Below are 51,697 nucleotides of genomic sequence, written 5' to 3'. Positions count from 1 at the left end.
AACGCGCTTCGCTTGAACGAAAGAAATCCGACGGGGCGTACCGCGCACTTTACTCACTTGCTTCACTAAGGTTCGCTTTGTGACACCGCATCACGCCTCTGTGATTCGCCGCTCACACAATCGTCTTGAGGAGTGCAAGCGCTTCCTCACGCGTGGCGAGATTCTCGGAGAATGCGGAGGCGGAGCCGGTTGCGACGCCCATGCAGAAGGCACGCTCGTAATCGCCGTTCGACTCAATGAAGCCCGCGAGGAAGCCTGCGACCATCGAGTCGCCTGCACCCACGGAGTTGACAAGTGTTCCCTTCGGTGCGGCAGAGCGGTAGAATACGCCCTCTGCCGTCAAGAGAATCGCGCCGTCTCCTGCCATTGAGATGAGTACGTTCGTCGCGCCCTCCTCCTGGAGCCTTTTTGCGTGGAAGATGATGTCGTCATCTGTTTTCAGTTCGACACCGAACATTTCACCGAGTTCGTGATTGTTTGGCTTGATGAGGAATGGGCGGTATTTCAGCACGCGCCGCAGCAGATTCTTCGTTGCGTCGACGACGATGCGGATGCCGCGTCCCTCGAGATGCGCCATGATGCGTTCGTATATATCATCGGGCAGCGTATTTGGGATCGAACCTGCGAGGACGAGCGTGTCACCGCTTTGGAGACGGTCGAGTTTCTCAAAGAGAGCACGCTGTGCTTCCTCCGTGATGATCGGACCCTGCCCGTTGATCTCGGTCTCTTTCTCTGCTTTGATCTTGACGTTGATGCGCGAGAAGCCCTCGTCTAAGCGCACAAAATCGTCCGTGACGCCGAACACGTGCAGCATCTGCTGCATTGTAGCTCCCGTGAAGCCCGCGAGGAAGCCCAGCGCCGTCGAGTCATGTCCGAGATTTTTCAGCACAATGGAGACATTGATGCCCTTGCCCCCCGGCAGGATCTGCTCGTAGTCCACACGGTTGATCTCACCCGCAGTGAGCTTTTCCAACCGTACGATGTAGTCGATCGATGGATTGAAGGTAACGGTGTAGATCATGCAATCATCCCTCCCTATGTTTTCAAATGATAATCTTCCCCATTAAAACCATCATATATCTTGGGTCACTCTAAGTCAAGGAATTGGAACATATATCGGTGGACTTGTCAGTGCTTTTTCTTTCCACTATAATGGGAACAGAAATTACATTGAAACAGGGGTGTATTATGGCCACGGAAATGGACACGACAGATCCGCACAGTCAGACGGGGGGAACGCCGGCCGTGACGACGGGAAAGCACAAAAAGACGGCAGCGCCCAAGGGCGTGGGGTTTTACATCAAAAAAGGGTTGTGGCTCATTCTCGGTGCACTCATCACCGCCGCAGGATTGGAACTCTTTCTGATTCCGAACAATGTCATCGACGGCGGTGTGGTCGGCCTCTCGATCATGTCACAGACGATCACGGGGATGGGGCTCGGCGTCTTCCTCGTGCTCTTCAACATCCCGTTCGTCTATATGGGGTACAAGCAGATCGGCAAGAGTTTTGCACTTTCCACGATCTTTGCCATCATCATGCTCTCGATCTGGTCTGGGGTGCTGCACGATGTGCCGCAGGTGACGAATGATCCCTTTCTTGCCGCGATCTTCGGCGGCGTGGTGACGGGACTCGGCGTCGGCATTGTCATGCGTACGGGCGGATGCTTCGACGGGACAGAGATCGTTGCCATCATCATGGATGCGCGGACACAGTTCTCCGTCGGCGAGATCGTCATGTTTATCAACCTCTTCATTCTCTCCTCGGCCGGACTGCTCTACGGTTGGGACAAGGCGATGTACTCGCTCTTTGCCTACTTCGTCATTGCAAAGATGATTGACGTTGTACTGAAAGGTCTCGATGAGTCCTACGCCGTGATGATTGTCACGAGCGAGCATGAGGAGATGACGGTGGCACTCAATGAGCGTCTTGGCCGCGGTGTGACGCTGCTGCATGGCGCAGGCGGCTACACGGGTGAGGCGAAGGAGATTCTCTACTGCGTCGTCACACGTCTCGAGCTCGACAAGCTCAAGGAGATTGTTCTCGACAAGGACGAGCGTGCCTTCGTCACGATCAATGCAGTACACGATATCGTGGGCGGACGCTTCAAGAAAAAAGCAATACACTAGGACGGAGCCACTGCACTTCACACTGCCTGCAATTTTTACAGGTGGTGTTTTTTATGTTGATCTTTGCTATAATGACAATGATAGAGAAGGAGAACGGAAGGAGAGAGGGATGATGACGGCAGAGAATTTGCCGCTGCCGATTCTGCGCGGCAGTTATATGCACATGACGCGCACGGAGAAGCGCATCGCAGACTATGTGTCTGCACATTTGAGAGAGGTGATGGAGCTGACAATCTCAGAGCTTGCAGCAGCGGTTGGAAGCTCTGAGATCACTATCTCGCGCTTTTGCAAAAAACTGGGATTCGGCGGACTGCAGAGCTTTAAGATCGCACTCGCAGCAGAACTTTATGTGCAGACGGAGACGGTCGATCAGGATATCGACGCTGCAGATACGTGTGAAAAGGTCGTGCAGAAGGTCTTTCGCAATATTGCGGACGGCCTGCAGGACACACTGAGACTCCTCGACTGCCGCGCCGTCGAGCGTGCCGTCGACATCATCTGCGGTGCACGGCACATTGCCGTCTATGGGTTCGGCAACTCCGCTACGGTCTGCCGTGACATCGAGACGCGATTCCTGCGCTTCGGTATGGTCGTACAGGCCTACAGTGATGCGCATCAGCAGGCGACCTCGGCATCGCTCCTCACCTCGAAGGATGTCGTCATCGCCGTCTCTCATACGGGTGCGACCATCGAGCTGCTCGACTCTGTGCGTACAGCGCGGGATGCAGGCGCCCGTGTCATCGTCATCACGAGTCATGCGCACTCTCCGCTTGCCCGTCTCGGCCATGTCGTCCTGCACGGTATGGGGCGGGAGGTGCACTACAGCTCCGAGGCCGTTTCCTCGCGGCTCATCCACATGGCAATCAGCGACGCACTCTACACCGTCATCGCCATGCGGAGCCCGAAGGAGTATGGCCGCAACCTCCAAAAGATGCGTACCGTCATCGCGAAAAAACGGACGTGAGGGAACGTGCAGAAGGCATTGTCGTCGTACGGCTTACATTACAGTGAGATGCATACCAAGAAAGTCTTTTTCATCGTTGAGATCGGGATCAATCACAACGGCGATATGGAGCTTCTTGAGGAGATGGCCAGCGAGGGGCGCTATACATTCATCTCTACGGGGATGAGTACGTGGGAGGAGGCAGACGCGGCTGTTGCCGTGTTCCGCCGCCACGGCTGCCCGTTCGAACTGCTGCACTGCAACAGTACTTATCCCATGGCGGTGGAGGATGCGAACCTCCTGCTCATCCCAGAGATCCGCAATCGGTACAACGTACCGACGGGATTCAGCAGCCACGAGACGGGGGATGTTGCGACGATCGGTGTGGTACTTGTCACCACTGACCCTGGCGGAACGAATGCCATCACCTGACTTGCTGCTGCGCGCACTCCCTGGACATCCGTTTCTGCACTCCTATCGAGTCCTCGCCAAAGTGTTCCACGATGATACACCGCTGGTGGATGCGATACGGCCACTGATGGGCGGTGGACAGGGGACGCAGCCCAATGATGAGATGAGGCTTTCTGTGCGGATGGTTTTTCTGGGGATTTTTAAGACATAGACTGCGATGTGGGGCGGAGGTTATTCCTCCGCTTTTTTCTTTTGTCGGCGTGGGTGTATGGTAATGAGGAAAGCTGTGGCGTACGCGGTGATGGGGATGGCGCAGAGAAGCCCAATACTGCCGATGAGGGAGCGCACGACCTCTGTCGCGATCATATTGAGGTTCATGACATGTACGAGGGAGATATCGGGCTGTGCACAGATGAGCAGGATGAGGGGGAGTGCGCCGCCGATGTAGGCAAGGACGAGGGTGTTTGCCATCGTACCCATGACATCGCGTCCGACGTTGAGCCCCGAGGTGACGAGTGCCTGAAATCTCGTTTTCGGCGCGAGTTGTTTCATCTCGTACTGTGCGGAGGCAATGGAGACGGCGACATCCATGACGGCTCCGAGTGCGCCGAGGACAATGCCCGAAAAGAGCAGCTCGCGAAAGTCGACATCCTTGAGATAGAGCACCTTGAGCATCCCCGCCTGCTCCTCGCTGACACCCGTGAGGTAGGTGAAGTGGATGGCGAGGATGGCGAGAATGGAGGCAACGAGAATGCCGCCGATCGTTCCGATGATCGCGCCCGCGGATTTGACGTTGCATCCGTTGACAATGAGCTGCGTCGCGAGTGTGATGATCATGCCGATGAGGAGCGTCCAGAGGAGAATGTGGGAGGGGGCCAATAGGATGAGTGAGATGAGGCCCTTTGCAATGAGAAGGACGGCGAAGAGGAGGACGAGGAGTGCACGTGCACCGGTCATGCCGCCGAAGAGAATCAGCAGTGCGGCAAAACCGATGAGCAGGAAAAGCATAGCGGGCAGTCGGTCATAGTCAACAATGGCATAGCTGTCGTTCTCTGTACGTACGATGATGTTTTCCCCCTCTGCGGGATGGATGTCAAAGGCGGGATTGTTCAGCGTGCGATGGGTGATCGTTGTTTCTGTTCCTGCTGCCTCGCCCGAGTCGATGCGGATGCGTACTTCGTACTGCATTGCGCCTGGGGCGAACGCTGTAATCTCATTTTCGCTTTCTGAGACGCTTAGAATTTCCGCTTTGAACGTCGGTGGATCGCCATCCTCGCCCGCAGGCAGGTGGAAGAAGACATAGAGGAGGACGGGGAGTCCGATGCAGAGTGCAAGAAAGCGCGCGAAGCGCTGTGGATGAATTTTCATGAGGAACCCCTTTCGTGGAATATTGGGATAATTGAGAGTATCATACACAGTGATAATGATATTTATATGAGTATGATGTCAATAGTTATTCCTGATTACCTTGAACGTATTGACATTACAGTTATTCTCACATATAATGAGAATGACAAGATGATTCCAGAGAGAACTCCAGGATAAATGCTGTTCTCACGGCGCAGGAATTGTCATCGCTCTGCGAAATCTTTCAAAGCTGCCATAGGGTGGCTTTTCTTTTCCTAAGATTGGATTTCGTGCGGCGATCCTCACAAGGCGCTACAATGTAAACAGCCCGTTTGGGCAATAGAACAGAGGAGGAATTATCATGTTCTCGAAGACAGATTTTTGGATTGGCCTTGCGGTCGGTGCGGTAGCAGGTATCTTTGGCTATCGCTTCATGCAGGAGCGCACGCAGCAGCTTGCTGCGCTCGAGGCGGGGCAGGCAGATCTCTCACTGGCAGAGCTTCAGCGCCAGAAGGAGGAGCTTGAGGATCTGATCGCAGCACAGTCTGCACAGACGGCTGAGCAGTAAGATCTGTACGGGGGCTGCTGCGCGGGTTCGCGCGCAGCCCCTTTTTTCAAAAAAGAAGCGTCGTTACGGCGTATGAATAAATAACCTTCGAAGCAGAAAGAGGGGGAGAGAGGCTTCCTATGAATATTTTTGATACGATTAAGAATGCGATTCCGCAGTCGGCGATGGATGTGTTTGTCCGCACGACTGACATCGCATCCTATATGCCGGGGCGCGTGCGCCTCTACAGCAAGCAGCTTGTGAACAATGCGGATCTTGAGCGGCAGGTGCAGGCGCATCTCGGGACGCTCTCGGAGATCGAGCGCGTGGAGACGAACATCGCGACGGGTTCAATTCTCATCACGTATGATCCGGAGCGGCTGCGTGCGAACTCGGAGCTGCGCCGTGTGGAGGAGTATATGCGCAGCCATGCGAGGAGGAAGGCGTCATGAACTATGTCTCGGGACTCATGCTCGGCGCATCGATCGCGAATATGCTGCGGCAGTCACTTGGCTCTGCAGACAGTCATACAAATGAATCCTCCGTGCAGGGAGCGGGCGGTGGACGCGGCCGTTCTGCATCGTCCGGCTTTTCCTCTGCCGCAGGCGGACTTGTACTCGGGGGAGCGGCGCTCACGGGGCTTCTTGGCGGGGGTCGGATGGGGGGCGGCGCTTCTCTCCTGTCAACGGGGCTGCTTGGCGGCGGGCGTGGGGGCGCCTCGTCCCCGCTCACAAGTCTTTTCAGCACGATGGGACGCGCCGGGGGGGCACAGCCCTTTTCCTCAGGTGGGGGCGGCGGACGGATGGGAAGGCAGTCCTCTCAGGAGGAGGCATCTGCCTCTGCTCCTCTCCAGCCGCAGGCACAGGTGACGACGGAGCCGCCCTTTGCCTGTGTTCATGCCTCTCCGGGGCGTCGTCGCTATCGGACGCCATATTTGACGAAGGAGTTCGCAGAGGTACTTGAGGAGTGCCTCGTTCGTCTGCCGTTTGTGACGACGGTGCGTGCCAATGCGGTTGCAGGCAGCATTCTGCTCACCTACCCTCCTGCAGATGAGGCACATATTCTTGTGCTTGCGGAGGGTCTGGAGGAGATCTTTGCGGAGGGGCGTATGGCTCCTCCACCTGCGACGCTTGCGCAGAGCGTGCGCCGTTCGGTGCATGATTTCAGCGGCTGGATCCAGCGGCATACGGGCGGTGCGCTCGACCTGAGTTCAGTTGTTGCGGGCATCTTCGTCCTGCGCGGGATTCGTCAGCTGGTGCTGTCGAACAATACGCCGTCGGGGTCACAGATGCTCTGGTGGGCACTGACGCTGATGAGAGGGTGGAAGGTATGAAATTGATCCATACGCGCATCCGTTTGACCGGCGATCTTCCGCGTGCGGATGCACTTCGCCTTGCTGCGCGGATGCGCCGCTTCCCCGCTGTGACAGCGGCATCCGTACGGGATGGCTATGTTGAACTCTGGCACGAGGGAGCAATCCCCGTGCCGCGCATTCTCGGAGCTGCGCAGCGTGCCATGCGTGAGGCGGCGGAAAAGACGGTGACGCCGACGGAGCAGCTCGCGGAGTTCCGCCGCGATGCCGTGATCTCGCTCGCGAGCTTTGCAGCGATGGAACTCCTGCGGCGCGGCGCTCCCGAACTCTTTGCCTCGGTGAAGGTGCTGCGCTCGCTGCTTGTCCTAGCGATTTCGCGCAATTTCATCAAGACGGGGATTGGCGGTCTGATCAAGGATCGTCAGCCGAATGCGGATACGCTGACGACGACGGCGGTGATTGCCTCTGTGCTTGCGGGCAAGCCGGAGTCGAGTCTCATGCTGCTCGCACTCAGCAACGGTGCGGAGATGCTGACGAGCTATGCGGCAGAGAAGGCACGCACGCACATCTCGGGGCTGCTCTCACTCGGGCAGCGAGATGTCTGGCTCGTGGAAATGACGCCGGAGGGCGAGGTCGAGCGTAAGGTGCCCGTGGAGGAGGTGCGTCCCGGCGATACGATTGCCGTACATGCGGGTGAGAAGATTGTGATTGACGGGCGCGTGCTGCGCGGTGACGCGGCGGTGACGCAGGCGTCGATTACAGGGGAATCTGCACCCGCGATGAAGCACGAGGGTGCTCCGGTCTATGCTGGCAGTGTGGTCGAGGCGGGCGAACTCGTTGTCGCGGTGGAGAAGGTGGGCGGCGATACCTCGCTTGCGCACATTGTTCACCTCGTCGAGGAGGCGCAGATGCGCCGCGCTCCCGTACAGAACTTTGCCGACCAGATGGCGAACTATCTCGTGCCTGTGTCCTTCCTTGGCGCGGCGATTGTCTACGGCGCGACACGCGACTGGGGACGGGTGCTGAACCTGCTCTTTATCGATTTTTCCTGCGGGCTGAAACTCTCGACCGCGACGGCGATGTCGGCTTCGATTGCAGCTGCAGCCAAACGCGGCATTCTCGTCAAGGGCGGCAACTACATCGAGGCGCTTGCGCGCACGGATACGTTGGTGCTGGACAAGACGGGGACGCTGACCGTCGGCGTGCCGGAGATCACGTTCATCCGCACGGCAGCGAATGTTGCGGAGAAGGAAGTGATTCTCCTCGCGGCATCGGCGGAGGAACATTCCGTGCATCCGCTTGCCGTGGCGATTCAAAAATACGTGGAGGAGCAGGCGTGGAAGACACCGCAGCACCGCTCGTCGAAGACCATCGTGGCGCGCGGTATGCTCGCCGAGGTGCCGGACTTTGAAGGATATACGGGCGGTACGGTGCGCGTCGGCAGCCGCCGTTTCCTGAAGGAAAGCGGTGTCACAGACGAGGAGAATCTGATCGCTGCGGTACAGGGCAAGAATCTGCTCTATGTGGCGCGTGATACGAAGCTCATCGGCGTCATTGGGATCGAGGATCCGATCCGTCCGAAGATGAAGAAGACCTTGAACCAGCTGCGCCGCTGCGGCGTGGATGAAATCGTCATGCTGACGGGGGATGCGAAGGCGGTCGCGGCAGATGTGGCGCGGGAGATGGATGTGGACTCCTATCATGCGGAGATCCTGCCCGAGGACAAGTCGCGCTACGTCAACCAGCTCAAACAGCGTGGTACGGTTATGATGGTCGGCGACGGCATCAACGATGCGCCTGCGCTCGCATTTGCCGATGTCGGCGTCTCACTCGGCGGACGGCAGACGGACATTGCCGCGGAGTCCTCGGCGGTGACGATTCATGCGGAGGATCCGACACGGCTTGTGGATGCACTGCGGATCGGACAGCGGACAATGCACCTCGTGCACCAGAATTTCAAGGCGACGCTACTCATCAACTCGTCGGCGATGCTGCTCGGTGCGCTCGGCTCGATCAGCCCGCTTGCGGCAGCGGCGATTCACAATACGGCGACGCTCGGCGTGGTGCTGAACAGCTGCCGAATCCTGACGCCAGAGGGCGGAATTTTCGCACGGCGTGCACAGTCTTGATTTTTCCTGCATCCTGTTGTAGAATACGAGAGAGTGAAATAAAAAGAGAGACTCGGATCATGCGTTTACCGATCCGCTGTTCGAGAGGAGAAGTTTATCAATGGCAGGAAAGATGAAGAACTGCTCAAGCTGCGGGAAGGTATTTGTCTCGATCAACAATTCTCGTATCTGTGTGGATTGTCGTGAGAAGGAAGAGCAGTGGGAGAAGCAGATCGTCGAATACGTGCGCGACAATCCGAAGAGCCAGATTCCGGAGATTGTTGAAGCGACGGGCGTGCAGGAGCCGGTGATTCGGCGTATGATCCGAGAGGGGCGCTTCCTCTCGTCCAACATCGACCTTTTCTATCCCTGCGAAAAGTGCAGTTCTCCGATCCAGAAGGGGCAGTACTGCGATAAATGTCAGAAGGAGATGCGCGAGGAGCTGACGGCTGCTGTTGCAAAGCAGTCTGCCTCCGGGATGCGTACGACTTCGGACGGATCCAGCGGGCGGCGTGGATATGTGACGCTCACGGGCAAATAAAATATTCAAAGGCGCGTACTTAGGAAAAAAATCTTAAGTACGCGCCTTTTTTTTCCGATAAAGAATGTGAAAGGACTCCGACCATTTTCGGAGACAAATATAGGTGGTGAATAATATGTTGATCAGCAATCATGCAATCTCGGCTGTGAGCCGCCTCTATGCGGGGAGCGCTTCTGCAGGGGCCCGCCGCGTGGATGCAGCGGGTGCTGTGCAGCGCCCTGATGCACTGGAACTCTCCGGTGAGGCACAGAACTTTGGCGATATTTTGCAGAAACTGCGTGCTATGGATGATGTGCGTGCGGAGCGCGTGGATGCACTCCGAGCAAACGCACAGGACGGCAGCTATGCGCCTGCGTCCTCGGACATTGCGTCGAAGATGCTCGCGATGCGTTACTGATAGGGGCCCCTCATGTGGAATACGTTTGCGGCAACGCTGGATGAACTCTATCGGCAGTACGAGAAGATCCGTGCAATCCAGGAGAGAAAGCGCGGTGTGCTTGTCGCACTGGATATGGCGGCTCTCGAAAAGCTGACGATTGAGGAGGATTTCCTCGCAAAGGCTGTTCAGGAGCTCGAAAAGCAGCGCCTGATCCAGCTGGCTGAGATCGCTAAGGCGACGCCCGGCGTAACGCACGATACGAACATGGAGGAACTTGCACTCCTTGCTCCGAGCGAGACGGTGCATCGATCCATCCTGGAGGCGAGCCGACGTCTCAGCATCCTCGTCAAGGAGACGAAGGAGATGAGCGAGGCAAACAGCCTTCTCATCGAGGGCGCACTCATTGCCGTGAATCGGCAGCTCGGTAAAATCGGCGGTGCTGTCGTTGATCCCGTCTATGGAAATACGGGAGGCGAGCAGGTGCGGCATCTCAAGAAAAATCTGGACTATAAGGCGTGAAGGGCGATGACGAATGAGACTCGCGAGGCGCTCGTGCTCCTAAAGGCGCAGCTTGCGGCCTGTGAGGAGGCAGCGCTTCGCTTTGCTGCGCTGAAAGATACGCTTTGCCGCAGCGCCTCCGGCGGGGGACTTGCGGAAGTCATACCTGATGCGGAGCGAAGCCTCTCGGAGGTGCGTACATTGGGGCGCAAACAGGCAGCGTTCCTTGAGACGGCGCAGAGCGGAGCCCTATCAGAGGTCATTGCGCGTGAACCGAATCTAACGGAACGACTTGCTGTAGAGCGCGTCCTGCGCTCTGTCACGGCACGCCAACAGGAGCTGCGGGAGGACCTGCAGCGCTGTGCGGAGCTGCTGAATACAAGTGCAGCGTTTGTGAACTACCAGCTCAATGTCATCTCCGGCACAGTTGCTGATGATACCTATGGAAAATCACAGCCGGTAGCAGGCCCGAATGCGGGCATACGTCGTGAAATAGCGATGTTTGATGCGGATGTATAAGCCGTGGATATAGTATAAGGGAAAGAGTGAGGGAACTATGCGGTCAACATTTGCGGGACTCAATACGATGGTGCGGGGCATCCAGAACAATCAGCTCTCGCTCGACACCACTGGGCATAATATTACGAATGCCTCAACTGAGGGGTACTCGCGTCAGCGCGTGGACTCGGCGGCGACGAACTATCAGGAGCGACCCTCCCTCTATGGCGGGGTCTATGTCGGCGGCGGTGTGGATGTCGTCGCACTGAACCGCGCACGCAACATCTACGCGGACAAGCAGTACTGGTCGGAGAACTCGGCGCAGAGTTTCTATCAGACACATAAGACAAACTATGATAAGGTCGAGATGATCTTCAACGACTCGAAGAACACGGGCATTTTGAATGCGATGCAGCAGTTCTATTCCTCATGGGTCAATCTCTCCGATTACGCCAGTGATGCGGCATCCCGAACAGCGGTGCTGACGAAGGGGAACAATCTCGTCGACCGCATTAAGACGGGAGCAAAACAGCTGCAGGATCAGATTGCAGCACAGTATGATGAGATGCGCATCCAGATCGGCAAGGCCAACAGTATTACGAAGGAAATTGCGCGCCTCAACAAGAATATCATGCTTGCCGAGACGAACGGCGGCAAGGCGAACGATCTGCGCGACCAGCGCGACCTCCTCGTAGACAAGCTCTCAGAGATTACGAATGTGAATGTCTATGAGGAAGCAAACGGACAGTATACGGTCGTCTCGAACGGCATGTCTCTCGTCCAGCGAGAGAACTCTCTGACGCTTCAGCTGAGTGAGCCGATCTACAGCCAGGAATACGGAATTTCGGACTATACGATCCGCATTGTCGAGGCAGGACGCATTGGATATGTTCCGCAGAGCGGTATTCTGAAAGCACTTCAGGATACGATTGTGCAGGACAAGGGGCATATCGATCAGCTTGCAGATATCTCTGCAACGCTTCTTACGACCTTCAACGATGTGCATAAGCAGGGCGTCGGGATTGACAAAGAGTCGACCGGATGGCTGAACTTCTTCGGACAGAACAAGTTCAAGTCCACGACGGGGACAACATATGACCAGATGCAGTACACCTGGCATGTGGATACAACGACTGGTGAACGGTGGATGGAGGCTGCGGGGGCTACGATCACACGCACGCACCCAACGCCGACGAGTACCCGCGTACAGACAGCTGTCACGGGTGGTCCAGATAAGCTCAAGTCGATGCAGATCATCAACGCGCTCAAGGTGAGTGACGAGCTGACAGCACAGGGCGGGCAGAACCTTGTTGCCGCGCGGCAGATCATCGATCCGAACACTGGAAAGAAACTTGTGCCCGCGACGCTGAGCGGCAGCGCTTCAGACTTCCAGTATGAGAATGCATGGGTCAACGGTACGGGCGACGGTACGATGGCCGTTGAGCTCAGCAAGCTCTTCAACATCGATCAGGCGGGCACGATGAATCCTCGTGGTACGACGCGGGCGATCAACGATATCTCGATCAATCAGTATTACAACGGCATGATGAATAAGCTCGGTGCTGCTGCGGAGAACATCGACAAGACGCTCAAGCAGCAGGACGACCTCATGACACAGATCGAGCAGTGGAGGCAGTCCACATCGGGGGTTGACTGGAATGAGGAACTGACGAATATGCTCAAGTTCCAGACGGGCTACGGCGCATGTTCGCGTGTCCTCACGTCGATGGATGAGATGCTGGATCGGCTGATCAACAGCACCGGTGTGGTCGGAAGGTAAGAGGTGACATATGGTTCGCATTAGCAGCAACTACATGGTACGACGCTACCAGAAAGATCTGAATGCGCTCGACTATACGAAGACGAAGCTCATGGAACAGGGGGACGGCAGCAAGCTGCATCGCCCCTCGGACAACTCTGTGGATTACTCGCGCTATCTGCGTTACAATGTCTCCGAGGGAGAGAATGATCGCTACCAGGAGAGTGTTAAGGCGGGCATCTCGTGGATGGCATCCACGCAGACTGCGCTTTCGGGCATGGAGGATATCCAGAAGACGTTCAAGGCAAAGACAATCCAGGGCGCGAACGACGATAAGGATGAAAAGAGCGGCGACTGGCCGGCGATTGCACGTGAGATGAAGGCGAGCATCGAGCAGATCGTCTCTCTTGGCAATACTCAGCTCGGTGACCGCTATATCTTCTCCGGGCAGGCTGACCTCAAGCAGCCCTTCGTCATGTCGAGCGAAGCGGATCTGAAACAGCGCGGTGTTACGAAGACGCTCGATGATCGTCAGGCTGCATTTTTCAACGATGCCAGCAATAACAACAGTGCAGACTTCCTGCACCAGATGCTTTCGCTCGATGGTGATGATGGCAACACTTACTACCTGAACACGCTGACGGGCGATATCTACACGAAAGAGTTCGTGCAGGAAGGGTATAAGGACGTCATTGCCAACGGGCGCAGCACCGTCTCCACGGCGGATCGCGTCGGAAATATCGCAACGGGCCCGAACTTCATCAAGAATAACTTCAAGAATACTGGAGAAGTGACAGCGGCTGGTGCCGGCTGGACAACGGCGGTGAATGGTGTAAATCTTAAGTTCTCCACGGTGCGTCAGCAGATTGTCACGTATCAGGGCGATATGCGCTACATCTCGATGGTTAAGCAGAACGGATCGACTGAGCCGTCAGCAGATACGGTCAACAAGACAGGGCTGGATATCTTCGGACGGGATCTCTTTGATGACAAGAACTCGGGCAACGAACCGTCAGGTTCTGCGATGGTCAACAACATGCTGACAGTCTATGCCAAGACGAAGGCATGTGATGCGCACTGGCTCAGTTCCGATGGCGTGACACTTGCCGATACTGCCAATCAGGTGACACTGCAGGCGCATACCGAGACAGGAGCACGCAGCGGCCTCTATACAGACATGAAAGATATTCTTACCAACCATCACGAGAACATCACGCGCGATATCACGAACGTTTCGGCAACGGATGTGGCAGAGCTTGCAACGAAGATGATGCAGCAGCAGACCGTTATGAGCATGTCACTCTCGATGGGGGCACGCATTCTGCCGCTCTCGCTCGTGGATTATCTGCGGTAATTCAGTTTAGCATATCATAACGGGAAAGGATGCCCCTATGCCAATGCTTTATCTCAACACGCGCCACACGCTTCCCATGATCGGGATGCGGGTGCAGCGCAATACGCTGGATTCCAGCATCAATCAGCCGCGCTACGAACAGGAGACCCAGCAGGCACGCTCCAACAGAGGCTTTACACAGCCGCGCCTCTCGATCGACAGCTACCCCAGCCGCCACAGCTATGGCTATACGAACAACACGGACTTTGCCCGCGAGAATCTTGAGCGCGGCATGTCCGAGGTGCGGAAGGGGACGTCGAAGCATACGCAGATGGCGTGGGCTCTTGCCGAGGACGGACCAAAGCCGGGACGTCAGGTCGGAATCGAATTTGCCAAGCGAGACATGGAGAATCGTGTCACACGACAGCGACAGCTCGTTGCAGCAGCGATTCCCGATCCTGAGATCCATTTCGATGTGGGGCAGACGGTAGGAGAACCCACCATCGGCCGTACGACGCCGCACTGGAACACGGAGAGCCAGGCGCGTGTGCAGTACAACCGCGGCAGCATTGAGACCTATCTGCAGCAGAAGGGCAGCATCCACAGCTGGGTCAGCGAAGGAAAATACGATATATACGCGTAACAGGAGTCATTGATGAGTAAGATTATGACGAGCCGTTTCGGTGAGATCGAGGCGGCAGAGGAGTCCATCATCCAGTTTGCGGCGGGTATTCCCGCCTTTGAAGAGGAGCGGGAGTTCATCATCATCCCGTATGAAGAGGGCAGCCCGTATGTGTTCATGCAGTCGGTCAAGACACCGGAACTTGCCTTCCTGATGACGATGCCGCTGGTTTTTTTCCCGGACTATGAGTTTACCATTGACGATGACGTCGAGGCCGAGCTTGGACTGACATCACCTGAGGAGGTGCTGATCTATACGATCCTCACGCTCTCGGGAAAGGAGATTCACGATCTCACGGCGAACCTTATGGCGCCCATCGTTATCAACACAACGACGCGCAAAGCAAAGCAGATTGTGCTTGAACGGAGCGCATACACGACAAAGCATCGCCTGTTCCCCGAAGAGAAGGAGGGCAGGTAATGCTCGTACTCACACGTAAACCAAGACAGCAGATCATGATTGGCGACAATGTTGTCGTTAATATCGTGGAGGTTCAGGGGGACAACGTGCGTATCGCTATCGATGCGCCGCGCAATGTCAAGATCTACCGCGGAGAGATTTACCGGGCGATTCAGGAAGAGAATCAAAAAGCTGCGGCTGCGCCGAAGCATGTGGATCTCAGCGCACTGCCAAAGAGCTGAGACGATAGAGGAATCAAGGAAGAAAGGAATGGGAACGCACCATGCGCTCCCAATGACACACGGAGGGGTGCCTTATGACCGTAAAGAATGTTCAGGATGTTATGCTGGCGGCGGTCGCTGTCAGCGGAATGAAGGGAACCGATGTACCCGACGCAAATGCCCCGGAGGTACCAAGCCTCGTAGCGGGAGCGGCGCCGGCGGAGGAAGTTGCTGCGGCGAATGCTCCGGAGGAGCAGTGGGCAGAAGAACAGGCGCAGACGCAGCATGAACCGCTCTCAGAGGAGCAGACCGCGTTCATCACGGAGCAGCTCAACGAGATCATGCGCAACATCAACGTCGATCTGCAGTTCCAGTACCATAAAGAAGTTAACTTCATGTCGGTGCGCATGCTCGACAAGAAGACCGGCGAGGTCCTGCGCGAGGTTCCGCCTGAGGCGATGGTGGAGCACATGATCAAGGTGCACGACTGGATCGGCGCCTTCCTGGATAAGACGGCATAAGACGTTAGAAGGAGAAATCATATGGCATCAGCAAAAGGAATTTACGGACTTTCCGGCTCGGGACTTGACGTCGAGTCCCTGGTCAAGGTTGGGATGCTCTCTCACCAGAAGAAATACGACCGTATCTACAAGAAGGAAGTTGAAACGGAGTGGCGCAAGGAAGCGTATGCGAACGTCTATGATAAGGTCAATACGTTCAAAAGCCGCATGTCAGACTATCGCCTGAGTTCCTCGACAAAGCCGATGACGACGACCAGTTCACTCTCCGATGCTGTTACGGCGACGGCGAATGCAAGTGCGGGTGTTATGGCACACTCGGTCGAGGTAACGCAGGCTGCGACGAACGCCTATCTTATGACAGCGACGGGACAGCATGTTGCACGTGCAAATCCCAGTGCGTCTACGAGCACGATGCTCAAGGATATTGCATTTGCAGGCGGCACACGTCCTACCGGTATGCTGGACGGGGACACGGCGCTCAAATTCAAGGTATCGAACGGTACAGGCTCGGCAGAAGTGACGTTCACTGCGGAGGAGGTCTTTACGAAGAACCTCACGCTCAATGACCTTGCGAATCGGATCAATAACGCACGCTATACCGCGAGCGGAAAGAAGACCGCCCTCGATATTCGTGCGAACTATGACTCCGTATCCGACGGATTCTCCCTTGCGAACAGCAAGACGGGCGACAGCAACAAGATCAACCTCACCGTGGATACGACGTCGAGCTCGGCGGCGCACACAACGACGCTGCTGAACAATCTGAAGCTCGGCGTTGTCAGCAACGGCACCATCGGTCCTGCCATGACCCTCACGACGAGCAGCCCAACAACCACCTCAATGGAGGCGGCAGGTACCAACGCAAATGTCAAGATTGACGGGCGTGACTACAACAACCTGCAGGAGAACAACCTGACGGTGGGCGGCGTCACCTATACGTTCAAGAAGCCGACACCGGTAGGTACGCCGGCCACGGTCAATGTTGCGCAGGATCAGGACAAGCTCGTCGAGAATGTCAAGAAATTCGTTGAGGAGTACAACGCGCTGCTCGATGAACTCAACAAACTGTATAACAACAGGGGCCACCAGGACTACGGTGTGCTTACGAAGTCGCAGGAAGAGGGCATGACGAAAGACCAGGTCGAGAAGTGGAACGCGAAGGCGAAGGAGGGGCTCCTCTTCCGCGACAACTATGTTCGCTCCATCATTGGTGACCTGCGCGATGCGGTCATCAACCGCGTGCAGTCTGTGCCCGGCCGCTACAGCACACTCTCGTCTATCGGCATCACTGCGAAGAACCAGACGGGGCACCTGCAGCTCGACGAGACGAAGCTCAAAAATGCAATTGCGGCAGAACCAGATGCCGTGAACCGCCTCATCTCCTATGATGATGAGAACGACGACTACGGCAATAACGGTGTCGCTTCCCGCATTTACAACAAGATTGGCGGACGCCTCAAGGAACTCGAACGCCATTCGGGGGTTGCGGCAGACAAGACGGATCTCAGCGAGCTGGGCAAGCTCATCCAGAACTACGAGAAACAGATGAGCGATTTTAAGAAGCTCATGTCATCCTTTGAAAGCAAACTCTATAAGAAGTACAATGCGATGGAGGAAGCGATCGCACGCCTCTCGACACAGTTCAACTTCTTTAACGGACAGTGATGCAAGGGGGAACCCTATCATGGTAAACAGTGCTGCGGAGGCATATAAGAAGCAGCAGGTGATGACGGCGACGCCGGAGACGCTGACGCTGATGCTCTACAACGGCTGCCTCAAGTTCATCAAGGAGGGCATCGAGGCACTTGCGGAGAAGAACTATGAGGCGGCGAACGTTTCGTTGCAAAAGGCGCAGAACATCATCTCCGAATTCCGCATTACCCTCAATATGGACTATGAGATCTCGCATCAGCTCTTGCCGCTCTACAACTACGCGTACGACCGGCTGGTTGAGGGCAATATGAAGAGCGATCCCGCGATCATTCAGGAGGCGACCGATATCATGACGGAACTCCGCGATGCGTGGGCACAGGCGATGAAGAAGGCGCGCGAGGAGAAGGGAGCACAGGGCATGGAAGGGAGCGGCGTCTATGCAGGATGAATCCTATGAGACGGCGCGGGTGCTTTGGGAAAAATACCGCGTACTCACGCATGAGCTGCTCAAGTTTGTAGATGATGACGAGATTGATACATTTATCGAGCTCGTTGATCAGCGCGGGCAGATCATCGATCTCCTGCAGGAACTTCCTGAGGATCCCTATCGGTTGGGAGCAGAATGGGAGGCATATGATGCCGAAATTCGCCCCCTCGAGATGCAGATCCAGTATAAGGCACGCGCGTGGCTGAATCGCTCACGGCGTCAGAATGCCGCTGTACATAGCTACGACCTTACAGGCGCAAGCCCTCTCGGCGGAAATCTCAATCGGCGGTACTAATTTTTTCTAAAAGTGAGCTTGGTACCCTTGACAGAGAGATGAAAAAAAAGTAAAATATTTGCAGTTACAGACTTAAGTATGTCTTCTTTGTGTCGATATACTTTATGTAAGATGATAATAAGCAAGCGGGGCGGCTGCCATGGACGGCTAGCTAGCAGCCAACCAGGATAGACGCGTCACTTGCCTATTACACAGCGGGCACGGATGTCCGCACATACAATTCATTTCCGGACAACCCGGAACCACACCAGGGAGGAATTTACACATGGCAATGGTAGTTAAGAACAACATGTCGGCGGTCAACACGCTCAACATCCTGAACAAGAACCAGTCGGCACTCGCGAAGAGCCTTCAGAAGGTCTCCTCGGGCATGAAGATCAACACCGCTGGCGATGACGCTTCCGGCTATGCTATCTCTGAGCGTATGCGCGTCCAGATCCGTTCGCTCGATCAGGACAACCAGAACACGCAGAACGGCAACAGCATGATGCGTACCGCTGAGGGTGCTGTCTCCAGCACGGTCGAGATCCTCAAGACCCTCAAGGAGAAGGCAATCAACGCAGCGAACGACACGAACACGGATGAAGATCGCCGCACGATCCAGAAAGAGATCAACCAGATGGTTGACCAGATCGACGACAACGCTCTTGCAACCTACAACGGCAAGTACCTCGTCGATGGCACGCGCAACAGCAAGGGCACGGCGACCTGCACGATCCTCTCGAACGGTGCGCTCGACACGACGTCGAAGTGGGCTTCTGTCCTGACGACGCTCAAGAGCCGCACGGAGGAGAGCCTCAACATCCAGTCGACGGATAACGTCACGGTTTCCTATGTCCGCCAGGGCAGGACCTACACGACGACGTTCTCGGTCGGCACCAACACGCTTGCTGATATCCTCGGCAAGAACGCTTACAACGGCACCGAGTCGTACGCTGGTACGGATCTCATGGGTGTTACGCGTGAGGAAGCCCTCATCGGCTACGACAAGGCGAAGAACAGCGTCTACACGGCTGACAACAAGGCTGCTCTCTCGATCGAGGCAAAGGGCACGGGCACGACGTTCCAGGTCTCCTCGTTCACAATGTCGATCACGGACAACACGGGTGCAATTCGCAAGACGGCGAACACGGCTCTCGATGGGTTCAACGAGCGCGTCCGCGCAGAGAACAAGTCTGAGGACAATGCACTCGTTCTCCAGACGGGCACGAAGGCAAACCAGGCGATCAAGGTCAGCATGACGGATATGCGTTCGCTCGCACTTGGTCTGAAGGGCACGGATGGGTCTGTCCTCAGCGTTCAGACGCAGGACAAGGCTAACGCTGCGATCAACACGATCGAGACGGCTCTCCAGAAGGCTCTCGATGAGCAGGCGAACATCGGCGCAGTCCAGACCCGCCTCTCCTACACGAGCTCCAACCTCACGACGGCGTCCGAGAACGTTCAGAACTCCGAGTCCACGATTCGCGATGCGGATATGGCGAAGGAGATGACGAACTACACGAAGAACAACGTGCTGCTCCAGGCTGCGCAGTCCATGCTTGCACAGGCAAACCAGAACAGCTCCGCTGTCCTTTCGCTCCTCCAGTAATTCGCTTCGACGATTACCAAACGGAACATCAGAACCTCTCCCCACGGGGAGAGGTTCTTTTTCTTTGCGAAAATCCTGGGAATAGCGTATAATAATTCTCTGAGGAATTATGAAAGGGTGTGCCCTATGAAAATCTCTGCCTGCTATATTGTAAAGAATGAAGCTGAGGAACTGCGGCGTTCTCTCGTCTCCGTTCAGCAAGCAGCGGATGAGATCATTGTTGTTTCAACGGCGAACGATCCCTTTGTCGCAGCAGCAGCGATGGAGTTTCAGGCGCAGATCTACTTTTTTGCATGGCAGAATGACTTTGCTCTAGCACGCAACTATGCACTTGCTCAGGCAACAGGAGAGATTGTTATCTTTCTCGATGCGGATGAGTATTTTTTTCATCCCGAAGAAGTGCGTGCAGGCATTCTGGATGTGGTGCATAGCCAGCCAGGGCTTGATATCATTATGATTTCGCTCTGCAATTTTATGACGCATGATTCGTTTCAGGATGCTCACTTCATCCAAAGTCCCCGTATTTTTCGGAAAGAAGGACTGCATTATGTAGGCATGATTCATGAGCAGCTGATACGAGAGGATGGCGAGGAGCGTGTTCTGGCCTATGGTGATGAACGTGTTGCTGCTGCTCATACAGGCTATCTTATGGAGATGGGAGAGGAAAAGATACGCCGCAACATCGCTATGCTTGAGCGGGATGCAGCGCTTCGTGGGCGAACCGCTATGCATGCGTTTTATCTGGCCGACTGCTGCTTTGGTCTGAAGGACTACGAAAAGACACTCGCACTGTCCAAGGAGGCTTTGGCCGGAGATATTGCCTTCGTTGGCGAAGAGAGCAAAATCTACCATCAGATGATCGAATCTATGCGTGCACTCCACTATCCCGATGAGGAGATGTTGGAGCTTGCTGATGAAGCGCTTGCCAAATTTCCGATGCTGCCGGATTTCTATGCACAGCGTGGAATGATCCTCTGCGGCCTTATTCGCTATGCAGAGGGGATGGATAGCCTGATCGAAGCACTCCGCCGCTATGATGAGGGCGGTGCGCATACAGAGAATACCTCCTTTTTTAACGACAGTGTTGCTGCGGCAATTGCGGACCGTGTGGCGCGGCTCTGTCTGCATATGGAAGATAGGGAAAAGGCGGACTATTGGTCTGCCCGTGCATGCAGCTATAGGGGGGACGATGTGGTAAAGCCATCGGAAGATAAGATGTGCATTACGGCGTGCTATATTGTACGCGATGATGCCGCACACCTGAAGATATCCATCGCTAGTCTGCGGGACGCCGTTGATGAGCTGATTGTCGTCGATACAGGATCGATCGATGATTCCGTACATGTGGCACAGTCCTATGGTGCGCAGGTGTATCATTTTCCGTGGACAGATGATTTCGCCGCTGCACGGAATGAGGCGCTTGCTCATGTGACGGGAGATTGGGTTGTGTTCATCGATGCAGATGAATACTTCTCCTTGGAGACACGTGATCATCTGCGTACGGTGATTGATCATGCTGCTGAGGACGGTGAAGTGCTCCTCGTGCCGTGGCATAATATCGATGAGGAGACGGGTGAGACCCTGCTTGACAGCTATGCGCCGCGCATTTTTCGATGGCGCGAGGGACGGCGCTATGTTGGGCGCATTCATGAGGAGCTGCGTGAGGCTGATGGTGCGGCGCCGCTTTGCCGCACCGTTGCGCCGGAACTGCTGACCCTCGTTCATACGGGCTATTCCGCTCGGCTCACACAGGAGAAGGGAGAACGCAATTTACGTCTTCTGCTCGCGGAGGTGGAGAGCTCTGATACGCCTGAGCGATGCTGGCGCTATCTGGCTGAGACGTATGACAATCTCGGTGAGGAACGGATGGCAGAGCACTATGCGCTGCTCGACATCGGACAGGGACGCCGCTCGGTCGTCTATGCGAGTCTTTGTTATCGCATTTTGCTCCGTATCTATGGCGCTCAGCCTGCACGCAGGATGGAGCGTCTCACTGTTGCGGAGCAGGCTGTGGATGCATTCCCGGAACTGCCGGAAATGCATGCAGAGCTTGCTGAGGCACTTGCCGTTCTCCATCGCTATGAGGAGGCGATCCCTGCGGCAGAGAAGGCCGTTGAGGAAGAACCCCCGGAAGGCGGAACGGATTGCTCGTTCTTCAACGAGGAGATGCGTGAGGAGCTGCGCCGGCGCATACAGATCTGGCACCGCATCACGGCACGTGCAAAGGAACTGCGGATTGCTGCAGCCGTCTTTGTACGTGACGATGCACGGGATATGGAGACGTGGCTCGCGAATACAGCCGTCTATGCGGATGAGCGGATTGTTGTCGATACGGGCTCGCAGGATGGGACGCGCGCGCTTGCGGCAGATGCCGGAGCAACGATTGTTGATTTCCCCTGGAAGAATGACTTCGCTGCAGCCCGGAACGCTGCAGTTCGTGCGGCAGATGGAGACTGGGCAGCGGTACTGGATGCGGATGAGTCCTTCTTTGATCCCTCAGAGGTACGGTCATATCTCGCCATGGTGGATGTAACGATGCCTCAGGTGGATGCCGTGCTTCTGCCCATCGTCCATGTGGATGAGGATGCAGGTGGTCGGGAGACGGGGCGGGCACCCCATGTGCGTCTCCTGCGCATGGGACGTGGGCTCCGCTACGAGGGGCGTGTACATGAGAGTCTTTGCAAGGAGGAGGGGACACCTGTGCTCTACCATGAGCCGGTGGCGCTCTCCATTCGTCATGTGGGATATTCCTCCGGGCGTATCCGCGCAAAGCATGAGCGAAATCTCGCCCTGATGGAGCAGCGCATTGCCGAACATGGGCTGCAGCCCGGTGATGCCCGCTATCTCGGCGATACGTACTATGGCCTTGGCCAGTATGCGGCAGCTCTTCTCTATGCACGTGCGGCACTTGCGGAGAGTGTGACCTCTCTTGGTGCACAGAGTCATCTCCATCACCTCTTGCTCGATGCGATGGAAAAGGAAAATATTCCGCTGACAGAGCAGATCGAAGCCGCGCGCACTGCCTCGTTTGCGTTCCCACAGCTGCCGGATTTTCATGGACGGCTGGGGATTTTGCTTGCGGCAGCAGGGGCTGACGGGGCACTTCCTGCGCTGACACACGCTCTCGAAATCTATGAAGCTCCCCTGGACACGGGGGGCGAAGCCTCCGAGTTCCCTGCGTGGGCGGGACCGGTTTCTGCCGCGCGTGCCCGCATTCTGATGGAGATGGGCGAGAATGCGGCCGCAGAGGAGGAGGTGCTGCGCGCCCTTTCGTTTGATACGGCGCGTGAGGAGGCTCTGGATATCTATGTGGAGATGCATCAACGCGCATCATCGGACCAGCTGCTTGCTGCACTGCGTGAGATTGTGGGGAGTGATAAGGAGTCCCTGATCTATCTCGTGCGCTTTGCAGACGCCTATGGGTGGCTGTACCTCGCAGAGGAGGCACGTTCTGTTTTGCAGAGAGAGGCAGGGATCCATATGCCTTCTCCTGCGATCTATGGGCAGGCGCGGTCGCTGCCGTCTGCGGAGTTCGGTGAGCAGATGGTCGGAGCACTGGCCGCATATGTGCGTGAGATGCCCGAGATTCTCCTGCGGCTGGAAAAGGAGCAGGGAGGAGAGAGTCCCATGCTCCGCCATCGCCTGCGTGAGCAGCTTCCTGCCTCGATGCTGGAATTCTGGCGTCATTACGATGAGCCGGATGCCGTACCCCTTCCTGAGAGCAGGGAGGGATATGATCTTGTGCGGGATTCCTTTATTCGCTATGCGAATGCACATCAATCGGAGCGGTTCCTGCACATTGCTGCCTCTTTTGGCGATGATGTCCTGCGTGAGGCGACGGCCTCATTTGACCATGTGCGGCATTGGGAAGGAGCCTTCATCGGTTGGTCCCTCCTCGCTGCCACTGGGGGAGAGACGGCAGATACACTCTATGGGATGGCGTTGGCCTCGCTCTTTCTAGGAGGGCGTGAGGAGGCAAAAGATTATCTTGAAAGGGCTCTGGGAATGGATGCCGCACATCGTAAGTCGAAGGAATTGATGGAGTTGATCGCATGAAGATTTCAGCATGCGTCATTGCAAAGAATGAAGCGGAAAACCTGCCGCGCTGGCTCGCGTCCATGCGTGTCTTTGCCGATGAGATGATCGTGGTCGATACAGGTTCAACGGATGAGACTGTGGCGATTGCCCGTGCGGGTGGTGCACGGGTGCTGTATTTTGATTGGATCAACGACTTTTCGGCAGCAAAGAATTTCGCCCTCGACGCAGCGACAGGAGACTGGGTGGTATTCACCGACGCAGATGAGTACTTTACCGAGGAGAGCGCACCGCGCGTGCGCCCACTGATCGAGGAGTACGATAGCCGCGATAAATTTGATGGGTTCATTGTGCATCTTGTCAATATCGATATGGACACCGGTGCACTGCTTGGGACGAATGCGAAGGTACAGCGCATCTTCCGACATGTACCGCACATTCGCTTCGTGGGGAGCATTCATGAGCACGTTGAAAATCTCAGCGGAGATCCTGGCCGGATGATGATGATGGCGCCGGGGCTGACGCTCTATCATACGGGGTACTCACCGCGTATGATCAAGGAGAAATCGCGGCGGGATCTCGACCTCCTGTTGGCGCGTCGGGCACGTGGAGAGAGCAGTAAACTCGACGAATATCATCTGATGGATTGCTATTACTCGCTGGAGGATTATCCGCAGGCGGCTCGATATGCACGTGAGGCACGCGATAGTGCGGATCAACCCGTGGGCTCGGAGGATCGGCCCCATGCCGTTCTGCTCCAGTCACTCATCCTTATGGGGAGCGCAGATTCCGAGATTCGGGAGGCATACGAGATCGCGCGGAAGGCATGTCCGGAGAAGGCGGATTTTCCGCTGATCTACGGGACATACGCCTGGGATCAGGGATACTTCGTTACGGCGTGCCGTGCTTATCAAGAGGGACTTCATCTGCATGAGGAGTACTATCGTGAGGGTGATTTTTCCGGGATCCTCGCACCGACGGCCTGTGTGCGCCTTGGTGAGGCGGCTGCCCTGCGTGGAGATATGGAGGAGGCGCTGCGTTTGCAGGAACGCGGGCTGCGTATTGCTCCGCGTTCAGCGCCGATACTTGCGAGTTTTCTCCGCCTGTTGACTCAGGTTGGAGCAGATGATGTGGCTGTGATCAAGGTGCTGCAGTCCCTCGATTACGGTGCGGATGATGCTGCCTTTCTCGCCGCTGTGTTGGCTGCCTCTGCATTTCAGCTCGCTGCGCTCTACTATGACCAGCGCAGCACCGTAAAGTTTCCGCAGCGTCGCCAGTTCCTGCTGACTGGTGATGTGAACTCTGCTGCGGCATCGCTTGTAGAGGATATAGAGCGGACGGCTGCGATCGCAGCTGCGTATGGGAGGGCTTTTGCCCATGCGCAGCAGGCCCAGCTTGCGCTTCTCTTGCCTGATTCCTGCAAGCAGGAATCGGCTGCGCCGGAGGTACAGAGAATGCAGCGGCGCATCGGCCGCCTTGCGGAGGGGGGCAGATGAGCGGCATTCATCATGAGGCACAGCTTGAGGTCCTGCGTGACCGCATCTTTGCGGCACTCGCACGCGGCGATGTGCATGCGGCCCGCCAGGGGATCCGGCAGCTGCAGCGCGCTGTACCCGCTGAGGCTGCGGGGCTTTTGACGGCACTCGAGATTGAAGCCGGGAATGCGGATCGGGCTCTCGCAGCATGGCGGGAATGTGCGCGGCTTTCGCCCCGAGATCCCTATACCATCTTTTTGCGTGCGCGCATTTATCTTCTCGAGGGGCAGCGCTGTGCTGCTCTGGACATGCTTGCGCCGCTCCTCAATGCCGATATACCGCCCGCAATCGCGGAGAAGGTGTATAATCTCGCAGGTCAGTGTGCACGGTTTCTTGGCCGTGCGGCAGATGCCGTGCACTGCTATGAACGGGCGCGTGATGCTGCGCCGACGACAGAGCTGCGCGCTCTCAACGCAAGCAACGTCCTCTTTAACCGGCACTATTTGACCTCCTCACTTGCACAGGATCGGCATGCGGCGGAGGAATACGGGGCCCTTTTTGCGGATGTACGGCAATTCGATCACAGCAGACATGAGAAGGGAGAGCGGCGTCTTCACATCGGCTATCTCTCTCCCGATGTTAGGGAGCACGTTGTGCTCTCCTTTTCGTATGCTCTGATGACGGCGCTCGATCCCGGACGCTTCGAGGTGACGGTCTATGCACTGAATGCAGCGGACGGATACACGGAAAAGGTGCGTGAGACGGTTGAACATTTTTGCGACCTCTCGCGTCTCTCTGCGGAGGAGGCGGCGTGCTCCATTTATCGTGACGGTATTGATATTCTTGTCGATCTTGCCGGGCATACGGCGGGGAGGACGCTCCCCATCCTCGCCTGGCGTCCCGCGCCTGTGCAGATCTCTGGGATCGGTTATTTCGCGTCGACAGGGCTTCCAACCGTGGATTACTTTATTGCCGATCCAGTGCTTGCGGCAGGGAAGGCGGAAACGGGTTTTACCGAGGAGCTGCTCGTACTGCCGCAGACGCATTTTTGCTGGCAGCCGCTCCATCCAGCACCTGCTCCTGCACACTCACCGTCGCAGGGACGCGCGATTGTTTTTGGCAGCTTCAACAACTTCACGAAGCTGAATGATCGCGTCCTTGCGATCTGGGCAGAGATCCTGCATCGTGTATCAGGGAGCCGCCTGCTGCTCAAGACGGAAGTCTTTTCCCACGAAGATGTACGAGCAGAGGCGATGCGGCGCATGGAGGAAGCTGGCATTCCCCTCGCACGTGTCGATGCAGAGGGTGCATCGCAGGAGTATCTTGCGTCATACAACCGTGTGGATATTGCGCTCGATCCATTTCCCTATCCCGGGGGCGGCACAACCTGTGATGCGCTCTATATGGGTGTGCCCGTTGTGACGCTTGCGGGGGAGAGTCTCGGTAGCCGCTTCGGTGCCTCCATTCTAGAGAACATTGGGGCCGGCGCACTCATTGCACATACGGAGGAAGGATACATTGATCGTGCCGTTGCTCTTGCGAACGATCCTGATGTACTGGATGCCCTGCATGACGGTCTGCGCTCCATGATGGAGAAGTCTCCTCTGATGGACCGATCAGGCTATGGGCGGGCTCTTGGGGAAGCCTACGAACAGGTATGGAGTGCATTTGTGCGAAATTAAAGAGGCTGTGTGCGGATCACGATATTTTCCATAGAGGGATCTTTACAGAGGAGAGGCAATGAAGAAAAAAGAGAGAAAACGCGAGGGGACAGTGGTGCCCTATGCCGACCGAAGGATTCGCCTGGGCTATCTTTCCTCCGATCTAGGGGGCGGACGTCTGAGGGATTTACTGCCTGTGTTCTTTTTCTCCTACGATCGTTCGCGTTTTGATGTCTATGCGTATCATACAGGGATTGGCGGTGATACCACCCCTTTTGCCCAGGGAGTGACCCTGCGCGAGATTGGGGATACCACACCGGAGGAAGCGGCAGAGATTATCCGTCGGGATGAGATTGACCTGTTGGTAGATCTCTCGCTGCGCACGCCGGACGATCGTATTCATGCCATTATGCAGAGGCGGCCCGCACCACATATTGTCTCACTCGCTGCTGACTGTCCGCAGGACCTTGCGATGTCCTTGCCTGCAGTCGAGGGGCATGCGACCTTCGGACATTGTTATACGCCGTTTCATCGTGTACAGTGCTACACCTGCCGTGCACCTCTTTGTGATGACGATATACCGACGATTGGCATTGCGGGGGAGCTGGGCGAGGGGCGGCAGGCGTCGCTCATCACGCTTCTTGCAGGTGTGCTGCATCATCTTCCTGCCATTCGTTTGATTCTGCCTGCGTGCATCGGGGCAGCGTTGTCCGAGGAGGATGCTGCACGGCTTGCGGCGGCAGGATCGGAGGCGGCAGTGCTCGAGCTGGTCGATGAGCTTCCCTATGATCGCCTTGATCTTGTGTGTGGTGTTGATGTTGATCTCCTGGATGTTTGTCATGCAGCCGATCACTCTGTCCCACTCATCACAGCCGTTGATTTTGTCCATGGACAGCATGCGCTTTGCCTGATGCAGCAGTTAGGGCTGCCGCTGACCGCAAGTGAGAGCGAACTTCCCGCAGAAATTTGCCGCCTTCTTTCGTGTTTGCCGCAGCTTTCAGAACTTCACGAGAATCTGCACTGGCGCCTCTTTGATGCCTTTGATGCTGGTGCGGTGCTGTTTTCCGTGGAGCGAGCTTACTCCCGTATTCTTGTGAGGGGGCAGCAGGATAGGCGTGGAGAACTTGCAGCAGCGCTCTCCGATGCTGCTGCCCATGAGCACTGGGGGCGTGTGATCTCTGCGGCACATGCCTTGGACAGCATGGAATGTCTCCTGCCTGAGGAGCGTATGAGCCTTGCGTGGGCATATTTTTTCACCGATCAGGTGACGCTTGCAGGACGTTGGGCGCTCGCGGCGGAAGGCGTCGGACGTGACCGTGAAGCCGCGCGCATCTATCTGTCTGTCATCAGCAAAACACCGCCTGGAACAGGCAGGGAGATCTATGAGCGCGCATATGATGGACTGCAGCGCATCGAGGAGGGGCTGCCCGCCGTGTCGGAGGTGCGGTCGGTGCTGCTGAAGACCTGCATAAACTATGTGGGCCTTGTTCATGGACCCGAAATGGCTGCGGTGTATGCGCGTCAGTATGCGGCCGAGGCAACGGACATTGCATTGTCCCGCTTCTACTACGGTGCCAGTCTTTTTCAACTCAATGCGCTGGATGTGCCTCCATCAGAGGTCTATCAAAAAAGCCTGCACTATGGTTCACTTTTTTCCGACGTATCGCAGTACTCTCATGCAAATCGTCAAAGAAGAAAAAAAATACGGATCGGGTATATCTCCGGGGATTTTCGAGAGCATGTCATGCAGTATTTCATATGGCCATTTCTCGCAGGCTTTGATCAGAATTCCTTTGAGGTCTATGTTTATAGCCTCGGTGCATCCGATCAGTTCTCGGAATTCTTTCGAAGCCTTGTGACGCAGTGGCGTGACCTCTCGGATGATGCACGTAATATGGAGCTTGTTGCTGGTGCGATCCATGCAGATGAGATCGACATCCTCTTTGATCTCTCGGGGCACACAGCCGGCTCGGGACTCGCTGCGCTTGCGTGGAAGCCTGCACCTGTCCAGATCTCCGGTCTCGGCTATATGGCGACGACGGGGCTGCCGACGGTCGATTACTTTGTGACGGATCACTACTGCGACCCGGAGGGCAGCGGCAGCGAATCCGTTTATGTTGAAAAATTACTGCGCCTGACGAGTCAATTCTGCTATAATGGACATATCAATCTGCCTGCAGCGATGGAAACGCCTGCACGTACGAAGGGGTATATACAATTTGCCTCGTTTAATCAATATCGCAAACTGAGGGACCCCATGCTTGCTGCGTGGAGAGAGATTATGGAGCGCGTGCCGGAATCTCGTCTGTTGCTGAAAAATGGTGCGTATGGGCAGAGAGGTGTTGTGGCGGCGGCGCATGAGCGGATGAAAAATCTCGGCTTTGATATGAGCCGCGTGATGTTCGAGCCAGCGACAAAGGACTATATGCTGCGCTATCTCGATGTGGATATCGCACTTGATACCTTTCCGTGGCCGGGCGGCGGTACGACCTGTGATGCACTCTACATGGGAGTTCCTGTCGTGTCGTACTATACGGCACGACACAGCACGCGCTTCACTTACAGCCTGCTGGCGAATATTGGCCTCGCTGATCTTGCCTCGGAGCGTATCGAGGACTACATTGAGACTGCGGCGGCGCTCGCTGGAGATCTCGATCTGCTCGATGCTCTGCACAGAGAGATGCGCGATCGAATGAAGGCATCGCCCGTCATGGATCAGGAGCGCTATATTCGTGAGATGGAGGAGTGCTATCGTGCGATCTGGGCAGCGTGGCAAGCAGAGCAGACATCCGGATGAATGCCTGCTCTCTGCCGTGAAGAAAGCAATTGCAGCAGGGCAGACAGAGAAAGCACTCTGCCGTCTGCAGGCGGCGGAGGAAAGCGGCTCTTGCCCCGAGGAACGCCGCTGGGAACTGCATGAGCTGATGGGGCAGCTCTTCTTTTGGAATGCTGACCTGAAGAACGCTTTGCCGCATCTGCGCATGGCGTGGGAGCTGCCGCGCACAGATCAGGCAGCACGTCTCGCAGCGCTCAGCGACTATCTCATGTATCTCCACTATGCGGAGAACGTGACAGATGAGGAGATGCGCAGCGCACATGCGCTCTATGCGGAGATGCTTGGTGAACTGCCGCTGTTCAAGCACGAGAAGCGGCCGCGGCAAAAGCTGCGTATCGGCTATCTTTCGCCGAATCTGACCGATCATATCGTGCTGAACTTTTCCATTCAGCTCTTTTCTGCCTATGACCGTACACATTTCGAGGTGTTTCTCTACGATGCGGGCGGGCAGCATTCAGACGTGACGGCGTGGGTGGCCGAGATGACAGATCGCTATACCGATCTTTCGAAGGACACGCCTGCGGAGGCAGCGGCGCGCATCCATGCAGACAGTGTGGATATCCTATTCGACCTTGCCGGTCACTCAGCTGGTGGGAAAACGCTGCAGATTGCCGCATACAAACCGGCACCGGTCCAAATTTCGGGCATTGGATACTTCGATACGACGGGACTGCCTGCGATGGATTACTTTCTGGGCGACCCCCACTGTGACCCGTCGGGCACGGAGCGCCTATTTGCGGAGGATATTCTGCGGCTGCCGCAGACGCATCTCTGCTTTACGCCGTCGGAGCGGTTTCAGCCCTACGAGCATCTGCATCGTACACCGCATGCTCCCGTAGTATTTGGGAGTTTTAACAACTTTGCGAAGATCACGGATGGGACGCTCGGCCTCTGGGCAGAGATCCTGCGTAGGGTGCCGGATGCGCGACTCCTGCTCAAGAATGTTCATCCGCGTACGGCGGCTCTGGATCATATGCGCCTGCGCGCAGAACAGGCGGGGATCGATCTCGGTCGACTCATACTGCGTCCGGGGGAAAAGGACTACCTCAGCGACTATCTCGATGTGGACATCATCCTTGACACATATCCGTATCAGGGAGGCGGGACGACCTGTGAGGCACTCCTCATGGGGCTGCCCGTCATAACGATGGCGGGGACGCGGCACGGGGCTCGCTTTGGCGCAAGTCTCCTGCATAATGTGGGGCTGAATGAACTCGTTGCAGAGAATCCAGCGGCGTATGTCGAGTACGCTGTGGGGCTTGCTCGTGATCCAGAGCTGCTCGCGGCGCTGCATACGGCGATCCCGCGTATGATGCGGGCATCGCCGCTCATGGATGCAAATGCCTACGTTCGTGCCGTGGAGGCGGCATATGAAATGATATGGGAGCGATACCTCAATGAAGAAGCGTAAGCAAAACCGTGCAGAGCGCACGCGCAGAAAACGTGCACGACGGGAAGAAAAGCGAAATGTGAAAGGAACGATGACGATGGCAGAGAAGAAGATTGCAACGATCGAGCAGATTCGCGCACATATGAAGAAAAAGGAGTATGCAGAGGTGATTAACACCTTTGCCGACATGCTGGAGCAGGGGAATCCTCCAGAGGAGTGCTTCGGGGATGTCGCGCGCGCCTATTTTGAGCTGGGTGACTATACGCGTGCTGCGAGTTGGGTGACGAATACACTCTCAAAGGATCCGAGCAACATCGAGATCCGCATGCTCCTTGCTCGTATCTGTCAGCGTGAGAAGCGTGCAGATGATGCGCTGAAGCTTTATGAACATATCCTTGCGGTGCACAGCAAGGCGCTCTCTGATGAACAGCGTGAGGAGATCAAGCGTTTGGCGAGGCTCGATGCACAGCTGCATTCCGATCAGACGCGTGCAGCGTATCCGCACATTGCAGATCTGTTGGGCCTTGGCACTTCGGTGGAGGCGGCGGCTGCTCCTTCGCCGGCCGTACCAGCCTCGGCAGCATCCCAGCGTGTGGGTGCTGATTTGAAAAAGAAATCGGTCGATGCGGCGGCAATGGCGGCAGAGATTCTCAGCAAACAGATCCGTCCGCAGGAGAAATGCCGTGCGCTCAATGCCTTTGCGGGCGTTGCGTACATGGACGGCGACTACGCGGGGGCGAAGCTCCTGCTCATGGAGACCATTCAGCTCGATCCGGGCAACATTGATGCCCTTCGAAATATGGCGCTATTGCTGCATGAGATGGGCGATCATGAGAAAGCAATTGCTCTGGCGGCAAAGATGCGTAAGACCGATTTCCTACTCCTGCGCGCACTGAAATCATGAGTGCGCTCAGCATTATCATCGCAGCAGTCGAGGATGCGGATTACCTGCGCGCCTCGGCAGAGGCTGCATGTGATGCAGCAGCTGCCCTTCACATGGGGGCAGAGCTGCTGGTCGTCTCATCTGCAGAGATGGAACGGGATGTGCAGCGGAGTCTGCAAGGTCTGCCGCTCCGTTTCTGCGTATCTGATGAGAGCGGAGCGGCAGCTCTATGGAACTGCGGTGCCGCATCCGCCTCAGGAGCGAGCCTGCTCTTTGTACGGGAGGGCGTCATCCTGACGGCAGAGGGGCTGCAGAAGCTGCTTGAAACACTCCTGTTGGACGAAAAAATTGCTGCCGTTGGCCCCTTATCCAATCGCACGGTGTTCTCCTGGCAGTATTTGAAAGCAGAGGAGATGGCAGCGAAGGGGGAAGACCCCAGTGCATGGGTGCGAAAGCATCTCACGAGTCCGTCTGAGAGCTTGTTTCTCGAGGACTTCGCACTGCTCATACGTCGCTCAGCCTTTGTCCGACTGCATGGTTTTGATGAGCTGTTTACGGGCGGAGGAGCGGATCTTGACCTCTCGTTCCGTTTGAAATATGAGGGCTTTTACCTCCTGCGCGTTCCTGTCTATCTTGCCCATAGGGGGGCGGGACAGTGTGAGCTCTTTGATCTGACACGCTCCGAAGCACGTCTCCTCCTTATGGAGCGGTGGGGCATCGACATCGGTTTGCCAGAGACGATTCTGCAGCAACCACTGGGCACAATTGTGTGGGCGCACAATCTCCCGCTCATTCATGCAACGGCGCGCACGGCGCTTCTGAAGGCGCCGCTCGTCAGCATCATGATCCCGACGTACAACCGGCCGGAATATTTCCATGAGACACTTGAGAGTGCTCTTGCACAGACCTATCCGAATATTGAGGTCATTGTCTGTGACAACTCGACGAACGAGCGCACAGCGGAGCTGATGCAGGACTATCGGGATGATGTGCGTGTACGCTATGTGCGGAATAAGAACGCACACAGCAAAGAAGAAAACTTTATGCCGTTTGAACACCTAGCGCAGGGAGAGTTCCTGCAGTGGTGCATGGACGATGATATTCTCCTGCCGGATAAGATCACGCTGATGGTGGATGCGTTTCTATCCGAACCGACGGCGGCCCTCGTTACCTCGGTGCGCGGAATCATTGATGGGAACGGAGATTTCATCGGACAGTGGACGGATGTTCCGCCCGTTTACGATACATATAGTGTCTTTCCGGGAGCGGATCTCGGTCATGCAATGCTCGCGTTCTGCAGTAATTTTTTGGGCGAACCATCGGCCGTCCTCTTCCGGCGTCGTGATCTGACACATCACTATTGGCGTGCCCAATCACGCGGATATCAGACGATCTCGGCCTGTGCCATGTGGCTGGAGCTCCTTGAAAAGGGCGATGCAGTCATTTTCAGCAGACCGCTCAGTCTCTTCCGTCAGCATGACGGACAGGAGGGACAGCTGCCGGATACGATTGTCCTCAGCCGCATTGAATGGCGGCGTCTGATTGAGGACTACTGGCGAAAGCGTGTATTTTTGACGAAAGAAGAGGACCATCGGGCGGTGCTGCGTAAATTGGAGGAAGATCGCACGCAGATCGCCCCCTTGCTCTCGCGTGTATCTCCTGCACTGCGTCAGGAATATGAGGCCGCACTGCCTGATATTCATGTCATTATGATGAATCGCGTGGAGGGGTGCGCACCTGTTCGCCTCGATGCTCCTCTGCAGCGCCTCCGTGAGCGCGGCATCATTTCTCTGAGTGGATGCACCAATCCTGGCGATGAAGGGATCGAGCTGGATGAGATCGGCGATCTGCATGACAGCATCATCCTCCTCGAGCGTGCCGTTATTCGTCCGGAGCCTTGGCTGCATGATCTCCTGACAGCACATGCAGGCCGCGGAAATGTCCTGCTCCAGGAGATTGACGATCATCCGCGGATCACGTCTGCAGTCGAGGAGGGGAACTTTTTCTGCTTCCGTGCTGTCACAGCCCTACAGACCTCGACCAAGTATCTGGCAGACTACCTGAGGGAGTTCAATCCATACATCTATATCTTTGAGAATCAGCTGGAGCAGCTCCCAGAGAAGCGCACGTATGACGCATCGACCGATCGAGTGACGATCTTCTTCGGTGCGCTGAACCGCCGCCCCGATTGGGAGCCGCTGATGCCGGCGATCAACAAGGCGATCCGACGGTATGGCGATCGCCTCTTCTTCCGCGTTGTCTCGGATCATGGATTCTATGAGGCACTTCAAACGAAGGCGAAGGAGTTTACCGGCGGCGTGAGAGATGCATCCATCGTTGCCCCCTATGAGCGCTACACGGCAGCTCTGCATGCCTCGGACATTGCACTACTGCCGCTGCGCGACACGGAGTTCAACCGTGGTAAATCCGATCTCAAGTTCATCGAGGCGGCGGGGCATGGCGCGGCGGTACTCGCATCCCCAACGGTCTATGCGGGATCCGTGCGCGATGGAGAGACAGGCATGATCTGCCATAGTCCTAAGGCGTTTGCTGAGAAACTGGACCTCCTCATTCAGCGTGCCGATCTCAGACGTACGATCGCGGAGAATGCCTACCGCTATGTTGCGGAGCATCGGCTCCTTGACCAGCACATTGATGCCTATATCGCGGCCTATCGGGAGCTGATGCAGCGGCGCGAGGAGCTTGAACGTGCGCGGTCTGCGCGCGTGGAGAAGTTTTTCCCGCACCGTTGAGACCTCTTGCCGCGCGCATCAACGCAGCGAAATCCTTCTTTTTCGCCTTGTTTCGTTTTCTCCCATTGACAGTCGTACATACGGCTCTTATAATAAGGAGAAGCATACGTGCGATATAGGAGAAACACTGATTTTAGAGCTTTCTCCACCAGAGAAAGGAGAGCCGATATGACGGGCAAAGTGAAATGGTTCAGCGCGGATAAGGGATATGGATTTATCTCCCGCGAGGACGGCGATGATGTATTCGTCCATTTTTCCTCGATCCAGGGTGAGGGCTACAAAACCCTCAGCGAAGGACAGGAAGTGGAGTTCGAAATCGTCGAGGGTGCGCGCGGTCCCCAGGCGGACAACGTCGTAAAAAAAGAATAGCGGATCAGATTTGAAAAGCCCGGCTTACACAGCGGGCTTTTTCATTTGCATCAAGATCTGAGCAGGGCACAAAGAAAAATCAGAATTTAGGGAAAAACGATTCTTTTGCAGGTTTTTTTCTGCTCATGTCGAAATACATAGATAAAAGGGGAGTGGAAGATAAGATCGCTCCCGTGGATAGAAAGGGGCTGTGTCTCATGGCTGCATTCACGATTCGGGGAAAGAATGTCGAGGTTACACCGGCGCTGCGTGACTATGTGGAGAAGCGGGTCGGCAAGATCACGAAGTATTTCGAGGACATCGGGGATATCTCAGTACTTCTCTCGGTGGAGGGGAAGCATCACAAGGTAGAGGTAACGGCTCCCATCGTGCGTGGTGTCCTGCTGCGCGGCGAGGAGCATTCGGAAGATATGTACAGCTCCATTGACCTCGTGATCGAGAAGCTGGAGCGTCAAATTCGAAAGCAGAAGACGAAACTCGAGCGACGGTTCCGTCACGGCGGCTTCAAGGCCGAGGCGGTTGAGACATTCGTACAGCCGATACCTGAGGAGGACGACATATTCCCTGTTGTCAAGACGAAGCATTTTGCCGTCCAGCCGATGGATGTGCAGGAGGCGATCATGCAGATGAACCTGCTGAATCACCGCTTCTTCGTTTTCCGCAATGCGGAGACGGAGGAGGTCAATGTGGTATACAGCCGTAATGACGGAAAATACGCCTTGATCGAGATTGAGAAAGGCTGACGAGTAAGAGGGGGACGACTGCGCGGCACTGCGCAGCCGTCCTCTTTTTTGTATCCCGTTTTCATGCGTTTTGTGTTATGATAGGGGTGGTAAAATCTCTTTATGAATTGAGGGCAATTGTATGCGAAAAATCTATGTCATTCATCAGTGGGTCAGTCTCATCTGTGCGCTTTTTCTGCTGCTGCTGACACTGACGGGGCTGCCGCTCATGTTTCGCGGTGAGATCAACGCGTGGAATACGGTGAACATGCCGGAGCGGGGAGAACCCATGCCTCTTGCGGAGATCTGGCAGGCGCTGCCTGCGGGAACAGATGCCGTGACGCGTGCGTTCCCATCTAAGGAGATCCTTGCTGTTACGCCGGATGGGGCGGATGGAACCCTCTACTTTCTCGTCAAGGATCCGAGCAAACAGGCGACACGCTCCCATATGCGCATGGGCGGCGAACAGATTATGTACGATGTGCGGACGGGGACGGTGTTCAACCGCACAGATCGCGTATACCGCTCGGAGACGCTGCACTCGTTCATGCACACAATGCACGTCCTTCATGTCCGTATGGGCATGGGAACGGAGGGGCGTGACTTCCTCGCCTTCATGTGCGTGCTCTCGATCTTCTCTGTCATCAGCGGTGTCTATCTCTATCTGCCGATGATGAAGAAGCTCTCCTTCGGTACCCTGCGCAAAAAGACACATCGGCTCTTCTGGTCGGATTGGCATAAATTTGCCTCCGTATTTGCGGGTGTTTGGACCATTGCCATGTGCGTGAGCGGCATCTTTATCGTCCTCTACTCCATGGGGATGCGGGACTATCACCGAACGGCGCATGAGATGGCGGCGGAGCACTTCACGGGCATGCAGACGGAGAATGTAATCCCCGCGACTGAGGCACTGGCGCAGATCGAAGCTGCTTACCCGAAAAAAGAGGTCATCTCCCTGAGGCTTCCCGCGACACCAAAGGAACTATATATATTCCAGCTCGCAGATCCGACGGCACGCCCCACCGACTTCCAGCTGGGAGAGCAGGCATACCTTCCGGCAGGCGGCGGTGATCCCCTTTTTGTGCCGGTAGCTCCATGGCTGACGATGGCACAGTTTTTCCTGAATATCCACATCCATACGCATGAGATGCTCGGTACAAAGATGATTTGGGTGTTCTTTATCCTTACGACGGCAGGGATGATCCTCACGGGTATTTTCCTCTGGCTGACACGCTGGAGGAGCCGCATCTCTGCAGCGGTCGAGGATATTGTGCACGAGCGTGCGAATTCCTCGTGGGAGGAGCTGGCGCGCATTACGGGGATCACCCTTATCATGCTCATCGCACCGCTCTATGGGGAGCTTGGGGAGAAGATAGCGTTTGCACTTGGGGTCTATTTGGTTGTTTATTTTGTACGTACATTGCGTGGATAGTATCTTGCATGGGGCTGGAACTGTCAGGGGGTAGAAAAGGGGAGATGGATTGAGATTCACCGGACTCACGTCGGCAGAGGCGCAGGCATCGCGCCGACAATATGGCACCAATTCGATCCCCGAGCCTGCGTGGATGACCTTCGGACAGGCCTTTCGAGAGACGTTCCGCGATCCGATGATCCGGATCCTGCTCGTGATGGTCGTACTCATGATCGCAATGTACTTCGCCGGATATGCGGAGATCTATGAGCCAGTCGGCACGATCGTGACAGTTATCCTCGTAGCGACGGTCACGGCGCGGACGAATGTGGCAAGCGATACGGAGTATCGCGCACTGCGGGCGTGTTCGGCAAAGGATACAGCGAAGGTCTGCCGCGACAGAGGCCTTGTCGTTCTGCCTGTGGATGAGATCGTCGTGGGCGATCATGTGATCCTGCAAGGGGGGAACAAGATCCCGGCGGATGGGGTACTCGTCGCGGGTGATCTGCGCGTGAACAATGCGGCACTGAACGGCGAGACGGAGGAGTGTCCGAAAATCCCTGCGGATAAATCCTATATTTTTCCAACAGAGGTCACGGGGGATACCTTCGTCGATGATGCGACACTGTTTCGCGGCACTGTTGTCTTTGACGGCGAGGGCGTGATGGAGGTGCAGCGCGTCGGTGTGCACACGATGATGGGCCAGATGGCGGCGGAGATGCAGGTGCGCGAGCCGGACTCGCCGCTGCAGGTGAAGCTCGCAAAGCTCGCAGATCAGATCTCCGCATTCGGCTATATCTCAGGAATCGCTATTATCTCCCTCTACATGATGTTCTTTGCCTTGCGTGCCGGCGGCCTCCAGGACTATGTCATGCTGGGATGGAGCCAGGTCTTCGTGGATTTCATCCAGGCGGTCTCACTTGCAATCCTCATCATTGTCTGTGCCGTACCTGAGGGGCTGCCGCTCATGATCTCTCTCGTGCTTATGCAGAACACGAGCCGCATGCTTGCACGCGGCGTTCTCGTCCGCCGTGCCGTCGGCATTGAGACAGCAGGCTCGCTGAACATCCTTTTCAGTGACAAGACGGGCACCATCACGGGGGGGAAGCTCGAGGTTGTAGAATTCTTTACGGCAGATGGTCACGTCATCGTGCCGGAGGAGCATGCCCTTCTGCATGAAAAGCTGAAGCTGGCGATCGGGATGAACTCCGCCGCCATGTACGACGAACGCGGCAATGTGATTGGAGGCAATCCGACGGATCAGGCCGTCATGCGATTCCTCGGTGTGGAGACCTATCGCACGATGCAGGAGAATGAGAACTACCGCGTGGGGCAGCGGCAGACCTTCAACTCGACGAATAAATTCAGTCAGGCAGAGCTGCCTGTGCGCGGCACCGTCGTCTACAAGGGGGCACCCGAGGCACTTCTTGCACGGGCGAAATATGCGCTGCGGGAGGATGGTCAGATTGCCCCCTTTGACGAAGCTGCGCTCGACGAAAAAATAAACACCTACGCAGCGCGTGCAATGCGCGTGCTGGCATTTGGGTACTCGGAGCAGCCCTTTCGGAAGAACGAGATCAATGCGGATGTTGTTCTCATCGGATTTGCTGCGATTCGTGACGATGTGCGGCCTGAGGCGCGCGCGGCGATCACTGAGGTTCAATCCGCAGGTGTGCAGGTCGTCATGGTAACAGGCGACCGCCGTGAGACCGCCGTTGCGATTGCGCACGATGCGGGGCTTCTGCGTGCAGACAGTGATCTCGTTCTCACAAGCAATGAGCTCGCCCAGATGAATGATGCGGAGGTGCAGCGCATCCTGCCGCAGCTGCGTGTCATCGCACGTGCTCTGCCAACGGACAAGTCGCGCATCGTGCGCCTCTCTCAACAGATGAATCTCGTCGTCGGTATGACGGGGGATGGGGTCAACGATTCTCCGGCGCTGCGGCGCGCCGATGTCGGCTTTGCCATGGGGAGTGGGACGGAGGCGGCGCGCGATGCGGGGGACATCGTCATTCTCGACGACAATTTCCGCTCCATCAAGGATGCGATCCTCTACGGGCGTACGATCTACAACAACATCCTGAAGTTCTGCCGATTCCAGCTCGTCATCAATATTGCGGCTGTCGTCGTGAGTGCCGCTGCGCCCTTCTTTGGGATCATCGAACCCCTGCGCGTGACGCATCTTCTCTTTATCAACCTCGTCATGGACAGTCTGGGGGCGATCATGCTCGGCAATGAGCCAGCACATGAGAGCTATATGCGCGAGAAGCCGCGCAGGCGTGATGCGAACCTGATCAGTCCTGCGATGACTGTGCAGATCATATGGATGGGCGTATGGCTCATTCTGCTCAGCTTCTTCTTCCTCACAGATGCGCGTGTTGCCGCTGTTTTCGGAGAGACAAAGGAACACTATACGGCGTACTTCCTGCTCTTCGTACTTGCCTCCCTCATGAATGGATTCAATGTGCGTTCCACGGGCTTTGGCATCTTTCGCGGACTCGGCGAGAATATCGGCTTTGTCAAAGTATGGGCGATGATCGTCCTCATCATGGCGGCGATTATCAACGCACCGTACATCCCGCACGATATCGGCGCATGGATCGGCGGCATGTTCAGCTGCACGCCGATTCACGCGGGCGGATGGGCGCTGGTCTTCCTTCTTGCCGCGACCATGATTCCTGTGGATCTGCTGAGAAAGGCAGTGTGGAAGGGATTTGTGCGGGCGAGAGGGTGAATGACATGCTTGGTGTGGTTGAGGGAACCAATGACGTTATGCCGTGCATATGCGTAGAGCAGTGTGATGCCCATAAGCGAACCCTAGTGGAGTAAGTGAGTAAAGTGCGCGGCACGCTCCGTCGGATTTCTTTCGTTCAAGCGAAGCGCGTTTAAGAAGTCCGACGGTATTTAAGCGTACAAGCGCACGATCACTTGCGTAACTAAGCGTTCGCATTGGGTTCACACTGCTCCATTATAATATCGAATCTAATCACGCAAAATCGGGCACATATTGTGCGCCAACCGCCTCCGCGCCCTGCACATAGACGTGCTCCATCCCGAGGTCACGTGCCGCCGCGACCACACTCTCATACTCAAATGTTGTGAGGCGGCGGTGGAGCGGCGGGAACTCGGCGGCGCGGTAGAGCGGCGTATATTGCCGCATCAGACTGAGCTGGATGCGGTCGCCGAACGCATCCCACAGCCGCCGCACGAGGGCGATGCTCTCATGGCGGTGTCCCGGCAGCACGAGATGGCGGACGAGCACGCCGCGCAGAAGCTGTCCATCGGCACCAAAACGCACCGAGCCGACCTGTTCTGCCATTGCGTTGAGCGCTGCCCAGGCCGCTGCTGCATAGTCTGGCGCACACGAATAGAGACGTCCGCTTTCCTCCGTATCATACTTCAGATCGGGCAGATAGATATCCACTGCGCCCGCAAGCCGCATGATATTCTCCACCGTCTCATAGCCGCTTGTGTTCCAAACGATCGGGATATGCAGTCCGCGCGTTTTTGCAAGCGTGAGGGCATCGAGGATCTGCGGGGTGTAGTGCGTCGGCGTCACGAGATCAAGCGTTGCTGCGCCCGCGCGTTCGAGTGAGAGAAAGCGCGCGGCAAGCTCGTCCTCGTCCATCTCCGTGCCTTGCCCTTCATGGCTGATTTCGTGATTCTGGCAGTAAATACAGCGCAGCGTGCAGTGGGCGAAGAATACCGCGCCTGCGCCGTGCGTGCCGACCAGGCACGGCTCCTCCCATTCATGCAGCATCGTACGCGCAACGCGTACCGCACGGCCTGCGCCGCAGAACCCACGTGCGCCGGCATTCCGATTCACGCCGCAGCCGCGCGGGCAGAGCGTGCAGTGATCGAGCAGATCCTTCATATCATTCCCCCTTATATATTTTCGCACAAGAAAACCGAGACGGCAAGTGACCGTCCCGGTTTTTACAGTTCTTTCCAGCAAAGCAATACAATATACGATGATGTGATATTTACGGCAGTACGATATCCACACCGAGTTCTGCCGCCGCTGCACGGATGTCCGAAGGTGGTTCTGTATCCGTCACAAGGCCTGCAAGGGCGTTGAGCGGGGTATAGTCATAGTTGCCGTCCGTCGAGAGCTTTCGTGCCTCTGCTACTACGTAGGCACGTTTGCTGCGCGCAATGATGCGTGCCTTGTTCAGCCCGTCATCGATATCATAGGTGGACACACTGTTTCCCTTGACATCGACGCCGACTGCGCCGACAAACGCGATGTCGGGTTTGAGTTTGCCGATGAAATCCTGTGTCATGCCGCCCCAGAATCCATCGCGTCCGCGGTTGATCTGTCCGCCCGCAAAGATCAGCTCGATGCGCGGGTTGCGCGCGAGCACGCCGAGTACGTCGACCATGTTTGTTACAACCGTGAGATCGCGGTCACTCTTCATGAGAAGTTCGGCAATTGCAAGATTGCTCGTCGAGACATCGAGGAAAACCATGTCCTTGTCCTGGATAAGGGAGACGGCAGCCTGTGCAATGCGGCGTTTTGCCTCGACATCCATGTGACGATGACGGCTGACCTCGATCATGTGAACGCTCTGCGTCAGTTTCACGGCACCGCCATAGGTGCGCTTCAGTCGCCCCTGCCGCTCGAGCGACCCCAGATCCTTGCGGATACAATCCTCGGTTACCTTGAATTTGGCGCTGAGCTCTTTGACCTTGACCTTACCGTCACGCTCCACCATGCGGACGATGAGCTCCTGGCGCTCCTCGAGAAACATGATATTCACTCCCTTTACGCAGATGAAATTGACGATGCTCACATATCTGCGGTCAATGAGCCGTCTACCTTTTTTTTTAGTGTAACTCAAAATTGCTAAAATAGCAAGACAATTTTAGCTATTGAATTAAATTTATAAGAGTGAATTCATTACCTATATTCTATTATAATAGACAATATCCTCTATTTGGTATGGTTAAATTGGAATTACAAACAAAAACTGCCCATATTTACACTCTCTATGGGTCGGAAATACAGCTTTTCCAGCGACAACCGACCTATTTGCGAGAAGTATACATAGGGGCAGATATGATTATTTTATACTACGATGGAGTGCGTGATGGATAAAAGGCTTATTTGCCTCATGCAGCCGTGCGTGTTAGAATGATATTATTTACCAAGGACGGCACGGCGTTTGAGAACGTAGTTCCACACCATGACGATGCCGGCTGCGATGAGTTTTGCGATCATGTAGTAGATGCCAAAGAGATCGACGAGCATCCACATGAGGAGCTGATTGAGCCCCAGGCCTGCGATGCTTGAACCGAAGAAGAGCATCTTTGCGCGGTGCGTCTGTGTATTTGCGCCGCAAAAAACACAGACGAGGCAGAGCCAATAGTTGACAAAGACAGAGATGGTGAAGGAGACTCCTGCCGAGAGAAGGTAGTGAAGTCCGCCGTATTCGGTGAGGATGTAGAGCAGGCCGTAGTCGAGCACGAAGCATGCACCGCCGACAAGGATGAAGCGGGCAATCTCATAGAATCGGGAACGCGGCATAGAGCACCTCACATAAATCGAAAGGAATACATATGATACAAAGATTCTTTGCGTTGCTTAAAAATCCTGCCATCGTCATTTTCTGCGGTTCTCTCCTTCTCGGCGGATGCGGGGGCGTTGTGACGGCAGAGGAGACGCGTCTTGTGATGGGGACGGTGGCGCGGCTTGTTGTACGTGCGGATGAGATCACAGCGCAGGCTGCACTGCGCGATGGGCTTGCCGTGCTGACGCAGGTGGAGCGCGATGCGGACGGAGCATCTATCGCTGATATGGAGACGGCTGCGGGCACAGGAGGGTGGACGGAGATTTCACCCAGGCTCTATGAAACACTCTCGCTCGCGCAGCTGATTGCACGCCGTTCGGACGGTGCGTTCGATGTGACGGCGGGGACCCTCACAGAGCTCTGGGAACAGGCACGCACGGCGAAGGTTCCGCCGTCTGCGGCAGCGGTAGAGGAGGCGCGTGCACATGTCGGTTATGAATCACTCGAGCTGCGTGCAGTGGAGGAGGGGGAGCAAACAAAATACGAAGCACGTCTTATGAAAGCGGGGATGAAGATCGACTGCGGCGCACTCATCAAGGGCCTCGCCCTGGACAGCATTCATAACAGCTGGCAGAGCGCGCACATCACGAACGCGCTTGCCGACCTTGGGACGAGCTCGATTCTTGCCGTGGGAATGAATGAGGAGAGAGAACCTTGGCAGATCGGCCTCCGCAACCCGCGCGGAGCAGATCGTGCGGATATCATTGCCGTGCTGCCGCTCTCGAATGAGGTGCTTTCGGTATCGGGCGATGACGAACGGTACTTCATCTATGATGGACGGCGGTTTCATCATCTGATTGACCCCCGCACAGGATACCCCGCAGAGACGGGGCTTGCCTCCGCGGCGGTGATCTTGCCGCTGGGCGCAGATGATTTGCCCGCATGGCAGGGGCATATGGGCCTGCTCTCGGATATGCTCTCGACGGCGGTATTTGTGCTCGGCGCGGAGGAGGGGCGTGCTTTGCTTGCGGACTTTCCGCCCGTATTCGTCATCCTCATCGGGACGGATGGGAGAGTCCTTGGGGAGTGAAGAATTCCATACAAAAACTCTGCCGCAGCCAAAGCGGCAGAGTTTTTGTATGGATGAAGGTGTTCAGCCGAGCTGGATGACGTGGCTGACAGTGAATCCCTTCGACCAGAGGTGCTCCTTGACCGTATCCACATCGGGGATGTCGGCGCGGATGATGATCTGATAGGTGCCGCTTGGCTGCGGGAGGGTGACCATGCTGTCGATGCTGATGTCGAGATCGGCGAGGACGGTCGAGATGTCGCGCAGGACGCCCTTGCGGTCGGAGACGTCTATCGTGAGGCGCGTCTTGCCGCTGTCGAGACCCATGACGGCGATGAATGCCCTGAAGATGTCCGTGGAGGAGATGATGCCGACGAGCTTTCCAACCTCGGAGAGGACGGGCATACCGCCGATCTTCTCACGCGTCATGACGAGTGCCGCCTCCTCAATCGTCATCGTGTCCGTGACGGTGATGACGTCCTTCTGCATGACATCGGCGACCTTGATCTTCGAGAGCAGGGTGCGCATTTCAAAGCGATCGAGTGTGGTTGCCGTAGACGGCGAGGCCCGCAGGAGATCGCGATTCGTGAAAAAGCCGACGAGTTTTCCGTGCTCCACAACGGGGAGACGACGAAAATGGCCTTTATCCATGAGCTTTGCCGCCTCATCAATACCCATATCAGGGGCAATCGTGACGGGGTTCTTGGTCATACAGTCGGCAACAAACATAAATGCTTCCTCCTTGCCAATGGATACGTGCGATATATTCTCTAGTATTCGCGTTGATAGGGCAGTTCTCCTTCTTTTGTGGTACGGGAGAGAACGGCATCCCATCATGGCGCCCCTTCCACCATGCTGCGCATGGTTCCCCTCCCCCGTAGCGACGGGGGAGGCTTTGCACCACGGCATACTAGGGAATCGCTGATAAAATGAAGTCTGTCAGGTTGGTGCATCTTTTCCGCCCAATCTGCGCGATTTTATCCCCCCAGATAAGCTTTCCGCACATCCTCACTCGCCGCCAGCTCCTTTGCATCGCCCGAGAGCGTAATGCGTCCCGTCTCGAGGACGTAGGCGCGGTTCGCGATGGAGAGCGCCATATTCGCGTTCTGCTCGACGAGGAGGACCGTTGTGCCTGTCTTGTTGATGTCAACGATGATCGAGAAAATCTCCTTGATGAGGAGCGGCGCAAGTCCCATCGACGGTTCGTCGAGGAGCAGGAGGCGTGGGCGGCTCATGAGCGCGCGCCCCATCGCGAGCATCTGCTGCTCACCGCCCGAAAGTGTGCCTGCCTGCTGGGCGATGCGCTCCTTCAGGCGCGGGAAGCGCGTAAAGACCATCTCCATATCGGCGGCGATACCGTCCTTGTCACTGCGCGTGAACGCACCCAGCTCCAGGTTTTCAAGCACGGTCATCTCGGCAAAGATGCGTCGTCCCTCGGGGACCTGTGAGATGCCGGCACGCACAATCTCATGTGCGCCGGTATCTGCGATGCTTTTGCCCTCGAATTCGACGACACCGCTGCGCGGGGCGATCAGCCCCGAGATCGTGCGGAGCGTTGTGGACTTGCCCGCGCCGTTCGCACCGATGAGAGTGACAATCTCACCCTGGTTTACTTCCAATGACAGTCCCTTGAGCGCGTGAATTGCACCGTAGTAGACCTCCAGATCCGCCACGCGAAGCATGGGAGCAGTATTCGTCTTCGTTTCGTTTGCCATCTTACTCCTCCGCCCCCAGATATGCACGGATGACCTCGGGATTCGAGCGAATCTCCTCGGGTGTTCCGTTGGCAATGATTGCACCGTACTCGAGCACGTAAATGCGCTCGCAGATGCCCATGACAAGAGCCATATCGTGCTCAATGAGGAGGATCGTAATGCCGAACTCCCTCTTGACCCACCGGATCATCTCCATGAGCTCGAGTGTCTCCTGTGGGTTCATACCCGCCGCTGGCTCATCGAGGAGCAGGAGGCTTGGCTGTGCCGCGAGTGCACGTGCGATCTCAAGGCGGCGCTGTGCGCCGTACGGCAGATTTTTTGCCTTTTCCTGCGCCGTATCAGCGAGATGGAAGATCTCGAGCAGGCGATAGGCCTCCTCCTCCAGCTTCCGTTCCTCAGACCAGTAGCGCCCAACACGCAGTACCGACTCGATCAGCCCGTAGTTCATATGGCAATGGTAGGCGATCTTTACGTTATCGAGTACGGAGAGCTCGCCAAAGAGACGGATGTTCTGGAACGTGCGCGCGATGCCGCGCTCTGTGATCTGATTGGGCTTGAGGCCAACGATGCTCTTGTCCTTGAACATGATCTCGCCCGTGGTCGGCTGGTAGACGCCTGTAAAGAGGTTGAATGCCGTCGTCTTGCCCGCGCCGTTCGGTCCGATGAGGCCGAGAAGCTCGCCATTTTTGATGTGGACGTTAAAATCCACAATCGCCTTGAGGCCGCCAAAGACCATCGAGACGTCGGTCGCTGTGAGTAAATCCTTTGCCATTATGCCTCACCGCCTTTCTTGAAGAAGCGGCGCAGCGGCTGCATTGCTGTGACCTCGACGTAGCCGAAGAGACCCTGCGGACGGTAGAACATGAGCAGAATGAGGGCGATCGCATAGATGATCATGCGTGCATTCGGGAAGCTCGCAAGCGCTGCGGAGAGGAATGTGACGACGAGTGCGCCTGCAATGGAGCCGGTCATCGAGCCAAGACCGCCCATGACGACCATGATAAGGATGTTGAAGGACTGCATGAATGTGAACGAGGCAGGGCTGAGGATGTACATATTGTGTCCGAAGAGGACGCCCGCCAGTCCGGCGAAGAATGCACCGATGGTGAACGCGAGAACTTTGTATTTCGTCGTGTTGACGCCCATCGACTCCGCCGCAATCTCGTTCTCGCGAATCGCGAGGCAGGCGCGGCCGTGGCGCGAGTTCACAAAATTTTTGATTACAAAGAGGGTGATGAGCATCAGGAAGAAGACCCATGTGAAATTTGTGTGGTGGGCAATCCCCTTGAACCCCGCTGCACCGCCGATGTAGGGAACATTGATAATGATGATGCGGACGATCTCGCCGAGACCAAGCGTCGCGATGGCGAGATAGTCACCGCGCAGACGCAGCGTCGGCAGACCGATGAGTGCTCCCAAGAGACCCGCAGCAATGCCGCCTGCGAGGACAGCGAGGGGGAAGGGGACCTGGAAGTTGGTCGTGAGTACGACGCCGACGTATGCGCCGACTGCCATAAAACCGGCATGACCCAACGAAAACTGCCCGGTGTACCCATTGATCAGGTTGAGGCTTGCCGCAAGGATGATGTTGAGTCCGGCGAAGATGAGGTTCAGCTGCCAGAACGCATTCAGCATTCCCGCGCTCGTCAGCCCCATGATGATGCCGTAGATCACGAGGGCGACAATGAGCATTTTGAGATCGTTTTTCTGCAATATGTTCATAAACAACCCTCCTTAGACCTTTTCCTTGACGTTTTTCCCGAAGATACCTGCGGGTTTGAAGAGCAGGACGAGAATCAGGATGGCGAACGCCGCTGCATCGCGGAACATCGAGAAGCCAAAGCCCGAGATGAACGCCTCAACGATGCCGAGGACAAGTCCGCCGACCACCGCGCCCGGCAGGATGCCGATGCCGCCGAACACCGCCGCAACGAATGCCTTGATGCCGGGCATCAGTCCCATGAGCGGGTCGATCGAGTTGTAGTAGATGCCGATGAGCACGCCCGCGACCGCCGCGAGCGCCGAGCCGATGGCGAACGTGATCGAGATGATGCGGTTCGCGTTGATGCCCATGAGCTGCGCTGCCTCCGTGTCATAGGACGCGGCGCGCATCGCCTTGCCGATCTTGGTCGAGCGCACGATGTAGGTAAGAATGAGCATCAGGATGAAGGTCACGCCCATGATGAGAAGCTGCTGTCCACTGATGATCAGTCCCGCTAGATCAAACGAAATGTCGCTGATCGTTGCGGGGAAGGTACGCGGCGTCGGCGAGACAACCGCCATCATCACGTACTCGAGCAGGAAGGACACACCGATCGCCGTGATGAGCACGGAGATGCGCGGCGCGTGGCGCAGCGGGCGGTAGGCAAAGCGCTCGACGAGGACGCCGAGCAGCGATGTGACCGCCATCGCGATGAGGATTGCAGGCACAACGGGGATGCCAAGCGTGATGGCGTAAAAGCCGAGGTATGCGCCGACCATGTAGATGTCACCGTGCGCGAAGTTGATGAGCTTGATGATGCCGTAGATCATCGTATAGCCGAGAGCAATCAGTGCGTAGATACTGCCCAGCGAAATCCCGTTGATGAGCTGCTGCAGTATCTGGTGCATGAACTCCATAGAAGACCCTCCCTGATGAGAAAAAAGAGCCGCAATCCTGCGGCTCTTTGTGCACTCTTAGCCGAATGTGTTACATGCTCGGCATAATCTTTGCGACGACAACGCGGTCGCCGTCCTTGTTCTCGAGAATGACCGCCTGCTTGATCGGATTGTGCTGCGCATCCATCGTGATCGTGCCCGTACCGACGACGAGGTTCTTTGTCTCCTCGATTGCCTTGCGCAGGGCCTCGGGATCATCCGAGCCAGCGCGCTTCAGTGCATCCACGAGGAGCTTGCCTGCGTCATAGCCAAGTGCGGCGAACACGTTCGGCGCATGGTTGTATTCCTTCTGGAAGGCATCGATGAAGGGGCGCACGGACTCGTCCTTGTCGGAGTAGTGTGTGCTGAAATAGGTGCCATTCAGCGCAGATACACCGGCGAGCTCTGCGACCTTCGGATCGTCCCAGCCGTCCGTGCCGATGATGGGGGCGGTGATGCCGATCTCACGCGCCTGCTTGACGATCTTGCCGACCTCTTCATAGTATGCGGGAACGAAGATGACATCTGCATTTGCCGCACGCAGACGCGTCAGAGTTGCCTTGAAGTCCTGATCCTTTGCAAGGAAAGCCTCGGTCATGAGAACCTGACCGCCGCCCGCCGTAAAGATTTTCTGGAAGACTTCGGCGAGACTCTTGGAGTAGTCCGTGGAATTGTCAATGTAGATGACTGCCGTCTTTGCCTTGAGCGTCTCAAGTGCAAATTTCGCCATGACATCGCCCTGCTGCGGGTCAATGAAGCAGCTGCGGAAGATCCACGGCTTTACGACGCCGTTCTCGACGGTTACGTCAACTGCCGTTGCATCTGGTGCAATGACGGGGACCTTGTTGTCCGTTGCGACCTGTGACTGTGCAATGACGTTGCCTGTTGTCGCAGGGCCGACGATCGCGCGGACGTGATCATCGGAGATCAGCTTCGTTGCCGCATTGACCGACTCAGCTGCCTCGGACTTGTTGTCCGCCTCGATGAGGACGATCTTCTTGCCGTTTACGCCGCCGGCATCGTTTGCCTCCTTGATTGCGAGCTTCAGGCCCTCGAGCGTTGACATGCCGTAGTTCGCCGTGTTGCCCGTCATTTCAAAGTTCGCGCCGATGCGGATCTCGTCGGACTTCGCCTCATTGCCGCCGCAGCCTGTGAGTGCAGCGCCGAGAAGTGCCGTGCCGATGAGTGCGGCGGCGAGACGCAGAGCCTTTCCTCCGAATATCATGAATATACCCCCCTAATCAGTTCCCTATATAGTAAAAAAGATAGGCTCCATTATAGGTGAGAGAAGGCTTTTCGTCAAGGTATACAATTTGATTTCTTCCGTGCGGTGCCGTGCAGATTGACAGAGCCGTTTTGCCGTTGCTATAATAACGGAACCTCATGTTTTGCAAGCCTCCCCCGTCGAAACGGGGGAGGGGGACCGCGAAGCGGTGGTGGGGCGCTTTGAGCAAGGCAGGTATTGCTGTCGTAAGCAAGTCACATCAGATACTGGCGCCTCCATCGGCGGCTATGCTCGCCACTTCCCCCGCATCGGCAGGGGAAACTCATATAGAGGAGGATACCATGAACGAAAAGCTGTTTCCGCTCACGCAGGAAGAAACGCTGCGCCTGATCGAGCGATATCCGACGCCGTTCCACATCTATGACGAGGCGAAGATCCGCGCGAACTTCCGGCGCCTGCGCGATGCCTTTGCGTGGGCGCCGAGCTTCCGCGAGCACTTCGCCGTGAAGGCGCTGCCGAATCCGCGCATCGTGCAGATCCTCCATGAGGAGGGGGCTGGTACGGACTGCAGCAGCATCGCCGAACTCATTATCTCAGAGGCGGCAGGGGTCACGGGCGAGGAGATTCTCCTCACGTCGAACAACACGCCGTATGATGAGTTTCAAAAGGCGATCGCCCTCGGTGCCGTGATCAACCTCGACGATATCACGCACCTCGACTATATGGCAAAGCATGCGGGGCTGCCGGATGTGCTCTCGTTCCGCTACAACCCGGGCGACCTCATTGAGGGCAACGATATCATCGGAAAGCCGATGGAGGCGAAATACGGCCTCACCCGCCCGCAGATGTTCGAGGCATACCGGCGTGCGCAGGAGATGGGCGTGAAGCGGTTTGGGCTGCACACGATGGTCGTTTCCGCCGAGCGGCGTACGGAGGGCTTCCTGCTCACGGCGCGTATCATGTTTGAACTGGCGGTCGAGCTGAAGGAAAAGCTCGGCATTCACGTCGAGTTCGTCAACCTCGGCGGCGGCTTCGGCATTCCGTATCATCCCGAGGAGACCCCGGTGGACTACGCTGCCGTCGGCGCGGGCATCGAGCAGCTCTATAACGAGATTATGATCCCCGCAGGACTCGGAGATGCCGGCATTCGCACCGAGAGCGGGCGTGCCATGACCGGGGATGCGGGCTGGCTCGTCTCCACCGTTCTCCATGAGAAGGACACGTACAAGAAGTACATCGGCCTCGATTCCTGCATGGCGAATCTCATGCGTCCTGCGCTTTACGGCGCGTATCACCACATCACCGTACTCGGCAAGGAGAATGCGCCCGCCGATCACGTCTACGACATCACGGGTTCGCTCTGCGAGAACAACGATAAGTTCGCCATTGACCGCGCTCTGCCGAAGATCGACATCGGCGACATCGTCATCATCCACGATACTGGGGCGCACGGCAGTGCGATGGGCTTCAACTACAACGGCAAGCTCTGGTGTGCCGAACTCCTCCGCCGCACGGACGGGAGCATCGAACTCATTCGACGCGCACAGACACTCGACGACTACTTTGCGACACTGAAATACGAAGGCTCGCTGATGAAATAAAAAATGGGAGCAGTCCAGCACATGGATGCTCCCATTTTCTGTAGAATTTACGAATTGAGTTTTCGGTTTGGATAGATGCTGAGCCCTTTGATCGCAGCGCCGACCGCAAGTCCCTTTGTTGTGACCTGATAGACCCAGATATCCTTGCCGACGATATCCGCGCCCTCGATTGCACCGCCCGAATAGCCGTCTGTCGCGGATACCTCCGCCTCACCGCCGACCTTGAACTTGCCCGAGATGAACGAGTCCCATGCACGCTCTGAGCCGAAGATGAAAATGAGATCGTATTCCTTCACGCCTATTCCGATGCCAAGCTGATATGCCTCCATCTTCATATAGACGCGTGCGCCCGTCGCCTTGTTCACAGCAAGACCTCGGCCGTGCGCACCGCCGAGGAGCCCCAGCTGTGACCCCGTTGCGCTGATCGTCGCGTAGCCGTAGCAGTTCTCGAGCACCTCATGCGCATTCGGTGTGAGCGCATAGAGATTATCGAGCGCCTGCACTTGGAGTTCATTGATCTCCGCACGCTGCTGGTTTGCACTTTTGGCAAACGCCGTGACAGAGAGCGCGAGGAGCAGGGTGAGCGTGAGGGCAATCAGACGTGTTGAGAATTTCATTGTGACCTCCTTGCTGTATTGTGACAAGAAATGGGGGCAGCGGTTTCTCTCATTATATTGTACGGTCTTTTGTCGCAGGTGGCAAGAAAAAGATAGATTGGAATATGGGAAGACTCGCATAAGAAAAGGAGCATTG

General features: G+C 56.3%; 46 protein-coding genes. 34 read left to right on the top strand and 12 right to left on the bottom strand.

Features of this window, described 5'->3' with window-relative positions; genetic code table 11:
• Positions 1 to 112: 112 nt before the first annotated feature.
• On the bottom strand, positions 113 to 1,021 hold the full coding sequence (gene pfkB / locus HMPREF1992_RS04570; RefSeq protein WP_021684681.1) for a 1-phosphofructokinase: 909 nt from the start codon (positions 1,019 to 1,021) through the stop codon (positions 113 to 115).
• Positions 1,022 to 1,188: 167 nt separating this feature from the next.
• On the opposite strand from pfkB, the gene HMPREF1992_RS04565 reads away from it, so the two are divergent.
• From HMPREF1992_RS04565 to HMPREF1992_RS04555, 3 genes are all read left to right on the top strand, one after another.
• Complete coding sequence (locus HMPREF1992_RS04565) at positions 1,189 to 2,127, top strand: YitT family protein (protein WP_037358576.1); 939 nt, start codon at positions 1,189 to 1,191, stop codon at positions 2,125 to 2,127.
• 112 nt (positions 2,128 to 2,239) lie between these two features.
• The gene (locus HMPREF1992_RS04560; protein ID WP_037358648.1) at positions 2,240 to 3,091 is read left to right on the top strand and encodes a MurR/RpiR family transcriptional regulator; all 852 of its coding nucleotides are present in this window, start codon (positions 2,240 to 2,242) and stop codon (positions 3,089 to 3,091) included.
• 48 nt (positions 3,092 to 3,139) lie between these two features.
• Entirely contained in the window at positions 3,140 to 3,502 is a 363-nt protein-coding gene (locus tag HMPREF1992_RS04555) for an N-acetylneuraminate synthase family protein (protein WP_021684678.1), read from the top strand.
• 210 nt (positions 3,503 to 3,712) lie between these two features.
• Here the strand turns inward: HMPREF1992_RS04555 and HMPREF1992_RS04550 are convergent, their stop codons facing one another.
• Positions 3,713 to 4,849: a YibE/F family protein gene (locus HMPREF1992_RS04550; protein WP_021684676.1), complete on the bottom strand. Its 1,137-nt coding sequence runs from the start codon at positions 4,847 to 4,849 to the stop codon at positions 3,713 to 3,715.
• Positions 4,850 to 5,189: 340 nt separating this feature from the next.
• On the opposite strand from HMPREF1992_RS04550, the gene HMPREF1992_RS04545 reads away from it, so the two are divergent.
• The 29 genes from HMPREF1992_RS04545 (at position 5,190) to HMPREF1992_RS04405 (ending at position 39,921) form a co-directional block, all read left to right on the top strand.
• Complete coding sequence (locus HMPREF1992_RS04545) at positions 5,190 to 5,396, top strand: hypothetical protein (protein ID WP_021684674.1); 207 nt, start codon at positions 5,190 to 5,192, stop codon at positions 5,394 to 5,396.
• Between the two features lie 119 nt (positions 5,397 to 5,515).
• A complete protein-coding gene (locus HMPREF1992_RS04540; RefSeq protein WP_021684673.1) occupies positions 5,516 to 5,827 on the top strand; it encodes an HMA2 domain-containing protein in 312 nt (103 codons plus the stop codon).
• Complete coding sequence (locus HMPREF1992_RS04535) at positions 5,824 to 6,708, top strand: HMA2 domain-containing protein (protein WP_021684672.1); 885 nt, start codon at positions 5,824 to 5,826, stop codon at positions 6,706 to 6,708. Before HMPREF1992_RS04540 ends, HMPREF1992_RS04535 begins: the two co-directional genes overlap by 4 nt.
• Entirely contained in the window at positions 6,705 to 8,816 is a 2,112-nt protein-coding gene (locus tag HMPREF1992_RS04530) for a cation-translocating P-type ATPase (RefSeq protein ID WP_021684671.1), read from the top strand. The genes HMPREF1992_RS04535 and HMPREF1992_RS04530 overlap by 4 nt, the downstream gene beginning before the upstream one ends.
• 100 nt (positions 8,817 to 8,916) lie before the next feature.
• Complete coding sequence (locus HMPREF1992_RS04525) at positions 8,917 to 9,336, top strand: hypothetical protein (RefSeq protein WP_021684670.1); 420 nt, start codon at positions 8,917 to 8,919, stop codon at positions 9,334 to 9,336.
• A 115-nt stretch (positions 9,337 to 9,451) separates the two neighbouring features.
• Positions 9,452 to 9,733 carry a flagellar biosynthesis anti-sigma factor FlgM gene (gene flgM / locus HMPREF1992_RS04520; RefSeq protein ID WP_021684669.1) on the top strand — a complete coding sequence of 94 codons (282 nt, stop codon included), beginning with the start codon at positions 9,452 to 9,454 and terminating at the stop codon, positions 9,731 to 9,733.
• Positions 9,734 to 9,745: 12 nt separating this feature from the next.
• Complete coding sequence (locus HMPREF1992_RS04515) at positions 9,746 to 10,234, top strand: flagellar protein FlgN (RefSeq protein ID WP_021684668.1); 489 nt, start codon at positions 9,746 to 9,748, stop codon at positions 10,232 to 10,234.
• A gap of 6 nt (positions 10,235 to 10,240) precedes the next feature.
• Positions 10,241 to 10,732, top strand: coding sequence for a hypothetical protein (locus HMPREF1992_RS04510; protein WP_021684667.1), 492 nt, complete (start codon positions 10,241 to 10,243; stop codon positions 10,730 to 10,732).
• A 37-nt stretch (positions 10,733 to 10,769) separates the two neighbouring features.
• Complete coding sequence (gene flgK, locus HMPREF1992_RS04505) at positions 10,770 to 12,491, top strand: flagellar hook-associated protein FlgK (protein WP_037358572.1); 1,722 nt, start codon at positions 10,770 to 10,772, stop codon at positions 12,489 to 12,491.
• Between the two features lie 10 nt (positions 12,492 to 12,501).
• Positions 12,502 to 13,824 (top strand): hypothetical protein, encoded by a 1,323-nt coding sequence (locus tag HMPREF1992_RS04500; RefSeq protein WP_021684665.1) that lies wholly within the window; start codon positions 12,502 to 12,504, stop codon positions 13,822 to 13,824.
• A gap of 37 nt (positions 13,825 to 13,861) precedes the next feature.
• Positions 13,862 to 14,446: a DUF6470 family protein gene (locus HMPREF1992_RS04495; RefSeq protein WP_037358566.1), complete on the top strand. Its 585-nt coding sequence runs from the start codon at positions 13,862 to 13,864 to the stop codon at positions 14,444 to 14,446.
• A 12-nt stretch (positions 14,447 to 14,458) separates the two neighbouring features.
• Complete coding sequence (gene fliW / locus HMPREF1992_RS04490) at positions 14,459 to 14,905, top strand: flagellar assembly protein FliW (protein WP_021684663.1); 447 nt, start codon at positions 14,459 to 14,461, stop codon at positions 14,903 to 14,905.
• Positions 14,905 to 15,126 (top strand): carbon storage regulator CsrA, encoded by a 222-nt coding sequence (csrA, locus tag HMPREF1992_RS04485; RefSeq protein ID WP_021684662.1) that lies wholly within the window; start codon positions 14,905 to 14,907, stop codon positions 15,124 to 15,126. The genes fliW and csrA overlap by 1 nt, the downstream gene beginning before the upstream one ends.
• A 74-nt stretch (positions 15,127 to 15,200) precedes the next feature.
• On the top strand, positions 15,201 to 15,626 hold the full coding sequence (locus tag HMPREF1992_RS04480; protein WP_021684661.1) for a flagellar protein FlaG: 426 nt from the start codon (positions 15,201 to 15,203) through the stop codon (positions 15,624 to 15,626).
• Positions 15,627 to 15,647: 21 nt separating this feature from the next.
• Positions 15,648 to 17,291 carry a flagellar filament capping protein FliD gene (gene fliD, locus HMPREF1992_RS04475; RefSeq protein ID WP_021684660.1) on the top strand — a complete coding sequence of 548 codons (1,644 nt, stop codon included), beginning with the start codon at positions 15,648 to 15,650 and terminating at the stop codon, positions 17,289 to 17,291.
• Positions 17,292 to 17,310: 19 nt separating this feature from the next.
• Positions 17,311 to 17,727, top strand: a complete 417-nt coding sequence (gene fliS / locus HMPREF1992_RS04470) for a flagellar export chaperone FliS (RefSeq protein WP_021684659.1) — start codon at positions 17,311 to 17,313, stop codon at positions 17,725 to 17,727.
• A complete protein-coding gene (locus tag HMPREF1992_RS04465; RefSeq protein WP_021684658.1) occupies positions 17,717 to 18,061 on the top strand; it encodes a hypothetical protein in 345 nt (114 codons plus the stop codon). The genes fliS and HMPREF1992_RS04465 overlap by 11 nt, the downstream gene beginning before the upstream one ends.
• 265 nt (positions 18,062 to 18,326) lie before the next feature.
• Positions 18,327 to 19,652: a flagellin gene (locus HMPREF1992_RS04460; protein ID WP_021684657.1), complete on the top strand. Its 1,326-nt coding sequence runs from the start codon at positions 18,327 to 18,329 to the stop codon at positions 19,650 to 19,652.
• A 126-nt stretch (positions 19,653 to 19,778) separates the two neighbouring features.
• Complete coding sequence (locus tag HMPREF1992_RS04455; protein ID WP_021684656.1) at positions 19,779 to 23,708, top strand: glycosyltransferase; 3,930 nt, start codon at positions 19,779 to 19,781, stop codon at positions 23,706 to 23,708.
• Positions 23,705 to 25,183 carry a glycosyltransferase family 2 protein gene (locus HMPREF1992_RS04450; RefSeq protein ID WP_021684655.1) on the top strand — a complete coding sequence of 493 codons (1,479 nt, stop codon included), beginning with the start codon at positions 23,705 to 23,707 and terminating at the stop codon, positions 25,181 to 25,183. The genes HMPREF1992_RS04455 and HMPREF1992_RS04450 overlap by 4 nt, the downstream gene beginning before the upstream one ends.
• Positions 25,180 to 26,844 (top strand): tetratricopeptide repeat protein, encoded by a 1,665-nt coding sequence (locus tag HMPREF1992_RS04445; RefSeq protein WP_021684654.1) that lies wholly within the window; start codon positions 25,180 to 25,182, stop codon positions 26,842 to 26,844. Before HMPREF1992_RS04450 ends, HMPREF1992_RS04445 begins: the two co-directional genes overlap by 4 nt.
• A 58-nt stretch (positions 26,845 to 26,902) precedes the next feature.
• A complete protein-coding gene (locus HMPREF1992_RS04440) occupies positions 26,903 to 29,620 on the top strand; it encodes a hypothetical protein (RefSeq protein WP_021684653.1) in 2,718 nt (905 codons plus the stop codon).
• Positions 29,577 to 31,070, top strand: coding sequence for a hypothetical protein (locus HMPREF1992_RS04435; RefSeq protein ID WP_196801386.1), 1,494 nt, complete (start codon positions 29,577 to 29,579; stop codon positions 31,068 to 31,070). Before HMPREF1992_RS04440 ends, HMPREF1992_RS04435 begins: the two co-directional genes overlap by 44 nt.
• Positions 31,057 to 31,953 carry a lipopolysaccharide assembly protein LapB gene (locus HMPREF1992_RS04430; protein WP_021684651.1) on the top strand — a complete coding sequence of 299 codons (897 nt, stop codon included), beginning with the start codon at positions 31,057 to 31,059 and terminating at the stop codon, positions 31,951 to 31,953. Before HMPREF1992_RS04435 ends, HMPREF1992_RS04430 begins: the two co-directional genes overlap by 14 nt.
• A complete protein-coding gene (locus tag HMPREF1992_RS04425; protein ID WP_021684650.1) occupies positions 31,950 to 34,685 on the top strand; it encodes a glycosyltransferase in 2,736 nt (911 codons plus the stop codon). The genes HMPREF1992_RS04430 and HMPREF1992_RS04425 overlap by 4 nt, the downstream gene beginning before the upstream one ends.
• A gap of 168 nt (positions 34,686 to 34,853) precedes the next feature.
• The gene (locus tag HMPREF1992_RS04420) at positions 34,854 to 35,054 is read left to right on the top strand and encodes a cold shock domain-containing protein (protein ID WP_009656948.1); all 201 of its coding nucleotides are present in this window, start codon (positions 34,854 to 34,856) and stop codon (positions 35,052 to 35,054) included.
• A gap of 197 nt (positions 35,055 to 35,251) precedes the next feature.
• Complete coding sequence (hpf, locus tag HMPREF1992_RS04415) at positions 35,252 to 35,797, top strand: ribosome hibernation-promoting factor, HPF/YfiA family (protein ID WP_037358562.1); 546 nt, start codon at positions 35,252 to 35,254, stop codon at positions 35,795 to 35,797.
• A gap of 121 nt (positions 35,798 to 35,918) precedes the next feature.
• Positions 35,919 to 37,208, top strand: a complete 1,290-nt coding sequence (locus tag HMPREF1992_RS04410) for a PepSY domain-containing protein (protein WP_021684648.1) — start codon at positions 35,919 to 35,921, stop codon at positions 37,206 to 37,208.
• A gap of 49 nt (positions 37,209 to 37,257) precedes the next feature.
• Positions 37,258 to 39,921, top strand: a complete 2,664-nt coding sequence (locus HMPREF1992_RS04405; RefSeq protein WP_037358561.1) for a cation-transporting P-type ATPase — start codon at positions 37,258 to 37,260, stop codon at positions 39,919 to 39,921.
• A gap of 252 nt (positions 39,922 to 40,173) precedes the next feature.
• Here HMPREF1992_RS04405 and HMPREF1992_RS04400 read toward each other — a convergent pair whose 3' ends face one another.
• The 3 genes from HMPREF1992_RS04400 to HMPREF1992_RS04390 form a co-directional block, all read right to left on the bottom strand.
• Positions 40,174 to 41,061, bottom strand: a complete 888-nt coding sequence (locus tag HMPREF1992_RS04400; RefSeq protein WP_037358560.1) for a radical SAM protein — start codon at positions 41,059 to 41,061, stop codon at positions 40,174 to 40,176.
• Between the two features lie 109 nt (positions 41,062 to 41,170).
• Positions 41,171 to 41,938, bottom strand: a complete 768-nt coding sequence (locus tag HMPREF1992_RS04395) for a DeoR/GlpR family DNA-binding transcription regulator (protein WP_037358559.1) — start codon at positions 41,936 to 41,938, stop codon at positions 41,171 to 41,173.
• A 389-nt stretch (positions 41,939 to 42,327) separates the two neighbouring features.
• The gene (locus tag HMPREF1992_RS04390; RefSeq protein WP_021684644.1) at positions 42,328 to 42,714 is read right to left on the bottom strand and encodes a GtrA family protein; all 387 of its coding nucleotides are present in this window, start codon (positions 42,712 to 42,714) and stop codon (positions 42,328 to 42,330) included.
• Between the two features lie 32 nt (positions 42,715 to 42,746).
• Between HMPREF1992_RS04390 and HMPREF1992_RS04385 the strand changes: the two genes are divergently transcribed.
• Positions 42,747 to 43,787, top strand: coding sequence for an FAD:protein FMN transferase (locus HMPREF1992_RS04385; RefSeq protein WP_021684643.1), 1,041 nt, complete (start codon positions 42,747 to 42,749; stop codon positions 43,785 to 43,787).
• A 63-nt stretch (positions 43,788 to 43,850) separates the two neighbouring features.
• Here HMPREF1992_RS04385 and HMPREF1992_RS04380 read toward each other — a convergent pair whose 3' ends face one another.
• The 6 genes from HMPREF1992_RS04380 to HMPREF1992_RS04355 all read right to left on the bottom strand — a co-directional run bounded on the left by HMPREF1992_RS04380 (position 43,851) and on the right by HMPREF1992_RS04355 (position 49,343).
• Positions 43,851 to 44,495 carry a CBS domain-containing protein gene (locus tag HMPREF1992_RS04380; protein ID WP_037358558.1) on the bottom strand — a complete coding sequence of 215 codons (645 nt, stop codon included), beginning with the start codon at positions 44,493 to 44,495 and terminating at the stop codon, positions 43,851 to 43,853.
• 248 nt (positions 44,496 to 44,743) lie between these two features.
• Positions 44,744 to 45,481, bottom strand: coding sequence for an ABC transporter ATP-binding protein (locus tag HMPREF1992_RS04375; protein WP_021684641.1), 738 nt, complete (start codon positions 45,479 to 45,481; stop codon positions 44,744 to 44,746).
• Between the two features lies 1 nt (position 45,482).
• On the bottom strand, positions 45,483 to 46,253 hold the full coding sequence (locus tag HMPREF1992_RS04370) for an ABC transporter ATP-binding protein (RefSeq protein WP_021684640.1): 771 nt from the start codon (positions 46,251 to 46,253) through the stop codon (positions 45,483 to 45,485).
• Entirely contained in the window at positions 46,253 to 47,203 is a 951-nt protein-coding gene (locus HMPREF1992_RS04365) for a branched-chain amino acid ABC transporter permease (protein WP_021684639.1), read from the bottom strand. Before HMPREF1992_RS04365 ends, HMPREF1992_RS04370 begins: the two co-directional genes overlap by 1 nt.
• A 12-nt stretch (positions 47,204 to 47,215) precedes the next feature.
• Positions 47,216 to 48,100 (bottom strand): branched-chain amino acid ABC transporter permease, encoded by an 885-nt coding sequence (locus HMPREF1992_RS04360; protein ID WP_021684638.1) that lies wholly within the window; start codon positions 48,098 to 48,100, stop codon positions 47,216 to 47,218.
• A gap of 70 nt (positions 48,101 to 48,170) precedes the next feature.
• The gene (locus HMPREF1992_RS04355; RefSeq protein WP_021684637.1) at positions 48,171 to 49,343 is read right to left on the bottom strand and encodes an ABC transporter substrate-binding protein; all 1,173 of its coding nucleotides are present in this window, start codon (positions 49,341 to 49,343) and stop codon (positions 48,171 to 48,173) included.
• Positions 49,344 to 49,684: 341 nt separating this feature from the next.
• Between HMPREF1992_RS04355 and HMPREF1992_RS04350 the strand changes: the two genes are divergently transcribed.
• Positions 49,685 to 50,944, top strand: a complete 1,260-nt coding sequence (locus HMPREF1992_RS04350; protein WP_037358556.1) for a diaminopimelate decarboxylase — start codon at positions 49,685 to 49,687, stop codon at positions 50,942 to 50,944.
• A gap of 47 nt (positions 50,945 to 50,991) precedes the next feature.
• Here the strand turns inward: HMPREF1992_RS04350 and HMPREF1992_RS04345 are convergent, their stop codons facing one another.
• Entirely contained in the window at positions 50,992 to 51,561 is a 570-nt protein-coding gene (locus HMPREF1992_RS04345; protein WP_021684635.1) for a YSC84-related protein, read from the bottom strand.
• Positions 51,562 to 51,697: the final 136 nt, after the last annotated feature.

This window comes from Selenomonas sp. oral taxon 892 str. F0426, assembly GCF_000468035.1.
GTDB lineage: Bacteria > Bacillota > Negativicutes > Selenomonadales > Selenomonadaceae > Centipeda.
Note: the sequence above shows the minus strand (reverse complement) of the source record. Positions and strands in the feature narration are given on the sequence as shown.

Coding starts and splice junctions, on each gene's coding strand:
- HMPREF1992_RS04390 (WP_021684644.1), bottom strand. CDS start 42,714: ATGCCGCGTTCCCGATTCTATGAGATTGCCCGCTTCATCCTTGTCGGC.
- HMPREF1992_RS04410 (WP_021684648.1), top strand. CDS start 35,919: ATGCGAAAAATCTATGTCATTCATCAGTGGGTCAGTCTCATCTGTGCG.
- HMPREF1992_RS04525 (WP_021684670.1), top strand. CDS start 8,917: ATGGCAGGAAAGATGAAGAACTGCTCAAGCTGCGGGAAGGTATTTGTC.
- HMPREF1992_RS04515 (WP_021684668.1), top strand. CDS start 9,746: ATGTGGAATACGTTTGCGGCAACGCTGGATGAACTCTATCGGCAGTAC.
- HMPREF1992_RS04545 (WP_021684674.1), top strand. CDS start 5,190: ATGTTCTCGAAGACAGATTTTTGGATTGGCCTTGCGGTCGGTGCGGTA.
- flgK (WP_037358572.1), top strand. CDS start 10,770: ATGCGGTCAACATTTGCGGGACTCAATACGATGGTGCGGGGCATCCAG.
- HMPREF1992_RS04395 (WP_037358559.1), bottom strand. CDS start 41,938: ATGTTTCTCGAGGAGCGCCAGGAGCTCATCGTCCGCATGGTGGAGCGT.
- HMPREF1992_RS04400 (WP_037358560.1), bottom strand. CDS start 41,061: ATGAAGGATCTGCTCGATCACTGCACGCTCTGCCCGCGCGGCTGCGGC.
- HMPREF1992_RS04500 (WP_021684665.1), top strand. CDS start 12,502: ATGGTTCGCATTAGCAGCAACTACATGGTACGACGCTACCAGAAAGAT.
- HMPREF1992_RS04455 (WP_021684656.1), top strand. CDS start 19,779: ATGAAAATCTCTGCCTGCTATATTGTAAAGAATGAAGCTGAGGAACTG.
- HMPREF1992_RS04540 (WP_021684673.1), top strand. CDS start 5,516: ATGAATATTTTTGATACGATTAAGAATGCGATTCCGCAGTCGGCGATG.
- HMPREF1992_RS04375 (WP_021684641.1), bottom strand. CDS start 45,481: ATGGCAAACGAAACGAAGACGAATACTGCTCCCATGCTTCGCGTGGCG.
- HMPREF1992_RS04550 (WP_021684676.1), bottom strand. CDS start 4,849: ATGAAAATTCATCCACAGCGCTTCGCGCGCTTTCTTGCACTCTGCATC.
- HMPREF1992_RS04555 (WP_021684678.1), top strand. CDS start 3,140: ATGCATACCAAGAAAGTCTTTTTCATCGTTGAGATCGGGATCAATCAC.
- HMPREF1992_RS04465 (WP_021684658.1), top strand. CDS start 17,717: ATGCAGGATGAATCCTATGAGACGGCGCGGGTGCTTTGGGAAAAATAC.
- HMPREF1992_RS04345 (WP_021684635.1), bottom strand. CDS start 51,561: ATGAAATTCTCAACACGTCTGATTGCCCTCACGCTCACCCTGCTCCTC.
- HMPREF1992_RS04425 (WP_021684650.1), top strand. CDS start 31,950: ATGAGTGCGCTCAGCATTATCATCGCAGCAGTCGAGGATGCGGATTAC.
- fliW (WP_021684663.1), top strand. CDS start 14,459: ATGAGTAAGATTATGACGAGCCGTTTCGGTGAGATCGAGGCGGCAGAG.
- HMPREF1992_RS04370 (WP_021684640.1), bottom strand. CDS start 46,253: ATGGCAAAGGATTTACTCACAGCGACCGACGTCTCGATGGTCTTTGGC.
- HMPREF1992_RS04480 (WP_021684661.1), top strand. CDS start 15,201: ATGACCGTAAAGAATGTTCAGGATGTTATGCTGGCGGCGGTCGCTGTC.
- HMPREF1992_RS04565 (WP_037358576.1), top strand. CDS start 1,189: ATGGCCACGGAAATGGACACGACAGATCCGCACAGTCAGACGGGGGGA.
- fliS (WP_021684659.1), top strand. CDS start 17,311: ATGGTAAACAGTGCTGCGGAGGCATATAAGAAGCAGCAGGTGATGACG.
- HMPREF1992_RS04380 (WP_037358558.1), bottom strand. CDS start 44,495: ATGTTTGTTGCCGACTGTATGACCAAGAACCCCGTCACGATTGCCCCT.
- HMPREF1992_RS04445 (WP_021684654.1), top strand. CDS start 25,180: ATGAGCGGCATTCATCATGAGGCACAGCTTGAGGTCCTGCGTGACCGC.
- hpf (WP_037358562.1), top strand. CDS start 35,252: ATGGCTGCATTCACGATTCGGGGAAAGAATGTCGAGGTTACACCGGCG.
- HMPREF1992_RS04355 (WP_021684637.1), bottom strand. CDS start 49,343: ATGATATTCGGAGGAAAGGCTCTGCGTCTCGCCGCCGCACTCATCGGC.
- HMPREF1992_RS04460 (WP_021684657.1), top strand. CDS start 18,327: ATGGCAATGGTAGTTAAGAACAACATGTCGGCGGTCAACACGCTCAAC.
- HMPREF1992_RS04495 (WP_037358566.1), top strand. CDS start 13,862: ATGCCAATGCTTTATCTCAACACGCGCCACACGCTTCCCATGATCGGG.
- HMPREF1992_RS04530 (WP_021684671.1), top strand. CDS start 6,705: ATGAAATTGATCCATACGCGCATCCGTTTGACCGGCGATCTTCCGCGT.
- HMPREF1992_RS04420 (WP_009656948.1), top strand. CDS start 34,854: ATGACGGGCAAAGTGAAATGGTTCAGCGCGGATAAGGGATATGGATTT.
- HMPREF1992_RS04385 (WP_021684643.1), top strand. CDS start 42,747: ATGATACAAAGATTCTTTGCGTTGCTTAAAAATCCTGCCATCGTCATT.
- HMPREF1992_RS04450 (WP_021684655.1), top strand. CDS start 23,705: ATGAAGATTTCAGCATGCGTCATTGCAAAGAATGAAGCGGAAAACCTG.
- csrA (WP_021684662.1), top strand. CDS start 14,905: ATGCTCGTACTCACACGTAAACCAAGACAGCAGATCATGATTGGCGAC.
- HMPREF1992_RS04510 (WP_021684667.1), top strand. CDS start 10,241: ATGACGAATGAGACTCGCGAGGCGCTCGTGCTCCTAAAGGCGCAGCTT.
- HMPREF1992_RS04350 (WP_037358556.1), top strand. CDS start 49,685: ATGAACGAAAAGCTGTTTCCGCTCACGCAGGAAGAAACGCTGCGCCTG.
- HMPREF1992_RS04535 (WP_021684672.1), top strand. CDS start 5,824: ATGAACTATGTCTCGGGACTCATGCTCGGCGCATCGATCGCGAATATG.
- HMPREF1992_RS04365 (WP_021684639.1), bottom strand. CDS start 47,203: ATGAACATATTGCAGAAAAACGATCTCAAAATGCTCATTGTCGCCCTC.
- HMPREF1992_RS04560 (WP_037358648.1), top strand. CDS start 2,240: ATGACGGCAGAGAATTTGCCGCTGCCGATTCTGCGCGGCAGTTATATG.
- HMPREF1992_RS04360 (WP_021684638.1), bottom strand. CDS start 48,100: ATGGAGTTCATGCACCAGATACTGCAGCAGCTCATCAACGGGATTTCG.
- HMPREF1992_RS04430 (WP_021684651.1), top strand. CDS start 31,057: ATGAAGAAGCGTAAGCAAAACCGTGCAGAGCGCACGCGCAGAAAACGT.
- HMPREF1992_RS04440 (WP_021684653.1), top strand. CDS start 26,903: ATGAAGAAAAAAGAGAGAAAACGCGAGGGGACAGTGGTGCCCTATGCC.
- flgM (WP_021684669.1), top strand. CDS start 9,452: ATGTTGATCAGCAATCATGCAATCTCGGCTGTGAGCCGCCTCTATGCG.
- fliD (WP_021684660.1), top strand. CDS start 15,648: ATGGCATCAGCAAAAGGAATTTACGGACTTTCCGGCTCGGGACTTGAC.
- pfkB (WP_021684681.1), bottom strand. CDS start 1,021: ATGATCTACACCGTTACCTTCAATCCATCGATCGACTACATCGTACGG.